This is a genomic window from Niveibacterium sp. 24ML (genome assembly GCF_026586805.1).
Lineage (GTDB): Bacteria > Pseudomonadota > Gammaproteobacteria > Burkholderiales > Rhodocyclaceae > Niveibacterium.
The window spans coordinates 56458-111223 of sequence record NZ_JAPFHA010000006.1 but is presented as its reverse complement, the minus strand read 5'-3'; the positions used below and the strand labels follow the sequence as shown (position 1 = coordinate 111223).

Below are 54766 nucleotides of genomic sequence, written 5' to 3'. Positions count from 1 at the left end.
GAGGTGCTGACATTGGTGAACAGCCCGTCGCGGCTGCCCGGTTCGGCCACTGCGTGCCAGCCCAGCACCGGAATGCGCCATTGCTTTGCCTTGGCCAGCAGATCATCGAGCTGGGTGGCGGGCACGCCCAGCAGCACGACGGCATCGGCCTCGCCGGTCAGCGCCTGCATCATCTGCAGGCGAAGGATCTTCGGGTCGTCCTGCCCGTTGGCAGGGATCAGCGTCCAGCCCAGCGTTGCGGCGGCCGCCTCAAGCCCGCGATAGACCCCCACGACGCCGCCGTTGCGCTGATCGTGCATCAGGACGGCGATGCGCTTGTGCCCCTGGTTGCCCGGCCCTGGTGTTGGCGCGAGCCAGCTGGCAAGCGATTCATACGGCTGCGGGCTGGCCGCGGCCATGGTGGTAGCCGTGGCGGTGGCGGCGAGCAGCATGCCGCCCAACGCCAGCACGCAGCGCAATCGAGCCCATCGCATCGCCCGCCCCCCGATGAATCGCGCCGCGCGGGCGCCAGGCAGCGTTAACGGCGCTCGCTTGCCAGTGCTTGAGCGCCGTTTGCGGGCCTGCGCTTACGCGGCGGCGACCACCTTGAGCGGCGGCTTGCCGCCTTGCTCGGCCTGCCGCCAGCGCAGCCACAGCGCGTCGCGCTCGCGCGCGGTCTCTGCGTGATTGCGATCCTTCACATAGCCAAAGCCGCGGATCTTTTCCGGCAGTTGTGCGATCTGCACGGCAAGCTCAAGCCGCTCTGCACTCAGGCGCTCGCACAGGCGGCTGATGTCGCCCTCGTATTCGGCAATCAGCGCGCGCTCCATGCGGCGTTCGCGGGTGTAGCCGAACACGTCGAAACGCCCGCCGCGCAGCACCTTCAGTTTGGCGAGGAAGCGGAACGCGGTGAGCACCCAATCGCCGTACTCGATCTTGCGGATCTTGCCGGTCACCGGGTCGGGCTTGGCCCACAGCGGGGGGGCCAGATGCAGCTTGATGCGGTAGTCGCCGTCGAAGGTGGCGCCGACGCGCTCAAGGAAGGCCGGATCGGTGTAGAGCCGTGCGACCTCGTACTCGTCCTTGTAGGCCATCAGCTTTGCCAGGTTGCGCGCCACCGCCTCGGTCAGCTGGGTGCTGCCCAAGGCGCTTTCGGCGTGCCTCACCGCTTCCACCAGCTTGCGATAGCGCTCGGCCCAGTCTGCATCCTGGTAGGCGGTGAGGAAGGCGACGCGCGAGGCAATCAGTTCATCGAGCGTTTGCGAAGCCTTGAGCGGAATCACCGGCGCCGGCGCGGCGGCGCGCTCTACCGCGGCACGGTCGCAGGCGGCGCGGCGGCCCCAGGTGAGCGCGGCCTTGTTCATGTCGACGGCCACGCCATTCATCTCGATCGCGCGCAGCAAGGCGGCCTCGGATACCGGCACCAGGCCTTTCTGCCAGGCGTAACCGAGCAGGAAGAGGTTCGATGCGATGCCGTCGCCCATCAGCGCGGTGGCCAGCTTCTGTACATCGAGGAAGTCCACCGCGCCGGGGCCGACCGCATCGGTGATCGCGGCCTGCATCTTGTCGAGCGGGAACTTCCAGTCGGGGTTGTGCGCGAATTCCGAAGTCGGCGACTGGGCGCAGCTCACCACCGCGCGCGTCGTGCCCAGCGCCATCTTTGCCAGCGCTTCGTCGGAGGCTGAAACGATCAGGTCGCCGCCGATCAGCGCGTTGGCTTCGCCCGCCGCGACCCGCACCGCGTGCAGATCTTCGGGGCGATCGGCGATCCGCACATGCGAATAGACCGAACCGCCTTTCTGGGCCAGGCCGGTCATGTCGAGCACCGTGACGCCCTTGCCGTCGATGTGCGCGGCCATGCCGATCAGCGCGCCGATCGTCACGACGCCGGTGCCGCCCACGCCGGTGATCAGAATGCCGAAGGGCTGCGCGGTTGAAGGGAGTTGCGGCGGCGGCACGACAAACGCGGTGTCGAGGTGGCCCGTGAGCGCGCGCCCCTTGCGCAGCTTGCCGCCTTCGATGGTGACAAAACTGGGGCAGAAACCGTTGAGGCAGGAGTAGTCCTTGTTGCAGGCGGACTGGTCGATCGCGCGCTTGCGGCCGAACTCGGTTTCCACCGGCAGGATCGCCATGCAGTTCGACTGCACGCCGCAGTCGCCGCAGCCTTCGCAGACGCTTTCGTTGATGAAGGCGCGCCTTTGCGGATCGGGGAAGGTGCCGCGCTTGCGGCGGCGGCGCTTCTCGGCCGCACAGGTCTGGTCGTAGATGATGGCCGAGACGCCGGGCAGATCGCGGAACTCGCGCTGGATCGCATCCATTTCGTCGCGATGGCGCACCGGCACGTGCGCCAGATCGGCCGGGCCGTAGGCGCGCTCGGTGCCGTCGGTGACCACCACGAGGTTGTGCACCCCTTCGGCCTGCAATTGCGCAACGATCATCGGCACGGTGAGCACGCCGTCGATCGGCTGGCCACCGGTCATCGCGACCGCATCGTTGTAGAGGATCTTGTAGGTGATGCCGGGCGCGCGCTCACCGGCCTGGCGGGCGCGATGGTGCGCCGCCACCGATTGGCGCACCGCAAGCAGACCGGAATGGAAATAGGTGCCGTCGCCCAGGTTCGCAAAGACGTGCTGCGTGCTGGTGAAGGGCGCCTGCCCGACCCAGGTGACGCCCTCGCCACCCATGTGGGTGAAGGTGGTGGTGTTGCGCCCGTGCATCCAGGTCACCATGTAGTGGCAGCCGATGCCACCGACCGCGCGCGAGCCTTCAGGCACCTTGGTCGAGGTGTTGTGCGGGCAGCCGGGGCAGAAGGTCGGAACGCGGTCGATCGCGAACACTTTGCGCGCCAGGGCCTGTTCCTTCGCTTCGAGGAAGGCCAGGCGCGCCTTCATGCGGTCTGAGGTATGGAAGCGCGCGATGCGGCTGGCGATGGCGCGCGCAATCATCGCCGGTGTCAGCTCCCCCGCGGCAGGCAAGAGCCAGTCTCCGTGCGAGACGCGGCCGTGCGACGCTTCAACCAGCGCCCACTCACCCTTTTCGTCGAACTTGCCCACCACGCGCGGGCGCACGTCCTCGCGCCAGTTGTAGAGCTCTTCCTTGAGCTGGTATTCGAGCAGCTGACGTTTTTCCTCAACCACGAGGATCTCGTCCAGGCCTTCGGCGAAGTGCCGCACGCCTTCCGCCTCCAGCGGCCAGACCATGCCGACCTTGTACAGCCGGATGCCGATCTCCGCCGCAAGCCGTTCGTCCAGCCCAAGGTCATCCAGCGCCTGCCGGACGTCAAGGTAGGCTTTGCCCGAGGTGATGATCCCCAGCCGTGGCTGCGGCGAGTCGATCACGATGCGGTTGAGCTGATTGGCCCGGCAATAGGCCAGTGCGGCATACAGCTTGTAGTGGAGCAGGCGCTTTTCCTGTACCAGTGGCGGGTCGGGCCAGCGGATGTTAAGGCCGTCGGGCGGCAGGGCGAAGTCGGTCGGAATCGTCACCTTCACTCGCTGCGGGTCGATATCCACCGACGCCGAGGTCTCCACCGTGTCCGCCAAGGCCTTGAAGGCCACCCAGCAACCGGAATAGCGCGACAGTGCCCAGCCGTGCACCCCGTAATCCAGGTATTCCTGGACCCCCGCTGGCGCCAGCACCGGCATCATCATCGACTTGAAGAAGTGGTCGGTCTGGTGCGGCAGGGTGGACGACTTCGCTGCGTGGTCGTCGCCCGCAATCACCAGCACACCGCCGTGCGGGCTTGTGCCGGCCGCGTTCGCATGGCGGAAGACGTCGCCACAGCGATCCACGCCGGGCCCCTTGCCGTACCACATCGCATATACGCCATCGAAGCGCGCGCCAGGGTAAAGATTCACCTGCTGCGTGCCCCAGACCGCCGTCGCGGCAAGATCCTCATTCACGCCCGGCTGGAACACGATCTCGTGCGACTGCAGGTGCCCCTTGGCCTTCCACAAGGTCTGATCAAGACCGCCAAGCGGCGAACCCCGGTAGCCCGAAACAAACCCGGCCGTGTTGAGGCCGGCTGCCTGATCCCGTTCGCGCTGGATCATCAGCAGGCGCACCAGCGCCTGATAGCCGGTCATGAATACTCGGCCAGACTGCACGACGTACTTGTCGTCCAGGCTGACTTCACGCGTTGGGGCAATCACTGGCTGCTCTGACATGAGCGACTCCTCTACAAAAATCGTGTTTTTGCTCTGCCCGGTCGTGCGCCCTTGTGAGGCGCAGACCCTGCGGTGTGGGGCTGAAATCAGCGCTGCGCCGGATTGTCCGTGCTGCCCGCCATCGCTGCGCCGCCGCAATGTCAGGCTAAAGACACTCGTGCCAAAACCAGCACGGTCTACCCACTATAGAAAGTCGCTTGAAGCTCGCCAGCAACGCCCTGCGCGGCATCGCAGGCACACCGAAATTCGTATCAAGTGAGCGCCAAAGCGAACTTGGGGTTGACAGCTACGCGTAGTGTCTCTAAAGTGTTTGGCTTCGCACGTGGAGGGATTCCCGAGCGGTCAAAGGGATCAGACTGTAAATCTGACGGCTCTGCCTTCGAAGGTTCGAATCCTTCTCCCTCCACCAAGAATTAAGAAGTCTCGTCGTTGTAACTGGCGGCGAGGCGGGCGGCGAAAGTCGTCGGCCTGCGGGTGTAGCTCAATGGTAGAGCAGAAGCCTTCCAAGCTTACGACGAGGGTTCGATTCCCTTCACCCGCTCCAGTTTTTTGCGTGCCCATGTAGCTCAGTGGTAGAGCACTCCCTTGGTAAGGGAGAGGCCACGTGTTCAATCCACGTCATGGGCACCATTCGTTTTTGTTTGCTCGGTGCGGCGATATTGCGCTCTCCGGGTTTTTTATTTCGACTTCTGGGGTAGCGACATGGCCAAGGAAAAATTCGAGCGGACGAAACCGCACGTGAACGTCGGCACCATCGGTCACGTTGACCATGGCAAGACCACGCTCACCGCCGCAATCACCACCGTGCTGGCAGCCAAGTTTGGCGGCGCAGCCAAGGCGTATGACCAGATCGACGCAGCGCCGGAAGAAAAGGCGCGCGGCATCACGATCAACACCGCGCACGTCGAGTACGAGACGGCCAACCGTCACTACGCGCACGTTGACTGCCCGGGTCACGCTGACTACGTCAAGAACATGATTACCGGTGCCGCCCAGATGGACGGCGCAATCCTGGTGTGCTCGGCCGCTGACGGCCCGATGCCGCAAACGCGTGAGCACATCCTGCTCGCCCGTCAGGTCGGTGTGCCGTACATCATCGTCTTCCTGAACAAGTGCGACATGGTCGACGACGCCGAGCTGCTCGAGCTGGTCGAAATGGAAGTGCGCGAGCTGCTCTCCAAGTACGAATTCCCTGGCGACGATGTGCCCATCGTCAAGGGTTCGGCTCTGAAGGCCCTCGAAGGCGACAAGGGTGAGCTGGGCGAAGGCGCGATCATGGCGCTGGCCGACGCACTGGACTCCTACATCCCGACGCCGGAGCGCGCGATCGACAAGCCCTTCCTGCTCCCGATCGAAGACGTCTTCTCGATCTCGGGTCGCGGCACCGTCGTGACCGGTCGCGTTGAACGCGGCGTGGTCAAGGTCGGCGAAGAAATCGAAATCGTCGGCATCAAGGAAACCGTCAAGACCATCTGTACCGGTGTTGAAATGTTCCGCAAGCTGCTCGACCAAGGTCAGGCCGGTGACAACGTCGGCGTGCTGCTGCGCGGCACCAAGCGTGAAGACGTCGAGCGCGGCCAGGTGCTGTGCAAGCCGGGTTCGATCAAGCCGCACACCCACTTCACCGGTGAGGTGTACGTGCTGTCGAAGGATGAAGGTGGTCGTCACACCCCGTTCTTCAACAACTACCGTCCGCAGTTCTACTTCCGTACCACCGACGTGACTGGCGCCATCGAGCTGCCGGCAGGCACCGAAATGGTCATGCCGGGCGACAACGTGTCGATCACCGTCAAGCTGATCGCCCCGATCGCCATGGAAGAAGGTCTGCGCTTCGCAATCCGCGAAGGTGGTCGTACCGTCGGCGCTGGCGTGGTTGCCAAGATCGTCGAGTAAGAGTTGTAAGGTGTGATCGCCCGGCAACCTCGGGCGATCCGGCAAAGCGCCCGTTGGTGCGGGCGCTTTGTAGTCTCTGCTGCAGGGGTATAGCTCAATTGGCAGAGCGTCGGTCTCCAAAACCGAAGGTTGGGGGTTCGATTCCCTCTGCCCCTGCCATAACGCATAGCGGGTAATTACCACCCATGGCCGACAAAATTAAGTTTGCGCTGGCGCTGCTTCTCGTGGCTGCCGGCGTGGCTGGCTTCTATCTACTTTCTGAGCAGGCCACTGTTGTGCGCGTGCTTGCGGTGCTTGCTGGCGTGCTGGCAGGTGTCGGCGTGGCTTGGTTTACCGAAGCTGGGCGGCAGTTCGTTGTTTTTGCCTCGGACACCATCGTAGAGGTCAAGAAGGTTGTTTGGCCGACGCGCAAGGAAACCCTGCAAACGACCGGCATCGTGTTTGCCTTCGTTGTGGTGATGGCCTTGTTTCTCTGGTTGACCGACAAGTCGCTCGAGTGGGTGTTGTACGACATCGTTCTCAAGTGGAGAAGCTAGTGAGCATGCGCTGGTACGTAGTACACGCCTATTCCGGCTTTGAGAAGTCGGTGAAGCGTGCCTTGGACGAGCGGATCGCGCGTGCGGGGATGCAGGACAAGTTCGGCCAGATTCTTGTTCCGGTGGAAGAAGTGATCGAAATGCGCAATGGTCAGAAAGTGACCACTGAGCGCAAGTTCTTCCCCGGTTACGTCTTGGTCGAGATGGATATGGACGATGAGTCCTGGCACCTCGTCAAGAGCACGCCAAAGGTCACTGGATTCATTGGCGGAACTGCGAACAAGCCGACGCCGATCAGCCAGAAGGAAGTCGACAAGATTCTCCAGCAGGTTCAGGAGGGGGTCGAGAAGCCGAAACCCAAGGTCCTGTTCGAGATCGGCGAGATGGTTCGTGTCAAGGAAGGTCCGTTTGCGGATTTCAACGGCAACGTCGAGTCGGTGAACTACGAAAAGAGCCGGCTCAATGTGTCGGTGACGATCTTCGGGCGCGCAACCCCGGTTGAACTGAGCTTCGGCGAAGTCGAAAAAGTCTAGTAGTACCGGCCCGCTTCGCGCGGGCCTTGCCACATCGTGCAAGCGGTGTGGCGTTGAGGAGCGCCAGTAGGTTTGCCGAACGCGCGCTTTCACTCATCAATCAGGAGCCATCATGGCAAAGAAGATTATTGGCTACATCAAGCTGCAGGTTCCGGCCGGCAAGGCGAATCCTTCGCCCCCCATCGGCCCGGCGCTCGGTCAGCGCGGTTTGAACATCATGGAATTCTGCAAGGCTTTCAATGCCAAGACTCAGGGCATGGAAGTCGGCTTGCCGATTCCGGTGGTGATTACGGCCTTCGCGGACAAGTCCTTCACCTTCATCATGAAGACGCCGCCCGCGACGATCCTCATCAAGAAGGCTGCTGGCCTGCAGAAGGGGTCCGCCAAGCCGCACACTGACAAGGTTGGCAAGATCACCCGTGCCCAATGCGAAGAAATCGCCAAGGCAAAGCTCGTTGACTTGACTGCGGGCGATCTCGAAGCCGCTGTTCGCACCATCGCTGGCTCTGCGCGCAGCATGGGTATCGTTGTGGAGGGCCTCTAAGATGGCTAAGCAATCCAAGCGTCTGAAGGCGCTCGCCGCGAAGATCGATCGCAACCGTGTCTACGCAGTTGCTGACGCGCTGGCGCTGATCAAGGAAACCGCCACGGCGAAGTTTGACGAGTCTGTCGATGTCGCAGTGAATCTTGGCGTTGACGCGAAGAAGTCTGACCAGCTGGTGCGTGGCTCAGTCGTGCTGCCTGCAGGTACCGGCAAGACCGTTCGCGTTGCGGTGTTTGCTCAGGGCCCCAAGGCTGAAGAAGCTCGCGCTGCCGGCGCCGATGTGGTCGGTTTTGACGACCTGGCTGAGCAAGTCAAGGGCGGCACGATCGATTTCGATCTGTGTATCGCAACCCCGGATGCAATGCGTGTCGTCGGCGCCCTCGGTCAGATCCTCGGCCCGCGCGGCCTGATGCCGAACCCGAAGGTTGGCACCGTGACGATGGATGTGACCACCGCGGTCAAGAACGCGAAAGCCGGTCAGGTTCAGTACCGTACCGACAAGGCTGGCATCATCCACGCCACGATCGGCCGTGCTTCGTTCACGGTTGAAGCGCTACAGCAGAACCTTGGCGCCTTGGTTGACGCCCTGGTGAAGGCGAAGCCGGCTGCTGTCAAGGGCCAGTACATTCGCAAGATGGCAGTTTCGAGCACGATGGGCGGCGGCGTTCGCGTCGAACCCACCAGCCTTACTGCTGCGTGATTTCGGGGCGGCGTAGCGCCGCCTCGGTGAAGGAACTTTGGGCCGCGCCGTATTCATGTGGCGCGGATCGTCAAAGACCGCAGGCGCCCTCGGAGTCTTCCGGGGGCTTAATTGCGAAAGCGGCCAGCGCAGACGGTGTATCCAGAACAGGATTAAGTTGGTTTGTGCCAACACGCTCCTGATCCAGGTCGCCGTGGGTGTGGTGATCCATTTGGGTCGTCACGTGTTGACTTGATAGGAGGAAAGACCTCATGGGTCTGAATCTAGACGACAAGAAAGCCGTCGTAGCCGAGGTCGCTGCACAGCTGGCCAATGCTCAGACCGTTGTCGTGGCTGAATACACAGGCATTGAGGTGACCGACGTCACCGTCCTGCGTGCTAAGGCCCGCGCGGCTGGCGTTTACCTGCGTGTGTTGAAGAACACCTTGGCGCGTCGTGCGGTGGCAGACACCGCCTTCGCCGGCCTTTCCGAGCACATGACCGGCCAGCTGATTTACAGCTTCTCGGCTGATCCTGTTGCTGCTGCGAAGGTGCTGAACGACTTTGCAAAGACCAACGACAAACTGAAGCTGAAGGCCGGTTGCTACGCGGGCAAAGTGCTCGACAAGGCTGGTGTTCAGGCGCTTGCAAACATCCCGAGCCGCGAGGAACTCCTTGCGAAGCTGGCGGGTGTGATGAAGGCGCCGGTTTCGGGCATGGCTGTCGCGCTTGGCGCGTTGGCCAAGAAGCGCGAAACCGAAGGCGCTGCCGCCTGATCGGTTGTCCCGGTATTCGGTACGGTTTGTACAAATCTGATTTTGGAGTAACGACAAATGGCAATTTCCAAAGACGACATCCTTGAAGCCGTTGGTTCGATGACGGTGATGGAACTGAACGACCTGGTCAAGGCGTTCGAAGAGAAGTTCGGCGTGTCCGCCGCTGCGATGGCTGTTGCTGGCCCGGCTGCCGGCCCGGCTGCTGCAGTTGAAGAGCAGACCGAATTCACGGTGGTGCTGGCTGCTGCTGGCGACAAGAAGGTTGAGGTCATCAAGGTCGTGCGTGCTGCGACCGGCCTGGGCCTGAAGGAAGCCAAGGATCTGGTTGATGGCGCACCGAAGCCCGTCAAGGAAGGCATCGCCAAGGCTGATGCTGACGCGCTGAAGAAGCTGCTGGAAGACGCTGGCGCCAAGGTCGAAGTCAAGTAATCGACCTGCGAAAGCGCGGGCTGGTGACGTTCAGGCGTTGCCAGCCTTTTATGCTTTTCGGGGTGCACAGGAAAGCCTGCTCGCTGAGTGGGCTTTCCTGTGTCTTCTGAATCGACTGCAGAAGCCAGGATCTGGCCGGACGGGAGTCCTGCCGGGGCTCCGACCCCGCGCTCCCGTCGTCCGCCATAGGTTGGTAGTGGCCAACCGCCAGATTCGCAGCCACCAGTCGAGGCTAGCCAGTCCGATCTACAAATGACTCCGGGGGGTCATACGGACGGACTGCCAGTGCCCTTCGCTTACCGGAGAACCCATGGCCTACTCGTTCACCGAGAAAAAGCGCATTCGCAAGAGCTTCGCAAAACGTGCGGACGTTCTCGATGTGCCTTTCCTCCTCGCCACTCAGCTTGAGTCCTACACGTCCTTCCTGCAGGCCGATGTGCCACCGCAGGCACGCCGCGATCAGGGGCTTCAGGCCGCTTTCAAGTCGATCTTCCCGATCACCTCGCATTCAGGCAACGCGCGCCTTGAATTCGTCTACTTCGCCTTGGGCGAGCCGGCCTTCGATGTCAAGGAATGCCAGCAGCGCGGTCTGACCTTCGCTTCGCCGCTGCGCGCGCGTGTGCGCCTGGTGATCCTGGACAAGGAAGCAGCGAAGGAAACGATCAAGGAAGTGAAGGAGCAGGAAGTCTACATGGGCGAGATTCCGCTCATGACGACGACTGGCTCGTTCGTGATCAACGGTACCGAGCGGGTCATCGTTTCGCAGTTGCATCGTTCGCCGGGCGTGTTCTTCGAGCACGACCGCGGCAAGACCCACAGCTCGGGCAAACTGCTGTTCTCGGCGCGGATCATTCCTTACCGTGGTTCCTGGCTCGACTTCGAGTTCGATCCGAAGGACTTCCTGTTCTTCCGCGTCGACCGTCGCCGCAAGATGCCGGTCACGATCCTGCTCAAGGCCATTGGCATGAGCGCCGAGGACATCCTCGCGACCTTCCACGACTTCGATACCTTTGAAGTCAAGGGTTCGGACTTCCAGTTCGCGCTGGTACCGGAGCGTCTGCGTGGTGAAGTGGCCCGCTTCGACATCACCGATGGCAAAGATAAGGTGATCGTCGCGAAGGACAAGCGAATCACCGCCAAGCACATCCGTGAGTTGAACGAAGCCGGCATCAAGAGCATGGCCGTGCCGGAAGACTTCCTGCTCGGGCGCGTTCTGGCAAAGAACGTCGTCGATGCCGAAACCGGCGAGTTGATTGCTCGCGCGAACGACGAGATCACCGAAGAAGTGCTCGCCAAGCTGTCGCGTGGCGGGGTCAAATCTTTCGAGACCCTGTACATCAACGATCTCGACCGTGGCGCCTATATCTCCTCGACCCTGCGTTCGGACGAAACTGCCGACCAGTGGCAAGCGCGTGTCGCGATCTATCGCATGATGCGCCCGGGCGAGCCGCCCACCGAAGACGCGGTTGAAGCGCTGTTTGCCGGCCTCTTCTACGCGCCGGAGCGTTACGATCTGTCGTCGGTCGGCCGCATGAAGTTCAACCGCCGCGCTTATCCGGAGCGTCTGGATGACAAGGCGCCGGAATGGCAGCGCCGTCTCTACGAGCGCATCGGCCCGCAGGGCGAAGAGGGCGTCGGCACGCTGTGCAACGACGACATCCTCGCCGTCGTGGGCGTACTGGTTGAGCTGCGCAATGGCCGCGGCGAAATCGACGACATCGATCACCTGGGTAACCGCCGCGTGCGTTGTGTTGGCGAACTGGCCGAGAACCAGTTCCGCGCCGGCCTCGTTCGTGTCGAACGCGCCGTCAAGGAACGCCTGAACCAGGCTGAATCTGACAATCTGATGCCGCACGACTTGATCAACGCGAAGCCGATCTCGGCCGCGATCAAGGAGTTCTTCGGTTCGTCGCAGCTGTCGCAGTTCATGGACCAGACCAACCCGCTGTCCGAGATCACGCACAAGCGTCGCGTCTCGGCACTGGGCCCGGGCGGTTTGACGCGCGAACGCGCGGGCTTCGAAGTGCGCGACGTGCATCCGACGCACTACGGCCGCGTGTGCCCGATCGAAACGCCGGAAGGCCCGAACATCGGCCTGATCAACTCGCTCGCTGTCTACGCCACGACCAACCGTCACGGTTTTCTTGAGACCCCCTACCGCAAGGTAGCCGACGGCAAGGTGACCGACCAGATCGACTATCTGTCGGCGATCGAAGAAGGTGGTTATGTGATCGCCCAGGCGAACGCCGAGCTCGACACCAAGGGTGCGCTGACCGATGAAATGGTCTCGAGCCGCCACAAGGGTGAATTCACCCTGGTGACGCCGGATCAGGTGCAGTACATGGACGTGTCGCCGTCGCAGATCGTTTCGGTCGCCGCGTCACTGATTCCGTTCCTCGAGCACGACGATGCGAACCGCGCCTTGATGGGTGCGAACATGCAGCGTCAGGCGGTGCCTTGCTTGCGTCCGGAAAAGCCGCTGGTCGGTACCGGTATCGAGCGCACGGTTGCGGTCGACTCGGGTACGACGGTTCAGGCGCTGCGTGGCGGCGTGGTCGACTACGTCGACGCCAGCCGCGTCGTGGTTCGCGTGAACGACGATGAAACGGTGCAGGGCGAGGTGGGTGTCGATATCTACAACTTCACCAAGTACACCCGTTCGAACCAGAACACGAACATCAACCAGCGTCCGGTCGTCAAGAATGGTGACCGCATCGCCAAGGGTGACGTGCTGGCTGACGGTGCATCGACCGACCTCGGCGAACTGGCGCTTGGCCAGAACATGCTGGTCGCGTTCATGCCGTGGAACGGCTACAACTTCGAAGACTCGATCCTGATCTCGGAACGCGTGGTCATCGACGACCGCTTCACCTCGATCCACATCGAGGAACTGACCGTCGTCGCGCGCGACACGAAGCTGGGCGCAGAAGAAATCACCCGCGACATCGCGTCGCTGGGCGAATCGCAAATGGGTCGTCTGGACGAGTCGGGCATCGTGTACATCGGTGCAGAGGTCGACGCCGGTGACGTGCTGGTCGGCAAGGTGACTCCGAAGGGCGAAACCCAGCTGACACCGGAAGAAAAGCTGCTCCGCGCGATCTTCGGTGAGAAGGCTTCCGACGTGAAGGACACTTCGCTGCGCGTGCCCTCGGGCATGAACGGCACCGTCATCGACGTGCAGGTCTTTACCCGTGAAGGCATCGAGCGTGACAAGCGTGCGCAGTGGATCATCGACGATATGCTGCGCAGCTTCCGCCTTGACTTGGGCGACCAGATGCGAATCGTGGAGCGCGATGCGTTCTCGCGTATCGAGCGTCTGATCACCGGCCAAGTCGCCAACGGTGGGCCGAAGAAGCTCGCCAAGGGCAGCAAGATCACGGCCGAATACCTTGCCGAAGTCGAACAGCACAGCTGGTTCGACATCCGCATGGCCGACGAGGCGATTGCACAGCAGTTGGAGTCGCTGAAAGAAGGCCTCGAGAAGACCCGCAAGGACTTCGATCTCGCCTTTGAAGCGAAGAAGAAGAAACTCACCCAGGGCGATGAACTTCCCCCGGGCGTGCAGAAGATGGTCAAGGTCTACCTCGCCGTGAAGCGTCGCCTGCAGCCGGGCGACAAGATGGCCGGCCGTCACGGTAACAAGGGCGTGGTGTCGAAGATCGTTCCGGTCGAAGACATGCCCTACATGGAGAACGGCACGCCGGTCGATATCGTGCTGAACCCGCTGGGCGTGCCGTCACGGATGAACATCGGTCAGATCCTGGAAACCCACTTGGGCTGGGCCGCCAAAGGCCTTGGCAACAAGATCGGCGAGACCTTGCGTCGTCAGGCCACGGCCAAAGAAGTGCGTGCCCTGCTGAACGAGATCTACAACACCAGCGGCAAGGACGAAGCGCTCGACACGCTGAGCGACGGCGACGTCGTTGAGCTGGCGCAGAACCTGACCAAGGGCGTGCCGTTTGCGACCCCGGTGTTCGATGGCGCGACCGAAGCGGAAATCGGCAAGATGCTCAAGCTGGCGGGCCTTGAAGGCTGCGAGCAGGTCACGCTTTGCGATGGTCGCACCGGTGAAGCCTTCGAGCGCAAGGTTACCGTTGGCTACAAGCACATGCTCAAACTGCACCACCTGGTCGACGACAAGATGCACGCACGTTCGACCGGCCCGTACTCGCTCGTTACCCAGCAGCCGCTGGGTGGTAAGGCGCAGTTCGGTGGTCAGCGTTTCGGTGAAATGGAAGTGTGGGCGCTGGAAGCCTACGGTGCCGCTTACACCCTGCAGGAAATGCTGACGGTGAAGTCCGACGATGTGACCGGTCGTACCAAGGTCTACGAAAACATTGTCAAGGGCGAACACAAGATCGATGCCGGAATGCCGGAATCCTTCAACGTGCTGGTGAAGGAAATCCGTTCGCTGGCAATCGACATCGACCTGGACCGCTACTGAGACGGCGCTGCCGTCTCGGAATGGAGTGACGAAACATGAAAAGCCTGCTCGCTGATCTGTTCAAACAGAGCCTGCCGAACGAGGAAGAGTTCGACGCGATCACCATTGGCCTCGCGTCGCCGGAGAAGATCCGCTCCTGGTCCTTTGGTGAGGTAAAGAAGCCTGAGACCATCAACTACCGGACCTTTAAGCCGGAACGCGATGGCCTTTTCTGCGCCAAGATCTTTGGCCCGGTCAAGGATTACGAGTGCCTGTGCGGCAAGTACAAGCGCCTCAAGCACCGCGGTGTGATCTGCGAAAAGTGCGGCGTGGAAGTTACGCTCGCCAAGGTTCGCCGTGAGCGCATGGGTCACATCGAGCTGGCCTCGGTGGTTGCCCACATCTGGTTCCTGAAGAGCCTGCCGAGCCGTCTCGGCATGGTGCTCGACATGACCCTGCGCGACATCGAACGCGTGCTGTACTTCGAAGGCTTCGTCGTCGTCGACGCCGGCATGACCCCGCTGACGCGTGGCCAGTTGCTGACCGAAGAAGACTTCATCGCCAAGACCGAAGAGTACGGTGACGAGTTCACCGCGCTGATGGGTGCCGAAGCCGTGCGCGAACTGCTGCGCTCGATCGACCTGCCGCGCGAAATCGAGCGCCTGCGTTCGGAACTCGAAACCACCGGTTCGGAAGCCAAGATCAAGAAGATCGCCAAGCGCCTCAAGGTGCTGGAGGCCTTCACGCAGTCGGGCATCCGCCCCGACTGGATGATCATGGAAGTGCTGCCGGTGCTGCCGCCGGATCTGCGTCCGCTGGTGCCGCTGGACGGTGGCCGCTTCGCGACCTCCGACCTGAACGACCTGTACCGCCGTGTGATCAACCGGAACAACCGTCTGAAGCGTCTGCTCGAGCTCAAGGCGCCGGACATCATCGTGCGCAACGAAAAGCGCATGCTGCAGGAGTCGGTCGACTCCCTGCTCGACAACGGTCGCCGTGGCAAGGCCATGACCGGCGCGAACAAGCGTCCGCTCAAGTCGCTCGCCGACATGATCAAGGGTAAGGGCGGCCGCTTCCGTCAGAACCTGCTCGGTAAGCGCGTCGACTACTCGGGCCGTTCGGTGATTACCGTGGGTCCGCAGCTCAAGCTGCATCAGTGCGGTCTGCCCAAGCTGATGGCGCTGGAACTCTTCAAGCCCTTCATCTTCAACAAGCTCGAACTGCGTGGCTACGCCACCACGATCAAGCAGGCGAAGAAGATGGTCGAGAGCCAGGAACCGATGGTTTGGGACATCCTCGAAGAGGTGATCCGCGAACATCCGGTCATGCTCAACCGCGCGCCGACGCTGCACCGCCTGGGTATTCAGGCCTTCGAACCGACGCTGATTGAAGGCAAGGCCATCCAACTGCATCCGCTCGTTTGTGTGGCGTTTAACGCCGACTTCGACGGTGACCAGATGGCCGTGCACGTTCCGCTGTCGCTTGAAGCGCAGATGGAAGCCCGCACGCTGATGCTGTCGTCGAACAACGTGCTCTCGCCCGCCAACGGCGAGCCGATCATCGTCCCGTCGCAAGACATCGTGCTGGGCCTGTACTACGCGACCCGCGAGGCGGTGAACGTCAAGGGCGAAGGCATGGCCTTTGTCGACGTGGCCGAAGCCAAGCGCGCCTACGAGTCCGGCCAGGCTTCGCTGCACGCCCGCGTCTTCATCCGCGTGCGTGAAGTGGAACTGACGCCAGAAGGTGAAAAGCGCGAGAAGCTTACGCGTTACAACACCACCATCGGCCGCGCCATCCTGTCGGAGATCCTCCCGGCCGGCTTGCCGTTCTCGGTGATCGACAAGGCGCTGAAGAAGAAAGAAATTTCCAAGCTCATCAACCACGCCTTCCGCCGTTGCGGCCTCAAGGAAACCGTGGTGTTCGCCGACCGCCTGATGCAATTCGGCTTCCGCCTCGCAACGCGTGCCGGTTTGTCGATTGCGGTGCGTGACATGCTGGTGCCGACCGCCAAGCACGACATCATTGCTGCCGCCGCGCATGAGGTGAAGGAAATCGCGCAGCAGTACACCTCCGGTCTGGTGACCGACGGTGAGCGTTACAACAAGGTCGTCGATATCTGGGGTCGTGCGGGTGACCAGGTCGCCAAGGCGATGATGGAGCAGCTCGGTACCGAGCCGGTCATCAACCACCTCGGCAAGGAAGTCCGTCAGGAATCGCTCAACGCGATCTACATGATGGCCGACTCGGGCGCTCGCGGCTCGGCTGCTCAGATCCGTCAGCTCTCCGGCATGCGCGGCCTGATGGCCAAGCCGGACGGCTCGATTATCGAAACGCCGATCACGACCAACTTCCGTGAAGGCCTGAACGTTCTGCAGTACTTCATCTCCACCCACGGTGCGCGTAAGGGCCTCGCGGATACGGCGTTGAAGACGGCAAACTCGGGTTACCTCACCCGTCGTCTGGTCGACGTGACGCAGGACTTGGTGGTGACCGAGGACGATTGCGGCACCGCAAACGGCTTCACGATGCGCGCCATCATCGAAGGTGGTGAAGTGGTCGAGCCTCTGCGCGACCGCATCCTGGGCCGTGTGGCGGCTGACGACATCGTCAACCCCGAAACGCAGGAGACCGAGATCTACGCGGGCTCCCTCATCGACGAAGACGCGTGCGATCTGATCGATGCGCAGGGTATCGACGAAGTCCGCGTGCGCACGCCGCTGACCTGCGAAACCCGCTACGGTCTGTGCGCCCAGTGTTACGGGCGCGACCTTGGGCGCGGCAATCTGGTTAACTCGGGTGAAGCGGTTGGTGTTATCGCGGCCCAGTCGATCGGCGAACCGGGCACGCAGCTCACCATGCGTACCTTCCACGTCGGTGGTGCGGCGTCGCGGGCAGCGGTGGCCAGTTCGGTCGAGGCCAAGTCGGCCGGTTCGATCCGCTACGCCGGCAATACCCGTTATGTGACCACTGCCAAGGGCGAGAAGGTGGTTATCGCTCGTTCGGCCGAAGTGGTGGTGGCCGACGACATGGGTCGTGAGCGTGAACGCCACAAGATCCCGTACGGCGCCACCCTGTTGGTCGACGACGGTGGCGCAGTGAAGGCCGGCGCGCAATTGGCGACCTGGGATCCGCACACGCGTCCGATCGTCACCGAGTACAGCGGCACGATCAAGTTTGAGAACGTCGAAGAGGGTTCGACGGTCGCCAAGCAGATCGACGAAGTCACCGGTCTTTCGACCCTGGTTGTCATCGATGCAAAGCGTCGTGGCAGCCAGTCGGCAGGCAAGGGCGTGCGTCCGCAGGTCAAGCTGATCAGCGAGACCGGCGAAGAAGTCAAGATCGCCGGCACCGACCACGCTGTGACCATCACCTTCCAGGTCGGCTCGCTGATCACCGTGAAGGATGGGCAGCAAGTCTCCGTCGGTGATGTCTTGGCGCGCATTCCGCAAGAATCGGCAAAGACACGCGACATTACCGGCGGTCTGCCGCGTGTGGCCGAGTTGTTCGAAGCCCGCTCGCCGAAGGACGCAGGCATGCTGGCCGAAGTCACCGGCACGCTCTCGTTCGGTAAGGACACCAAGGGTAAGCAGCGTCTCGTGATTACCGAGCCGGATGGCACGGTGCATGAGTTCCTGATCCCGAAGGATAAGCACGTGCTGGTGCACGATGGTCAGGTGGTGCAGCGTGGCGAGTCGATCGTCGATGGCCCGGCCGATCCGCACGATATCCTGCGCTTGAAGGGTGTCGAGGCGCTTGCCCGTTACATCATCGAAGAGGTCCAGGACGTCTATCGCCTGCAGGGTGTGAAGATCAACGACAAGCACATCGAAGTGATCGTGCGTCAGATGCTGCGCCGTGTCGTGATTTCCGATCCGGGCGATAGCAAGTTCATCCGCGAAGAGCAGGTCGAACGGTCCGAAGTGCTGGACGAAAATGACAAGCTCAACGCCGACGGCCGCATGCCGGCGCAGTACGAATACATGTTGCTCGGTATCACCAAGGCGTCCTTGTCGACCGACTCCTTCATCTCTGCGGCGTCGTTCCAGGAGACCACTCGCGTTCTGACCGAGGCGGCAATCCTGGGCAAGCGCGACGAGCTGCGTGGCCTGAAGGAAAACGTCATCGTCGGGCGCCTGATTCCGGCCGGAACGGGCTTGGCGTATCACCGTGCCCGAAAGGCACAGACGGGTGCGACCTTCGATCTGCCGGCGGTCACGTTCGACAACGAGCCTGAGGCAGTTGCTGCCGACGGTTCCTCGTCCAACTGACCTGCCGTTGACGACACGAGGCCGGATTGGCTACAATCCGGCCTCTTTAGTGGGTCGGCCTTACGGGGTCGGCCAATCCTGCGTTCTGATCGCGGCCCAATCCGTGTTTTATCGGTGGTGCGATCCAAGGAAGAGTAATGCCAACAATCAATCAACTCGTTCGTAAAGGTCGGGAAACCCCGGTCTCCAAGAGCAAGGTGCCGGCCCTCGAGGCTTGCCCGCAAAAGCGTGGTGTTTGCACCCGCGTCTACACGACAACCCCGAAGAAGCCGAACTCGGCGCTTCGTAAGGTTGCAAAGGTTCGCCTGACCAACGGTTTCGAGGTCATCTCGTACATCGGCGGTGAGGGTCACAACCTTCAGGAGCACTCGGTTGTCCTGATTCGTGGCGGCCGTGTAAAGGATCTTCCGGGTGTGCGTTACCACATCGTCCGTGGTTCGCTTGACCTCCAGGGCGTCAAGGATCGGAAGCAGTCGCGTTCGAAGTACGGCGCGAAGCGTCCAAAGAAGTCCTGATCCCTTTAGATATAGCAGGAGGTTGAAATGCCCCGTCGTCGCGAAGTACCCAAGCGGGAGATCCTGCCGGATCCGAAATTCGGTAGCCAGGACCTCTCGAAGTTCATCAACGTCATCATGCAGAGCGGCAAGAAGGCTGTGGCTGAGCGCATCGTTTACGGTGCGCTGGAAGTGATCACGACCAAGGGTGGAAAAGATCCGCTCGAAGTGTTTGGTAGTGCAATCAGCAACGTCAAGCCGGTGGTGGAAGTCAAGAGTCGCCGTGTTGGTGGTGCGAACTACCAGGTTCCGGTTGAAGTGCGTCCGTCGCGCCGCATGGCGCTGTCGATGCGCTGGATCCGCGAAGCTGCCCGTAAGCGTTCCGAGAAGTCGATGGCTCAGCGACTCGCAGGTGAGTTGCTTGAGGCCGCAGAAGGCCGCGGCGCAGCGATGAAGAAACGCGAAGAAGTTCACCGCATGGCTGAGGCCAACAAGGCCTTCTCGCATTTCCGCTTCTGATTGCGACGCGTCGCAGAGTAGTCGGGCCCTGAAAAGGGCTCGATTGCTTTCTCAGAAAGTACCGATTTTTCATGTCCGCACGCGCTGCGGACTTTCGTTTAGGTAGAGGTTGCTACCGTGGCACGCAAAACCCCGATCGAGCGGTACCGTAATATCGGTATCTCAGCACACATTGACGCCGGCAAGACCACCACGACCGAGCGCATCCTGTTTTACACCGGTGTGAACCACAAAATCGGTGAAGTTCACGATGGCGCTGCCACGATGGACTGGATGGAGCAGGAGCAGGAGCGCGGCATCACCATCACGTCGGCTGCAACGACGTGCTTCTGGAAGGGCATGGATTTGTCCCTGCCTGAGCACCGCGTGAACATCATCGATACCCCGGGGCACGTCGATTTCACGATTGAAGTTGAGCGCTCGATGCGCGTGCTTGACGGTGCGTGCATGGTCTATTGCGCAGTTGGCGGTGTTCAGCCCCAGTCGGAGACCGTGTGGCGTCAGGCAAACCGCTATGGCGTGCCGCGTCTGGCCTTTGTGAACAAGATGGACCGCCAGGGCGCGGACTTCTTCAAGGTGCACGATCAGATGCGTGCCCGACTGAAGGCCAACCCGATCCCAATCCAGGTGCCGATCGGTGCAGAAGAGAACTTCCGCGGCGTCGTTGACCTCGTCAAGATGAAGGCGATCTGGTGGGATGATGCGTCCCAGGGTATGAAGTTCGAGTACGGTGAGATTCCGGCCGACTTGGCTGCAAAGTGCAACGAGTGGCGCGAAAAGATGGTCGAGGCGGCTGCCGAGGCCTCTGAAGAGCTGATGAACAAGTACCTCGAAGAGGGTGACTTGTCTGAGGCCGATCTCAAGGCCGCATTGCGTGAGCGTACCATCAAGGGCGAGATCGTCCCGATGATGTGTGGCTCGGCATTCAAGAACAAAGGCGTGCAGGCAATGCTCGACGCCGTCATCGACTACATGCCTTCGCCGGTTGATATTCCTCCGGTTGATGGTGAGAAGGAAGATGGCTCGGCCGACACCCGTCCTGCGACCGATGAGGCTCCCTTCTCCGCGCTTGCGTTCAAGTTGATGACCGACCCGTTCGTCGGTCAGCTGACCTTCTTCCGCGTGTATTCGGGCATCGTGAAGTCTGGCGATACGATCTACAACCCGGTCAAGGGCAAGAAAGAGCGCATCGGCCGTATCGTGCAGATGCACGCGAACAACCGCGAGGAGATCGAAGAAGTCCGCGCAGGCGACATCGCCGCCGCGATCGGCCTTAAGGAAGTGACGACCGGCGATACTCTGTCGGATCTCGATAAGGTCATCATGCTCGAGCGTATGGTGTTCCCTGAGCCGGTGATTCACGTCGCGGTTGAGCCGAAGACCAAGGCTGACCAGGAAAAGATGGGCATCGCGCTCAATCGCCTTGCGAAGGAAGATCCGTCCTTCCGTGTGCGTACCGACGAAGAATCGGGCCAGACGATCATCTCCGGGATGGGTGAGCTCCACCTCGAGATCATCGTTGATCGCATGCGCCGTGAGTTCAGCGTGGATGCCAATGTGGGCGCGCCGCAAGTCGCCTACCGCGAAACCATCCGCGGCACCGTCGAGAACGCCGAAGGCAAGTTCGTCAAGCAGTCGGGCGGCCGCGGTCAGTATGGTCACGTCGTGCTCAAGATCGAGCCGAACGAGCCGGGCAAAGGCTACGAGTTCGTGGACGCGATCAAGGGCGGCGTTGTGCCGCGCGAGTACATCCCGGCGGTCGACAAGGGCCTGCAGGAAACGCTTCCGAACGGTGTGTTGGCCGGCTTCCCGATCGTTGACGTGAAGGTGACCCTGCACTTTGGTTCCTACCACGATGTGGACTCGAACGAAAACGCGTTCAAGATGGCTGCATCGATGGGCTTCAAGGACGGCATGCGCAAGGCCAACCCGGTTTTGCTTGAGCCGATGATGTCGGTTGAAGTCGAGACCCCGGAAGACTTCATGGGCAACGTCATGGGTGACCTCTCGGGCCGTCGCGGCATCGTTCAGGGTATGGACGACGTGGCGGGCATGAAGGTCATCAAGGCGGAAGTGCCGCTGGCTGAGATGTTTGGCTACTCGACCACGTTGCGCTCGCTGTCACAAGGGCGTGCGACTTACTCGATGGAGTTCAAGCACTACACCGAAGCCCCGCGCAACGTCGCGGAAGCCATCATCAACAAGAAGTGATGCTTTGATCAATTAAGGACGAGAAATGGCCAAGGAAAAATTCGAGCGGACGAAACCGCACGTGAACGTCGGCACCATCGGTCACGTTGACCATGGCAAGACCACGCTCACCGCCGCAATCACCACCGTGCTGGCAGCCAAGTTTGGCGGCGCAGCCAAGGCGTATGACCAGATCGACGCAGCGCCGGAAGAAAAGGCGCGCGGCATCACGATCAACACCGCACACGTCGAGTACGAGACGGCCAACCGTCACTACGCACACGTTGACTGCCCGGGTCACGCTGACTACGTCAAGAACATGATTACCGGTGCCGCCCAGATGGACGGTGCAATCCTCGTGTGCTCGGCCGCTGACGGCCCGATGCCGCAAACGCGTGAGCACATCCTGCTCGCCCGTCAGGTCGGTGTGCCGTACATCATCGTCTTCCTGAACAAGTGCGACATGGTCGACGACGCCGAGCTGCTCGAGCTGGTCGAAATGGAAGTGCGCGAGCTGCTCTCAAAGTACGAATTCCCCGGCGACGATGTGCCCATCGTCAAGGGTTCGGCTCTGAAGGCCCTCGAAGGCGACAAGGGTGAGCTGGGCGAAGGCGCGATCATGGCGCTGGCCGACGCACTGGACTCCTACATCCCGACGCCGGAGCGCGCGATCGACAAGCCCTTCCTGCTCCCGATCGAAGACGTCTTCTCGATCTCGGGTCGCGGCACCGTCGTGACCGGTCGCGTTGAACGCGGCGTGGTCAAGGTCGGCGAAGAAATCGAAATCGTCGGCATCAAGGAAACCGTCAAGACCATCTGTACCGGTGTTGAAATGTTCCGCAAGCTGCTCGACCAAGGTCAGGCCGGTGACAACGTCGGCGTGCTGCTGCGCGGCACCAAGCGTGAAGACGTCGAGCGCGGCCAGGTGCTGTGCAAGCCGGGTTCGATCAAGCCGCATACCCACTTCACCGGTGAGGTCTACGTGCTGTCGAAGGATGAAGGTGGTCGTCACACCCCGTTCTTTAACAACTACCGTCCGCAGTTCTACTTCCGTACCACCGACGTGACCGGCGCCATCGAGCTGCCGGAAGGCACCGAAATGGTCATGCCGGGTGACAACGTGTCGATCACCGTCAAGCTGATCGCCCCGATCGCCATGGAAGAAGGTCTGCGCTTCGCAATCCGCGAAGGCGGCCGTACCGTCGGCGCTGGTGTGGTTGCCAAGATCATTGCCTGATAGCTGTTGCGAGGCGCCTGCGCGAGTGGGCGCCTCTCGTTCTTTGTGTTCTTTACCGCTCTTTAGGAAAAACCATGCAAAGTCAGAAAATCCGTATTCGTCTCAAGGCTTTTGACTATCGCTTGATCGATCAGTCGGCCCAGGAGATCGTTGAAACGGCAAAGCGTACCGGCGCGGTTGTTCGTGGCCCGGTTCCGCTGCCGACCCGAATCGAGCGCTACAACCTGCTGCGCTCGCCGCACGTCAACAAGGCTTCGCGCGATCAGTTCGAAATTCGCACGCACCAGCGCCTGATGGATATCATCGATCCGACCGACAAGACGGTCGATGCACTGATGAAGCTTGACCTGCCAGCTGGCGTTGACGTCGAAATCAAGCTGCAGTAAGCACAATGCTTGCGCGGATTGCGCGCAAGCGGTTATACTTTCGGATTCGCGTCTCTGTGAGGCGCGATTTCGATTTTTTAGCGGCCCGGTCAATCGCAACTGGGCTATCAGGAGAACAACATGAGTCTAGGCCTTGTTGGTCGCAAGGTCGGCATGACTCGCGTCTTCGCTGAGGATGGTGTTTCCATTCCGGTGACGGTGCTTGACGTGTCGAACAACCGCGTGACCCAGATCAAGACGCCTGATGTCGACGGCTATGCCGCGATTCAGGTGGCATTCGGTACGCGTCGTGCGAGCCGAGTGAATAAGGCGCTTGCCGGGCATCTCGCCAAGGCAGGCGTTGAGGCCGGTCACGTCCTCAAGGAATTCCGCCTCTCTTCCGAGCAGGTTGCTGGCTTCAAGGCTGGTGATGTGGTCGGCGTTGGGATTTTCGCGGTCGGGCAGAAGGTTGACGTAACGGGCGTGTCGATCGGTAAGGGTTTTGCCGGCACGATCAAGCGGCACAACTTCGGTTCCCAGCGTGCGTCGCACGGCAACTCCCGTAGCCACAATGTTCCTGGTTCAATCGGTATGGCGCAGGATCCCGGTCGTGTTTTCCCGGGTAAGCGCATGTCGGGCCATCTGGGGGCGGTTCGTGCAACGGTTCAGAGTCTCGAGGTCGTGCGCGTTGATGCAGAGCGCGGGCTGCTGCTCGTCAAGGGCGCGGTTCCGGGGCATGACGGCGCAGACGTGGTCGTTCGTCCGGCCGTCAAGGCAAAGTGAGCGGGGGCCAAATGGAACTGAAGCTAATCAATGAGCAGGGGTTGTCCTCGGCGACGGTGCAGGCATCTGATGCACTGTTTGGTCGCGAGTACAACGAAGCCCTGGTGCATCAGGTAGTCGTGGCCTATCAGGCCAACGCGCGCTCGGGCAACCGCTCGCAGCTGACCCGTACTGAAGTCAAGCACACGACCAAGAAGCCCTGGCGGCAAAAAGGCACGGGCCGCGCCCGGGCTGGTTCGTCGTCGAGTCCGCTGTGGCGTGGGGGTGGTCGCGCTTTCCCGAATAGCCCTGACGAGAACTTTTCGCAGAAGGTCAATCGGAAGATGTATCGCGCCGGCATGGCTGCGATCCTTTCGCAGTTGGCCCGCGAAGAGCGTCTGGTCGTGATCGACGGTTTTGCCGTCGAGGCGCCGAAAACCAAGCTTCTGGTGCAGAAGCTCAAGGGGATGGGGCTCGAGTCCGCGTTGGTCATCACTGACAATCTGGACGAGAACCTGCTGCTGTCGTCGCGCAATCTTCACGACGTCTTGGTGCTTGGCGTGCAGGAGACCGATCCGGTTTCTCTGATCCGCTTCCCCAAGGTGATCGTCACGAAAGCGGCGATCGCCAAGATGGAGGAGATGTGGCAATGAGCTTCTCTCAAGAGCGTCTATACCAAGTGCTGCTTGCGCCGCAAATCTCGGAAAAGGCAACTCACATTGCCGAGAAGAACGAGCAGGTGATTTTCAAGGTCGCAACCGACGCGACCAAGCCCGAGATCAAGGCGGCGGTCGAGCTCCTCTTCAAGGTTGAAGTGGATTCGGTGCAAGTGCTGAACGTCAAGGGCAAAGTGAAGCGTTTTGGTCGTACGACAGGCCGCCGCAAGGGCTGGAAAAAGGCTTTTGTGTGCTTGAAGGCTGGTCAGGAGATCAACTTCGTGGAAGGGGGGGCCGCTTAAATGCTGGTCAAGGTCAAACCGACGTCCGCGGGTCGCCGTGGTGTCGTCAAGGTGGTCAACCCGAATCTGCACAAAGGCAAGCCGTTTGCCGGCCTGGTCGAGAAGCAGACAAAGAATGCTGGCCGCAACGCGCACGGGCGCATTACGGTTCGTCATCAAGGTGGTGGGCACAAGCAGCATTACCGTCTCGTCGACTTCAAGCGCAACAAGGACGGGATTCAGGCGAAGGTCGAGCGTATTGAATACGACCCGAACCGCACCGCGCACATCGCCCTGCTTTGCTACGCCGATGGCGAGCGCCGTTACATCATCGCCCCGCGCGGCTTGGAAGTCGGGCAGGTGGTGATCTCGGGTTCCGAAGCTCCGATCAAGTCCGGTAATGCGTTGCCGATCCGGAATATTCCGGTTGGTACGACGATCCACTGTATCGAGATGTTGCCGGGCAAGGGTGCGCAGTTGGCGCGTGCGGCGGGCACTTCGGTTCAGCTGCTTGCTCGCGAGGGCAGCTACGCGCAGCTTCGTTTGCGCTCCGGCGAAATTCGTCGTGTGCACATCGAGTGCCGCGCAACCATCGGCGAAGTCGGTAACGAAGAGAATAGTCTTCGCAAGATCGGCAAGGCCGGTGCGCAGCGTTGGCGCGGTATTCGCCCGACGGTGCGTGGTACTGCGATGAACCCGATCGATCACCCGCATGGTGGTGGTGAGGGCAAGACCGGTGAGGGTCGCGTGCCTGTCAGTCCGTGGGGTACCCCGGCCAAGGGTTACCGTACTCGCTCGAACAAGCGCACGGACACGATGATTGTCCAGCGTCGGCACAAGCGCTAAGAGGTAAGAAATGGCTCGTTCTATTAAGAAAGGCCCCTTCGTCGATGCGCACCTTCTCAAGAAGGTCGATGCAGTGCGGGGCTCAAATGACAAGCGTCCGATCAAAACCTGGTCGCGCCGTTCGACCGTGCTGCCTGAGTTTGTAGGCTTCACGATCGCGGTGCATAACGGCCGGCAGCATATTCCGGTGTATGTCACCGAGAACATGGTCGGTCACAAGCTCGGCGAATTTGCGCTGACCCGTACGTTCAAGGGTCACGCCGCCAGCAAAAAGGCTAAGAAGTAAGGAGCGACGATGGAAACCAAAGCAATCCTGCGAGGCGTCCGTCTCTCCGCCCAAAAGGGCCGGCTGGTGGCGGACCTTGTGCGCGGCAAGAAAGTCGACCTGGCACTGAATACCTTGGCTTTTTGCCCCAAGAAGGGCGCGAAAATTGTCAAGAAAGTCCTCGAGTCGGCAATTGCGAACGCTGAGCACAATGACGGTGCCGATATCGACACCCTGAAGGTTACGAGTATCTACGTCGAGCAAGGTACGTCGCTCAAGCGCTTTACGGCGCGTGCAAAGGGACGCGGTAACCGCATCCTCAAGCCGACCTGCCACATCTACGTGACTGTCGGCGAGTAAGGAGCAGACATGGGACAGAAGATTCATCCGACTGGCTTCCGCCTCTCGGTGACGCGTAACTGGACTTCACGCTGGTACGCCAATAGCCAGAACTTCTCCGGAATGCTGCTCGAGGACCTCCAGGTTCGCGAGCATCTGAAGAAGAAGCTCGGGCATGCGTCGGTCGGCCGAGTGCTGATCGAGCGCCCGGCGAAGACCGCTCGGATTACCGTGTTCAGCGCCCGCCCGGGCGTTGTGATCGGCAAGAAGGGTGAGGATATCGAACAGCTGAAGGCTGACCTCCAGAAGATCCTGAAGGTGCCGGTGCATGTCAGCATCGAAGAGATCCGCAAGCCGGAAATCGACGCAAAGCTCATCGCCGATTCGATCGCTCAGCAGCTTGAGAAGCGCATCATGTTCCGCCGCGCGATGAAGCGCGCCATGCAGAACGCAATGCGCTTGGGTGCCCAGGGCATCAAGATCATGAGCGCTGGTCGTTTGAACGGTGCCGAGATCGCGCGGACCGAGTGGTATCGCGAAGGGCGCGTGCCGCTTCACACCTTGCGCGCCGATATCGACTATGGGACGTCTGAAGCAAAGACAACCTACGGGATCATCGGCATCAAGGTTTGGGTATACAAGGGTGACACCCTCGGTCGCGGAGAACAGCCTGCGGTCGTCGAGGCTCCGGAAGGTGAAAACCGCCGTCCTCGCCGTGGTGCCAAAGAAGGTGAAGCGAAGCCGGGCGCTCGTCGTCCGGCCCGCCGTGCAAACGGTGATGGGGCGGCTGACAAGGCCGGTGCCAAGCGCGTAAACAAAGCAGGAGCGAACAATGCTGCAGCCGGCGAGAAGGAAGTATCGTAAGGAGCAGAAGGGCCGCAACACCGGCGTTGCGACCCGCGGCACCAAGGTAAGCTTCGGCGAGTACGGCCTGAAAGCGACCGGTCGTGGCCGTCTGACTGCTCGCCAGATTGAGTCGGCTCGTCGTGCAATGACGCGCCATATCAAGCGTGGCGGCCGTATCTGGATCCGGGTTTTTCCGGACAAGCCCATTTCGCAGAAGCCGGCTGAAGTCCGTATGGGTAACGGCAAGGGAAATCCGGAGTACTGGGTCGCAGAGATTCAGCCGGGTAAAGTGCTTTATGAAATGGATGGCGTCGATGAGGTTCTCGCGCGTGAAGCATTCCGCCTTGCGGCGGCAAAGCTTCCGATCGAAACCGTCTTTGTGACGCGCCAGGTGGGGCAATAATCATGAAAGCCAGCGAACTCAGGGCGAAAGAGCCCGCGGAGCTGAACAAGGAGTTGATTGAACTGTTGAAGGCGCAGTTTTCCCTGCGCATGCAACTGGCCACGCAACAACTTAACAATCACGCACAACTGGGCAATGTGCGGCGCGACATCGCTCGCGTCCGTACGATTCTTCGCGAGAAAGGGGCCGCAAAATGACCGAAGCCATCAAGCGGACCCTGACCGGGCGGGTTGTGAGTGACAAGATGCAGCGCACGGTTACGGTTCTGATCGAACGCCGCGTGAAGCATCCGCTGTATGACAAAGTGATCATTCGTTCGAAGAAGTATCACGCTGATGTCGATACCGGTGTTGCCGCAGAAGGTGACCTAGTTGAAATCGAAGAGTGCGCTCCGATTTCAAAGACCAAAGCGTGGCGCGTTACCCGAGTCATCGAAAAGGCTCGCGTAATTTAATACTTGCGGAACCCGCCGGGGCTCTGCTAGAATCTCGTGCTTCACTGACTGACGCCCGAACTATCGGGCGTCAGTTTGTTTCCACCCGTACGGGTTCCAAGACTGACTGCCGGTTAGGCAGGTTAAGTTGGAGTTATGTAATGATCCAAATGCAGACCATTCTGGATGTCGCCGACAATACCGGCGCGCGTTCAGTTATGTGCATCAAGGTGCTCGGCGGCTCCAAGCGCCGCTATGCTGGTGTCGGTGACATCATCAAAGTGAGCATCAAAGATGCGGCGCCTCGCGGTCGCGTAAAGAAGGGTGACGTCTATAGCGCTGTGGTGGTCCGTACCGCCAAGGGTGTGCGTCGTCCTGATGGCTCGCTCATCAAGTTCGATACGAACGCCGCGGTGCTGCTCAATAACAAGCTCGAGCCGATTGGAACGCGCATCTTCGGGCCCGTTACGCGTGAACTGCGTACCGAGCGCTTCATGAAGATCGTCTCCCTCGCGCCTGAAGTGCTGTAAGGGGCGAACATGGACAAGATCCGTAAAGGCGACGAGGTGGTTGTTCTCGTCGGAAAAGACAAGGGTAAGCGCGGCGCCGTGCTGGTCCGCCTGGATGAGCAGCATCTGGTGGTTGAGGGTGTGAATCGCGTTAAAAAGCACGTCCGCCCGAACCCGATGCGTGGCCAGGTTGGCGGCATTGTCGAGAAAGAAATGCCTATCGACATTTCCAACGTTGCGCTCTTCAATCCTGCAACCCAGAAGGGTGATCGTGTTGGCTTCCGTGTGCTTGAAGATGGACGCAAGGTCCGCGTCTTCAAGTCCAGCGGTGAGCTGGTCGATCGTTAAGGAGGCGTAATGGCACGTTTGCAAGAGTTTTACAAGGCGACCGTGGTTGCCGACTTGACTGCCAAGTTCGGGTACAAGTCGGTCATGGAAGTCCCCCGTATCACCAAGGTCACCCTGAATATGGGTGTGGGTGAGGCTGTGGGCGATAAGAAGGTCTTGGATAACGCAGTCGGTGATCTGTTGAAGATTGCCGGGCAAAAGCCGGTGACCACCAAGTCGAAGAAGTCGATCGCGGGTTTCAAGATCCGTGATGGCTACCCGATTGGTTGCATGGTGACCCTGCGTGGTCCGCGTATGTTCGAGTTCCTTGATCGTCTGGTGACGATCGCAATGCCGCGTATTCGTGACTTCCGCGGGATTGTTGCAAAGGGCTTTGATGGTCGTGGCAACTACAACCTCGGCGTGAAAGAGCAGATCATTTTTCCCGAGATTGAATACGACAAGATCGACGCGCTGCGTGGTCTGAACATCAGCATCACCACGACTGCCAAGACGGACGACGAAGCGCGCGCTCTGCTCGCGGCGTTCAAGTTCCCGTTCAAGAATTGAGGGTGTTATGGCGAAACTCGCTCTGATCAACCGTGAAGAAAAGCGCGTCAAAGTGGCCGCGAAGTTCGCGGCAAAGCGCGCCGAACTTGTCGCGAAGATCAATGACAGCAAGCTGACAGATGAAGAGCGCGCCGCTGCGCGTCAGAAGCTGCAGCAACTGCCGCGCAACGCGTCGCCGTCCCGTCAGCGCAATCGTTGCGCGTTGACTGGTCGTCCGCGTGGTGTATTTCGGAAATTCGGTCTGTGCCGTAACAAGCTGCGGGAAATTGCTTTCCGCGGTGAGGTTCCCGGCATGACCAAGGCTAGCTGGTAAGGAGACGGAAGAATGAGTATGTCCGATCCGGTCGCCGATATGCTGACGCGCATCCGCAATGCGCAGTCGTCGCAGAAGGCATCTGTCTCTATGCCGACGTCCAAGCTTAAGGTGGCTATTGCTGAGGTCCTCAAGGCCGAAGGCTATATTGATGGCTTCGTTGTGCGAGGCGAAGGTGGCGCGCGTGAGCTCGACATTTCGCTGAAGTACTACGCTGGTCGTCCGGTTATCGAGCGCATTGAGCGTGTTAGCCGCCCCGGTCTTCGCATCTACCGCGGCAGCGACAATCTGCCGAAGGTGTTGAACGGCCTTGGTATCGCTATTGTTTCGACGCCCCGTGGTGTCATGACCGATCGCAAGGCACGCGCCAGCAATGTTGGCGGCGAAGTCCTCTGCGTCGTGGCCTAAGGAGGGGTGCGATGTCTCGTGTAGCAAAGAACCCCGTCGTCCTTCCGCAAGGTGTCGATGTTTCAGTGGCTGCGGGGGAGATTTCGGTCAAGGGGCCGCTTGGCGCGCTGAAGCAGCGTCTGCATGCCGCGGTCACCGTCGAGCGCGATGGCGACAAGCTTTTGTGCAAAGCGGTTGAGGGTGCCGAACTTGGTGGCGCGCTTTCGGGTACAACCCGCGCGCTGGTGGCCAACATGGTCACCGGTGTTACTAAGGGTTTCGAACGCAAGCTGAACTTGGTTGGCGTTGGGTATCGTGCCCAGGCCCAAGGTGACAAGTTGAACCTGACCCTCGGTTTCTCGCATCCTGTGGTGCATCAGATGCCGGCCGGGATCAAGGTTGAAACCCCGACACAAACCGAAATCCTGATCAAGGGTATCGATAAGCAATTGGTGGGTCAGGTCGCTGCCGAAGTGCGTGCGTACCGCTCTCCCGAGCCGTATAAGGGCAAGGGCGTGCGCTACTCCGACGAGGTGGTTGTCCTGAAGGAAACCAAGAAGAAGTAAGGGCGGAAAATTATGAACAAGAAGGAAACGCGTCTGCGCCGGGCACGCAAAACCCGCGCTGTGATCGCCGTAAAGAAGGCGGTACGCCTCACCGTGTTCCGCTCCAATTGCCATATCTACGCCCAAGTCATCTCGGGTTGTGGTTCCAAGGTGCTCGCGTCGGCTTCGACGGTCGAGGCCGAGGTCCGCAAGGATCTGCCCAATGGCGGTAACGCCGGGGCAGCTGCTGCGGTGGGCAAGCTTATCGCCGAGCGTGCCAAGGCCGCCGGTATTGAAGCGGTTGCGTTTGACCGAGCCGGGTTTAAGTACCATGGCCGCGTGAAAGCGCTTGCTGAGGCGGCCCGCGAAGGCGGCCTCAAGTTCTGAGCGGGGTTGTCATGGCTAAGCAACAGACGAAAAAAGCACAGGCTGGCGAAGAGCGTGATGATGGCCTGCGCGAGAAGATGGTATCGATCAACCGTGTCACCAAGGTGGTCAAGGGTGGTCGTATTCTCGGATTTGCAGCACTCACTGTAGTCGGTGATGGTGACGGCGGCATTGGCATGGGCAAGGGCAAGTCCCGCGAAGTGCCCGTTGCAGTGCAGAAGGCGATGGAAGAGGCGCGCCGCAAGCTGTTCAAGGTTTCGCTCAAGAACGGCACGCTGCAGCACCAGGTGATCGGTAAGCACGGCGCATCGGTTGTTCTGATGCAACCTGCACCGGTTGGTACCGGCATCATTGCTGGCGGCGCGATGCGCGCTGTATTCGAAGTGATGGGCGTGACCGATGTCATCTGCAAGTGCCTCGGTTCCACCAATCCGTACAACGTCGTCCGCGCGACGCTGAATGGTCTCTCGGCGATCAATACGCCTTTTGAGATCGCAGCCAAGCGTGGCAAGACGGTCGAAGAGATTCTGGGGTAATCATGGCTGACAAGACGATTCGCGTCACGCTCGTGAAGAGCCTGATCGGAACCAAGCAAGATCACCGCGCCACCGTGCGCGGGCTGGGTCTGCGCCGTATCAACTCCACGGTCCAGCTTGAGGACACGCCGGCGGTGCGCGGCATGGTTCGCAAGGTTGCGTACCTGGTGAAGTGCGAGGGCTAAATGGAACTGAATAACCTTAAGCCAGGTGCTGGATCGAAGCATGCTAAAAAGCGTGTTGGCCGTGGTATCGGCAGTGGTCTGGGTAAGACCTGCGGACGTGGCCACAAGGGGCAGAAGTCCCGTGCGGGCGGCTTCCACAAGGTCGGCTTCGAAGGCGGTCAGATGCCTTTGCAGCGTCGCTTGCCGAAGCGTGGCTTTAACTCGCTGACCGCGGCGCGAAACGCCGAGGTTCGCCTGTCGGAAATCAACAAGCTGGACGTGGTCGAAATCGATTTGCTGGTGCTCAAGAGCGCCGGATTGATCGCCGGCGATGCGCTGTCAGCGAAGGTGATTCTGTCGGGGGAGATCGCTCGTAAGGTCGAACTGCGTGGGGTTGGTGCCACGAAAGGCGCCAAAGCCGCGATTGAAGCTGCCGGTGGCAGCGTTGCCGAGTAAAGCTGAACTGTAATGGTGGCTAATCCTTCGGCAACGCTCGGTAAGACTGGCAAGTTCGGTGATCTGAAGCGTCGTCTGTGGTTCCTGCTTGGAGCGTTGGTCGTCTATCGAATCGGTGCGCATATCCCTGTTCCTGGGATTGATCCGATTCGATTGGCGGAGCTCTTTCAGTCGCAAAAAGGCGGGATCCTCGGGGTATTCAACCTGTTCTCGGGCGGCGCGCTGTCGCGCTTCACGATCTTCGCGCTGGGGATCATGCCGTACATTTCGGCATCGATCATCATGCAGCTGCTTACGGTTGCGTCGCCGCAGCTTGAGCAGTTGAAGAAGGAAGGTGAGGCGGGGCGGCGCAAGATCACCCAGTACACCCGTTACGGCACCTTGGGGCTTGCACTGTTCCAGGCGTTTGGCATTTCGGTGGCTCTGGAAGCACAGGCGGGTTTGGTACTTGATCCGGGTATGACTTTCCGCTTCGTTGCGATCACGACCTTGGTCACAGGAACGATGTTCCTGATGTGGCTGGGCGAGCAGATCACGGAACGCGGCCTGGGGAACGGGATTTCGCTCATCATCTTCGCGGGTATCGCTGCAGGTTTGCCTTCATCGGTCGGCGGGCTCTTCGAGCTTGTTCGGACAGGCGCCATGCACCCGTTGTCGGCGCTGTTCATTTGCGCCTTGGTGGCGGTAGTGACGGCGGTTGTGGTGTTTGTTGAGCGTGGGCAGCGGAAGATTCTGGTCAATTACGCAAAGCGCCAGGTTGGCAATCGCGTTTATGGAGGCCAGAGTTCCCACTTGCCGCTGAAGCTGAACATGGCTGGCGTGATCCCTCCGATCTTTGCATCGTCGATCATCCTGTTTCCCGCAACATTGGGACAGTGGTTTGGGGGCGCAAGTGACTCGGGGATCGCTCGCTTCGTGAAGGACATTGCGGCGACCTTGTCGCCCGGGCAGCCGGTGTACGTATTGTTGTACGCTGCAGCGATCGTGTTCTTCTGCTTCTTCTATACCGCACTGGTGTTTAACTCGAAAGAGACCGCGGACAACCTGAAGAAGAGCGGAGCCTTCGTGCCCGGGATTCGGCCTGGCGATCAAACCGCACGCTATATCGACAAGATCCTGACCAGACTGACGCTTGCGGGCGCGGTGTACATCACGGTGGTGTGTCTCATTCCGGAGTTCCTGATTTTGAACTGGAATGTACCGTTCTACTTTGGCGGAACGTCGCTGTTGATCATCGTGGTCGTGACGATGGACTTCATGTCGCAAGTGCAGGCATACATCATGTCGCACCAGTATGAGAGTCTGTTGAAGAAGGCTAACTTCAAGGGCGCGGGTCTGCCGACGAAGTAAGGATGAGCAAGGAAGACGTCATCGAGATGTTCGGCGAGGTGCTTGAAACCATGCCGAATGCGACGTTTAAGGTAAAGCTCGAAAATGGGCATGTCGTATTGGGGCACATCTCCGGCAAGATGCGTATGCATTACATACGCATCCTTGCGGGTGATCGGGTCACGGTGCAGCTGACGCCCTACGATTTGACCAAGGGTCGCATCGTCTTCCGGGCCAAATAGTTTTGGAAATTAGGAGCGAATCATGAGAGTTCAGGCTTCGGTGAAACCGATCTGTCGGAAATGCAAGGTCATCCGTCGCAAGGGTGTTGTGCGCGTGATCTGCGAAGACCCGCGTCACAAGCAGCGCCAGGGCTGATGCCCCGCGCTTTCGGAATAACACGTTTAGCGTATTTGGGGTAATCGTATGGCCCGTATTGCTGGGGTTAACATCCCGAACCATAAGCACTCGGAAATTGCGCTCACAGCAATTTTCGGTATCGGCCGCACCCGCGCACAGAAGATCTGTGACGCTGCGGGAGTGGCGCGCACGACCAAGGTCAAGGATCTGACCGAAGCCGAGATGGAGCGGCTGCGTGATGAGGTCGGCAAGTTTACCGTCGAAGGCGACCTGCGTCGCGAAGTGACGATGAACATCAAGCGACTGATGGACTTGGGGTGCTACCGCGGTGTTCGTCATCGTCGCGGCTTGCCGCTTCGTGGCCAACGCACCCGCACGAATGCGCGTACCCGCAAGGGACCGCGTAAGCCGATCGCTGGCAAGAAATAATCAGAGGCTGAGTAATGGCTAAGACCGCTGCGAAGGTTCGCAAGAAAATCAAGAAGAATGTGGCCGAGGGCATCGCCCACGTTCACGCTTCGTTCAATAACACGATCATTACGATCACCGATCGCCAGGGCAATGCGTTGTCGTGGGCAACGGCTGGTGGCGCTGGCTTCAAGGGCTCGCGTAAGAGCACGCCGTTCGCAGCCCAGGTTGCCGCGGATCAAGCCGGCAAAGTTGCGGTGGAATGTGGCATCAAGAATCTTGAGGTCCGAATCACTGGTCCTGGACCGGGTCGCGAGTCGTCGGTGCGTGCGCTCAATGCGCTCGGCATCAAGGTGACCTCGATCACCGATATCACGCCGATTCCGCATAACGGCTGCCGTCCGCCGAAAAAGCGTCGCATTTAAAGGAGTTCTAACGTGGCTCGTAATCTTGATGCCAAGTGCCGTCAGTGTCGCCGCGAAGGCGAGAAGCTTTTCCTAAAAGGGGAAAAGTGCTTCACCGATAAGTGCGCCATTGAGCGTCGTGCGTACGCTCCGGGTCAGCATGGTCAGAAGTCCGGCCAGCGCCTTTCCGGCTATGGCGTCCAACTGCGTGAAAAGCAGAAGATCCGTCGCATCTATGGTGTGCTTGAGCGCCAGTTCCGTCGCGTGTATTCGGAAGCGGATCGTCGCAAGGGCCAGACCGGCGAGAACCTCCTGCAATTGCTGGAAGGCCGCCTGGATGCCGTTGCTTACCGCATGGGTTTCGGTGCTTCTCGCGCTGAGGCTCGTCAAGTGGTCCGCCATAACGGCGTGCTGGTCAATGGCAAGCGCGTCAACATCCCGTCCTACTCGCTTCGTCCGGGTGACGTGGTGCAACTGGTTGACAAGACCCGTGCCCACTTGCGTGTAAAGGCCGCGCTCGAAGCGGCTGAACAGCGCGGCTTCCCGGAGTGGCTGGAAGTCAGCGCCAAGGAAGGCAAGGGCACGTTCAAGGCCTATCCGCAGCGCGCGGAATTGTCGGCCTCGATCAACGAAGGTTTGGTCGTCGAACTGTACTCGCGTTAATGGCATGGTGCGCCAGTGGGCGCACCCCCACACGAAGGATTGCCCATGCAAAGCAACACTCTTCTGAAGCCGCGCATCATCGACGTTCAGAGCGTATCACCGGTTCATGCCGTGGTCGTGATGGAGCCGTTCGAGCGCGGGTTCGGGCATACCTTGGGCAACGCGTTGCGACGGATTCTCCTGTCGTCGTTGCCAGGCTATGCGCCGACGGAAGTCCAGATCGAGAACGTGCTGCACGAGTATTCGACGCTTGATGGGGTTCGTGAGGATGTCGTGGACATTCTCTTGAACCTGAAAGGCGTTGTTTTCAAGCTGCACAATCGTACCGAGGCCTCGTTGAAGCTGTCCAAGAGCGGTGAAGGTGTTGTCACGGCCAAGGATATTGAAACGAGTCACGATGTCGAGATCATCAATCCTGATCATGTGATCGCGCATTTGGCTCCTGGCGGCAAGCTCGAGATGCATCTGAAGGTTGAACAGGGGCGTGGCTACGTTCCTGGCAACATGCGTCCTGCTCACGCCGAGGCGAAAGTCATCGGGCGGATCGTGCTGGACGCGTCCTTCAGTCCTGTTCGCCGTGTGAGCTATCAGGTTGAGGCGGCTCGTGTCGAGCAGCGTACCGACCTTGATCGCTTGGTGATGGATATCGAGACCAACGGCGCGGTCGATCCGCAAGAAGCTGTTCGTTATGCGGCGGGTGTATTGCGTGATCAGCTTGAGGCCTTCACCGACCTCGGCCCGACCGTGACTGCGACCGAAGCACCGGTGCAGAAGACGACGGTTGATCCGCTCTTGCTGCGCCCGGTGGATGATCTTGAGTTGACGGTCCGTTCCGCGAACTGTCTGAAGGCTGAGAACATCTATTACATTGGCGACCTGATTCAGCGGACGGAAACTGAATTGCTGAAGACCCCGAATCTTGGTCGTAAGTCACTTAACGAGATCAAGGAAGTCCTCGCTTCGCGTGGTCTGACCCTTGGCATGAAGCTGGAAAACTGGCCGCCGGCCGGGCTCGAGAAGCTCGGTTGATCGTCACCAGGCCAGACTGAAAGAGGAATACGAAAATGCGTCACCGTAACGGTCTTCGCAAGCTGAACCGCACCAGCGCCCATCGTCAGGCGCTGCTGCGCAACCTTTCAAACGCACTGCTGCGTTTTGAGGTTATCCAGACAACGCTGCCCAAGGCGAAAGAGCTTCGTCGTGTGGTGGAGCCGATCATCACTTTGGGCAAGAAGCCGAGTCTTGCGAATCGTCGCCTGGCGTTTGATCGCCTGCGTGATCGCGAGATGGTCGTCAAGGTTTTTGACGACCTGGGCCCGCGCTTTGCGAACCGTAACGGTGGCTACCTTCGTATTCTGAAGTGTGGTTTCCGCGTTGGTGACAATGCGCCGATGGCTCTGGTGCAACTGGTCGATCGACCGGAAGCGACCGAAGGCGAAGTCGTCGCTGAGGCGTGATCGGTAGCTGGCTCGTTGTTCGAGTTGGTTAGCACGATAGAGAAGGCCGGGGGCAACCCCGGCCTTTTGTCGTTCTGTATCGATGCTGGCGCCTTGAAGGGGCGCTCCGCGGCGGTCGGTTATCGAGTGACGCCCGGTGGATAGACGCGATCTTTTGGGGGCCATGGTGTTGGCGCCCCTCCTCGCGTGCTCAGGGCAGCCAAGGCGGGACACGCCGCCAGGCAGCTGGCTGGGCCCGGATCCGCTGCTCGGTCATCGACTTCGGGATGCTTGGACGCCGCAGGGGAAGGTGCGCGCGCGCGGTTCGCTTGATGTGCTCGTTGTTGGCGCGGGCGTGGGCGGATTGTCGGCGGCCTGGTGGCTTGCAGCACAGGGCGTCGACGATTGGCTTGTCTGCGAGATGGGAGCCGCGCCGGGCGGAAATGCACAGGCGGCTCGGAATGCGGTGTCCGAGTTTCCACTCGGTGCGCACTATCTTCCCTTGCCGACCCGCGAGAGCGTGACCTTGCGTCGGCTGCTCGCCGAACTTGGCGCGATCGAGGGCGACCCATATGTGGCGCGCCCCCGTTACGCGGAGACGCTGCTTTGCGCTGCGCCACTGGAGCGCTTGTTTCGATTCGGACAATGGCAGGACGGGATCATCCCCGACGCCGGCCTCACGCGCAGTGAGCGGGCGCAAATGCAGCGCTTCCTGGCTCTGATGGGCGAATTCAAGCAGAACCGGGGAGGCGGCAAGGGCTTCTGCCTGCCCATGGGGCAAAGCGTGCGTGATGCTGATCTTCTCGCGCTTGACGGGCTCACCTTCGCTGCTTGGCTGGCGAAACAGGGGTTTGATGCCGCGCCCCTGCTTTGGTATGCCGACTATGCCTGCCGCGACGACTACGGGGCTGGTCTGCACGAGGTCAGCGCGTGGGCGGGCATCCACTATTTCGCGTCGCGTGATGGCGAAGCGGAGGCGAGTGCCGACGACGTCGTACTGACGACACCGGGCGGAAATGGCTGGTTGACGGCGGGGCTCGCGCGCCTTGCCGGCGATCGTATTCGTACCGACCGCGCAGTGCGGCGCGTTTCAAAAGAGAAGCACGGCTGGCGCGTTGAGGTGGAAGATTCGCGGACGGGGAGTCTGGACGTCTACGACGCCAAGTCGGTCATCTGGGCGGCGCCCTTGTTCATCGCGCCGCGCGTGATTGAGGGGCTCCCAGACGCGGCGCAGGATCACGCGCGTTCAATCGACTACGCGCCATGGGTCATGGCGCAATTGAGCATTGCCCGATCACCGAGGGAGGCGCCTGGCGTCCCTCGAGCCTGGGATAACGTGATCTACGGAAGTCGGTCGCTCGGATTTGTCGATGCGTCTCATCAGGCGCTGTCGGCGGCTCAGGCGCCAACGGTCTGGACTTGGTACCACGCTTTGACCGGCGCGCCGACGCCGGCGCTCAGGCGACGCTTGCTTGAACTTGGCCGCGAGCACTGGGCGCGGATGGCGCTTGCCGAGCTGGCGCCGGCCTATCCCGATCTGATTGATTCGGTGGAGAGGATTGACTGTGTGCGCTACGGCCACGCCATGGCCAAGCCGCTGCCCGGGTTCCTGACCGCTCGCGGCCGCCATTGGTTCGCCCAAGGCGATGGCCTGCTCCAGTTCGCGCACGCCGACGTCAGTGGCTTTTCAGTCTTCGAGGAAGCGCACGCGCGCGGGGTTGCGGCGGCTGAGCGAATTGCTGCGCGCTTGAAGCAACGTCAGCCCGACAGATTGCTGATCTACACCTTCTGATGGCTGATCCTCTGTGCCTGGCTTCCTGCGATAATTGCGCACCATGAAAACCCTTCGCCCACTCTTTTTCTTCTTGGTCGCAGCCAACATCGTCTTTGGCTGGCTCAACCTGGTCGGTTTCAACACGGCGCCGGGCGGCGAACCCGAGCGCTTGTCGAGCCAGTTGCACCCGGAAAAGCTCAAGGTCGTTGGCTACGGCGACGATTCCGCCAAACCGGAGCAAGCCGCCGCTGCGGCGGAGGCGGCGCAGAGCGAGCCGGAACCTGCACCGCAGGCGGCGGCGAGCGAGCCTGATCCCGCGGCCGCGGCGAGTGGCGCTGAGGCCGTGCCAGCCCCAGCCACCAAACCGTTGGCGCTGGCTTGCGTGAGCTGGAGCGGCTTGTCGAAAGTCCAGGCCGAAGCGATCAGCCTGCGTGCCAAAGAGAGCAATTTCAAGGCGCGCGAGCAAACCGTGACCGGTACCTCATCATGGTGGGTGCATCTGCCCCCGCAGCCGGATCGCGCTTCGGCCGACAAGAAGGCTGAGGAACTGCGTGGGCTTGGCGTGTCGGACTATTTCATCGTCAAGGATGCCGGTGCCAATCAGAACGCGATTTCGCTTGGACTCTACAAGAGCGAGGAATCGGCCAACCGGGCGCTCGAATCCCTCAAGGCGAAGGGGGTGCGCAGCGCGCGTATCGAAACCCGCGAGGCGACGAGTGTGAAGCTTGAGATTACCGGGCCGGCAGATCAGCTTGCCGGATTTTCGAGCGACACCTCAGCCAAAGTGCCCAATGCGCCGCGCAGCAGCTGCCCGCCGGCGCGATGACCTCGCGTAACCGCCCCTTCGTGGTCGGGCTGACCGGGGGCATCGGCAGCGGCAAGAGCGCCGCGGCCGCGCGTTTCGCGGCCTTGGGCGCCGCGCTTGTCGACACCGATCAGATTGCGCACCAGCTGACTGCACCGCATGGCGCGGCGATCGATGCCCTGCGGGCGGAGTTTGGCGATGAGGTCATCGCTGCAGACGGAGCCCTGGATCGCGCCGCGATGCGGGCGCTGGCCTTTTCGGACCCGGCCGCGCGCCAGCGGCTTGAGGCGATCCTGCATCCGCTGATCCGTGCGGAAAGCGATGCACAGATCGGCGCCGCACATGCCGCCCCCTACCTGGTGCTGGTGGTGCCCTTGCTGTTCGAGTCAGGCACCTACCGTGCCCGTTGCGATCGCATTGCCGTGGTCGATATCCCCGAAGCTTTGCAGATCGAGCGCGTCGTTCGCCGCAGCGGCCTGAGTGCCGAACAGGTGGCCTCGATCATGGCTGCTCAGGCAACGCGCGAACAGCGCCGCTCGATTGCGGATGACCTGATCGACAACAGTGGCGACCTTGCTGCGCTGCACACTCAAGTCGATGCGCTCGATTGCCGCTATCGTGCCCAAGGATCAAGCGTGGCGCGGCATTCGTGACAAATTCCCTGCTATGATTTAAAGCACTTTCTCAAGTTTCGCGTTTCAGACAACAACTACCGGACGCCGGAATCGCGCAGTGATCACTTACGAATACCCGCTGAATGAGCGCATTCGCACACTGCTGCGGCTGGAAGACCTTTTCGACAAGGCCTTGCACTTCACACTTGCTGAAGGCCCGTACGAGCATCACACCGCCCTGGTCAGCGTCTTCGAGATTCTTGACGTCGCCAGCCGCGCCGATCTGAAGGTGGATCTGGTGCAGGAGCTTGAGCGCCAACGTCAGATTCTGGTGTCCTTCCGGCACAACCCCGAGATTTCCGAAGAAGCGCTCTCTGGCGCACTTTACGAGATCGAGCATGCGAGCGCGGCACTGCTGTCGATGGCCGGAAAAATCGGCCAATACCTGCGCGAGAACGAATGGCTGATGAACATTCGCAGCCGCGCGGCGATTCCCGGCGGCGTGTGCGAATTCGACCTGCCTTCGTATCACTTCTGGCTCAACCGCCCGGTCGAGATCCGGCAAGCGGATCTGCGGACCTGGATCGGCCCGATGACACCGATCCGCGAAGGTTTGGCGATTGTCTTGCGCTTGCTGCGCGCGAGCGGCCGACCCGAAAGCCTCGTTGCGCATCGCGGGCAGTTCCAGATGATGATGGGTGGCCGCAGCGCGCAAATGCTGCGGATCCGCTTTGGCAAGGACGAAGCCTTCGTGCCCGAGATCAGTGCGAACAAGTACGCCCTGAACGTCCGTTTTGTGGGCGCCGCCAGCGCTGCCCGCACCCGCCAGGCCGAATCCGATCTGGATTTCGAACTGACTTTCTGTAACCTTTAGCCTTGTTTCAGTACGTCTCAGGACGACGCAAAAAACCCCGTAAAGCCTTGTGCTTGCGGGGTTTTTTGTTGTCTGTACGTCGCAGGGCGTATCATGGCAGCGCGCCGTTCTTGAGTAGCTACGTGAGTAGCTAGAGGCGTTGTGAGTAGCTACGGTGAGTAGCTACGGCGGGATACCTGGTTGAGTGCGTGCGGAGGATTGGCCGGGCATGGGAAACCTCAGAGATGTCCAAATTCGCAATTGGCTTGCCACTGGCAAGCCTGTCGCTAAGGCGGACGGAGACGGTCTCACTTTTACCCTGTCCGCAAAAGGCACGGCATCATGGGTGCTGCGCTATCGGGTCGCGGGCGCCAAGTCGCAGAAGGAAATCACCCTGGGACGCTACCCCGACCTCACATTGGCGGCGGCTCGCAAGCTCGCCGCTGAGTATCGGGTGAAGGTGCAGCAGGGCACCGACGTTGCGGTTGAGAAGCGCCGCGCCAAGAATGAAACCGCACGGGCATGGACCGTCCAGCGGCTTTCCGATGCGTACTTCGAGAACGCGGCCGGCAAGCTGTCGCCGCTTACCATCAAAGGGCGCCGACAGCAGTTGAGGGACTACGCGCTACCGAAAATCGGCCGCTTCCATGCCGCTGAAGTGTCGGGCGGGGATGTGGTGGACGTAGTCGAAGCCGCTGCCAGTAAATCGGGGCACGTAGCCCGCTTGGTCTTGATCGCGTTGCGTGAGGTGTTCGCCTTCGGCGTAGCCCGACATGTGATGAGCGATAACCCCTGCGCCCATGTGAAGGCGTCTGCAGTTATCGGCACTCGTAAAGCCAACCGAACCCGCATCATGCTGACGGAAGCCGAACTGCGCACCCTGTTGCCCAAAGCCGACTGCATTGGAAGAAGCAACGGGCTGATGCTGCGCATTCTGCTGGCGACCGGCGTTCGCATTGGCGAGCTGGTTGGCGCCGAGTGGTCCCATGTCGATTTCGAGCGCCGCCAATGGACGATTCCAGCCGCCAACATCAAAGGTCGCAAGATGGAGGCTGAGCGCGGCGAAGAGGTGAAAGACTTCGTCATTCCGTTGTCAGACCCGGCGCTCGGCTGGTTCCGTGACCTGGAAGCGATCGCAGGTGGCTCACGTTTTGTACTGCCGATCCGAAAGCGGCACGGCGGTGTTGAGGGTGCACGCCCGATGTCCGCGACTGCGATCAATGCGGCATTCAATCGGCTGGCTGCTGAGATGGGCGAGCACTGCCGCCGATTCACCCCACACGATCTGCGATCTACCGCGCGCAGCCAACTTGGCGCCTTGGGGGTTGATCTGTTGATTGCTGAGCGTTGCCTGAATCACGCCCTTGGCGGGCTGGTAGCGGTGTATGACCAACATGACTACATGGCAGAGCGCCGCCAGGCACTCGACCTGCTTGGGCGTTTTCTGGTGGCTTGCGAGTCTGGGCAGGGTTGGAACGTCGTCCAGTTCGGCAAGGTCGCTGCTGCTTGAATCGTGCAAGTTCTCGGCTCATGGTTTTTTGAGGTGGTGACGGTGGGAAAGGTGGAAACGCCCCGGAAACCCGCACCGGAATTTGGTCTTTAGAATCCACCACAGGTGGCGACGGGTGGGGGCGCAGTGGCGGTTCCCACCTTTAGGCGATTTTTCAGCGCGGAGGAGTTTCCACCTGCCGCACATCAGCCGCGCGCCATGCGGCGCAACGAATAGCACTATGGCCACCACCCCTTGCCTATGGCTGGGCGAAAAGAGGGGAATCTTCTCCAGTCATGGGCGGCGATCCTACGAAGAATGGCGCCTGCCATGGGACGCCAAACCAACCTACTTTTGAACGACCAGCGGCATGCAGTAGAAGCGCTTGGCGGCGAGGGTTCTGGTCGATCCCGACAGAGAAAACAGTGTCATCCGCACCCTGAAAATGTCACGGCGATTTGCGCAGCATCGCGCCATGGCAATGGTCACGAGGTGCACAACATGAAACTGGAGAAGCACGAAGCGCAACCGTCGGTAGAGCAGATTCTTGCCAGTGCTCTGGTGGGCGAAATGGGTATGGGTGCGGAGCACGCAAAGTCAGTTGCTGCGGCGTTGATGCTGCGTGTCAGCCGCGCGCGTGGTGGCGAGTACGTCTATATCCCCCAGGCGCCGCAAATCACGCGAAGGAATCGCCGCGCCCAAGTGCTCAAAGAGTTCAAGGGAAACAACCACGACGAACTTGCAGCGAAGCACGGCGTCTCGCGCCGGACGATCTACAACTGGGTCGCAAATGGCTCGGAAGGTGATGGCCGGCTGGGGCTGCATCCTGCAAAGCCCGGTAATCGTCACCAAGGCTACGTTACTGGCTTGGCTCGATGATCATTTCAGAGGTTGCCGGCCGCAGCAGGTACCAATGGTTGAAGATCGCAAAACGGGGCCGTGACCAGTAAGACCTAGCCGCCTTTTGGCGAACTGCTGGGCGACTTTGGCTGCGGATGCAGCTGCGCCCTGCGACTCCCCGACGCACGCTGACGTGCGGGTCAATCGCTGCAATGCACCTGAATTGCCCCATATGCACCTGTGGTGCACCTGAATGCACCCACCCTTGAAATGCGTTCCATGCCGTTCAAACGGACTTACTTGGGATGCACTTCATGGGACTCACAACTGAACAATTGGCAGGTGCTTTGCACCTCAAGGCGCCGTCGCTGCGGGCCGCTGTCTATCGCAACGGGGATTACTGCGGTTTGCGCCCGAAGCGTCTTCCGAATGGGCGCTTGTCGTGGCCGGATGACGCACTAGCCAGGCTTGGCACAGCGCGTGCGGCGAGGTGCGAAAAATGAGCGCCTCGGCAAATCAGATCCAACGCACGGACTTGGCACCTTGTCGTGGGCGCGTTCCAGATGCCGCGATGCGAATTGGGTATTCAACCTCTCAGGCTTCTCGCGAGATCGCATCCAGGAGATTCGGATACCTGTTGAAGCTCGGCACTCGCGCGTCGGCAGCGCTGGTATCGCCGGTTGATGCCCGGATTGCTGCGCGCCTCGCTGTTGCCACGAGAGGCCGTGAGCAATGAGCGCCAATAGAGATGTGCTTATTGAGCGCTGGCGTGCAGCGCTGGTATTTGGTTTCCGTAACGACAGCGCCGAGGAAGGAGCAATCCCGGACGGGCGATGTTTCCCACGCGAGTTTCTCACCGAGAATGCGACGGCGCCCAGCCTGCTTGGTGGTGTTCTTGGTGTTGCGTTGCTCAAGCTCGCCCGTCCATTTGCAGACGATTGCCGCTTCGGCGTTGACCGCTCTGGCTATGGGCTGATTAGCGCGATGACCCGACACTACGGCCACGACGATACGAAAGACGCTGCCCTGGCAACGCTGGATGTTGTGATTCAGCTCGCACTATGTTCGCCACCGACCAGGTTGAAAACGCTGCGCAACAGGATTGACGCGGTGACGAATGCAGCGCTTCACGAGTGGGCAATGATGGCCGTTCAAGGGATCGAGCCGCCCGACACGTTTGCTGGATTGCTGGACGATCGCTAAGGCGCTTCGGACGGCAACTGCCATTTCGCTGCGGCCGTTTTCGCCCGTCGCAACAAAGGGGATCGTCCTGTTGATTCGCAGCCTTCCGATCATCGGGTCTTGTCTCATTGCGAAGGCACAGCCGGGGCCTCGCAAAACGCGAGTCCCTTCACGCGTCCGCGCGCATGCAGACGAGGTGCGGTCTATTCGCCTTGGACGTATCGGCCAGCTCCATCGTTCGGCGTTCGGTGTCGTGACCACAAAAATAGTCCCATTCGCACCCTGAAAATGAGACAGCTATTTGCACAGCATCGCGCCATGTCAATGGTCACGAGGTGCACAACATGAAACTGGAGAAGCACGAAGCGCAACTGTCGGTAGAGCAGATCCTTGCCAGTGCTCTGGTAGGCGAAATGGGTATGGGTGCGGAGCAAGCAAAGTCAGTTGCTGCGGCGTTGATGCTGCGTGTCAGCCGCGCGCGTGGTGGCGAGTACGTCTATATCCCCCAGGCGCCGCAGATCACGCGAAGGAATCGCCGTGCCCAAGTGCTCAACGAGTTCAAGGGAAACAACCACGACGAACTTGCCGCAAAACACGGCGTTTCGCGCCGGACCATCTACAACTGGGTCGCGAAGGGCTCGGACGGTCATGGCGAGCCCGGCTCGAATATCGTGCAAATTGCACCATGAACATTGCACCCCCTACGCCATAACGTGACAACACGCGCCACGCCGAGACCGCAAAGGCGCGGCCGGCACTTTGTCACTTACGGAGACTGTCCCAATGTCCAAAGAAAGCTTTTCCAGTGCTGAGCTTCGCGCGCAGCAATTGCACTTGATAAACGAAGTCGCACGGTTGGAGGGTGTGATTGACGATGCGAAGAAGAAGATCAGTGCTGCGCATGATCAGCTCGATTTCGAGATGTCGAGAGAGTTGAGAGGGCTTCCTGGCGACTCAGCGTCCGTGAGGACTTCGCTGAATGCACTCACGGAGTCGCTGGGTAACACTGAGCGCAGTATCTCCGTCGCACGACGTGAGATCGGCAACATCGACATGGAAATCATGAATGCGATCAACCGCGAGAAACAGCTTCGCCTAAAGCGGCTGGATTCTGCGGTTGAAGAAATCATCGCAAAAGTTCGCGGCGACAAACGCTTGCAAGAGCTTTGTACCGATTTGCACGCCTTGTACGCCTCGGTTCATGGCGGCTTCAAATGGGACCCTGGCTCCTTGATCGGTGACGCGATTCCCGAGCCTTCGCCGAGCCAGCTCGATGCCGCCCTTGGGCGCGCGAAGAACAAGCTTGGCGCGTGAGGGGATGTCAGCCATGAAATCCATAAGTGACCTTACTCCCTACGCCCGCGCAGTTATCGAAGAAAAGACGAAAGGTCTGTTGTACCGCGCAGGCGTGCTTGACGCCGTGACCGCAAAAATCGAGGCCCGACAAAACGTGTTCCGGCACGCTTCGTTGCTTGATCTTGCGAAGGAGTCGGCTAAGGCCGCAGGGGTGAACGTCTCGGGAATGAGCCCGCCCGAGGTAGTCGCTGCAGCGTTCTTTCAATCCAGCAGCGACTTTCCTGTATTGCTGGAGAACGTGCTGCATAAATCGATGCAGGTAGGGTATGCAAAGCGCGCCTTTTCTTGGCGAAGCTTTTGCCGCGTCGTGGATCTTGCAGACTTTCGTGACCACCGCACTGTCCGGATTGGATCGATTGGGAATCTGGATAAAAAGAACGAGTTGGGAGAGTTCAAATACAAGTCGCTGCCCGATGGTGAGTCCGACACGCTGCGCGCCGGAACGAAGGGAAACATCATTCGTATCTCTCGCGAAACCATCGTGAATGACAGTTTGTTGGCGCTCACCGCTGCAGCCGAACAGTTGGGCGAAGCCGCGGCGCGGACAATCGAGGCCGATGTCTTTGCTCTGCTTGCGATGAACGGCGGAAACGGGCCGATCATCGATGACGGGTTGCCTCTGTTTCACGCCAACCACAAGAACATCGTTTCGCCTGCGGCAGCGCCTTCGGTTCCATCTTTCCGCGCTGCGCGCTCGGCGTTCAAGGCGCAGACGGAACCAGGCACGACGGACAGCTGGATTGACCTTGAGCCGGCTTCCTGGCTCGGACCTGTGCTTCTTGAAGGGGAAGCAAGAATTGTCAACGATTCGGAGTTCGATACCGAACCGTCGAACGTCATCGGTCGTCTCAATGAAGTGCGGAATATGTTCCGCCAGGTAATCGGAACACCACGGCTCTATGGCACAAGGTGGTACGCATTCGCTGATCCGGCGATATGTGCCGCATTGCAAGTCGGATTCATCGGAGGGAATGAGTCGCCGTCCGTGCTGATGCAGGAGAGCTTTGACTGCGACGGCATGCAGGCAAGGGTAATTCTCGATTTTGGTGTTGCTGGCGCGGACCCGCGCGGCGCCATCACAAACCCTGGAGCGTGATCGTCTCCTTCGTTGCTTTATGGCAAAGGCGGTCCCGGATCGCCACCCGCAGGCGGGGCGGCTGACCCGTCTGTAGCACCCGAGGGATGCCGGGCATGGCCGGCACAGACGGGTGCTTTTTTTTGTGCGTATTTCGTCATCAATGGCAGAGGTTCTGTATGGCAAACGCATCAACTTTGCATGGCGGCGCCCATCTTCAACTTGAACGGCTACCCAGTGCAGCGAAGCGAATGGCGATATCGGTGCGCCAGGTGTATCGCGAGATTCATGCTGGGCGCGTAGGTCCATTGGTCAAGATCGGGAAATCTGCTTCTGCCCTGCCTTCATCGTCCGTTGATCGCTGGATTGCGCAACGCATCGAAGATGCGAACGCATATTCCGGCCGGTAGTGGTGGTCTGGCCGCCATTCGGCTACGACACCAACGGCACCGCTAAGCGGTCATCTCTTTGCCCTGGTGGCGGTCTGCCTGGCGGACTGTTCTTGAATCGAAAGCTCTCATGTCGTGAAGTGTCTGAGGCGAGAATGGGGAGGCATATGAGTTTCAGTTGGCTGTATGCAAAACGCCTTTGTGGCATCGGTCCGAAACGCTTTGACGTTGCACCGTCCGGTGAGCCGGCAGCTGCATCGAACACGGCTGGAGACGAGTGGCCGCAACAACTGTCTCTCGATGAGATTTCCCGTCTTCAGTTTCCAGATGGAAGAACGCCCCGGCGTGAAACGCTGCACGGGCGGCGCGCTATGGTTGAAACGATGCGCAGGGCGATTGATTGCGGTGCATTGAAGGCGACGACGGTCACGCGATCGGAGCAGACCTTCTCAGTTCGGAAAATCACGACTTCGGCCAGAGGTAGTTGGGCTGATGAATTTCACATGGAGCGCGTCGCTACGGGCGCGGTGGTACGCACAACCTTCATCGTCAGGTGTGCGGATTTCGTCACGTGGTTATCGCTGAGTCCTGGTGTTGCGCCGGGGGAGCACTTGGCGGCATGGATCGCAGCGGTTTGCTCGCCACCCATCAAGCGGACAGAGGCGCCTGGCTTGACCCTCGTTTCCGATAATCCTGAACCGGCGATCATAGGTACCAAACAGGCCTTGCTTGATCGCTTCGGCGACGCCTATCCGGCGCTTGCTTCTGCGCTCAAGAAGCCCAGCCTATACGCATGGGTGGCCGCAGCGAAGCGCGGACGAAATCGCTATGACTTTGACGTGATCAAGGCGGGTTGCCTTGCGACTTGGGCCGCTGATGCGCCGGTGTCGACAGTGCAGACGTCTGCACATATCCCGTTCGGTGCAAACGTGAAAGTGAATCGATGCCGATGATTCGAGACGCGCAAGCGTTCCGAAGTGCACCAACGATGCACCCAACTGCCCCTGCGGCGCACCTCAATGCACCTGGGATTGAAATGCACTCCAAGCCATCAATTGGCGTTACAGGAGAGCATTCATGGGCATCACAACAGAACAACTCGCAGAGGCCCTCGGCCTCAAAGCGCAATCGCTACGGGCCGCCGTATGCCGCGAGGGGCACTACTACGGGTTGCGGCCTCGGCGCTTGCCGAATGGCCGCTTGATGTGGCCGTCCGATTCGCTGCAGCGACTGATTCATCCGCGTGCCGTTGAGGTGGCGAAGTGATCGCCGCTCGTAGTGTTCTCGCGCCAGTTCGCCAGACGGCGCTTGAGAAAGTGCCTGTTGCCGCGAAGCGCATGGGCATCTCAAAGGCGCAGGCCTATCGAGAAATCGCAGCCGGCCGCCTGGGGCCATTGGTGAAGCTTGGCCCGCGCGCATCGGCTGTGCCTTCAGAGTCCGTCGATCGCTGGATTGCCTCGCGGATTGACGAAGCTCTGCGGGGGCGTGCGCTATGAGACCTCCTTTCGATCTGCTGGATCGATGGCATGCCGCGCTCGTCTTCAACGTGTGCGGACGCTCCAACGAAGTCAGCTGTTTGCCCGATCCTTCTTCTTGGCCTGCGCGCCTTCCTGCGCCGCAACGCGCCTTCACGCTTGGTCGCGTGCTCGGGTACGCCATTTTGAAGCTCGCATGCCCGACCGCGGCGGATCGCCCGCACGGCTGGGGGGCTCAAGCAAGTGCCGGGGTGTTGCTTGAGCGCTGTTGGGCGCAAGTCGCATTTGATGGTCTGGACTGGCAGGGCGACGTGGCCTTCGCTGCTGATCGCGTTGTCGGTGATGCGCTGCGACTGGCGTTCTCGTCGCCGGACCGTTTGCTGGAGCTTCGGCGGCGAGTGGATGCCTTGACCGACGAAACACTCCGTCAGTGGGCGATGGCAGCGGTCAAAGGTGAGTTCGTGAGTGACCTGTTCGTAGGCTTGTCCATCGGCCGGCGCAGTGAAGGCGCGTCATCGCTGAGCACCGCCGGCATGTCTCGATGCGCCGACTTGATTGATCCGAGCGCGCTCGCAATGGTTCTCCCTGCGTGTGTGGCCGCGATTGAATCGGCGACCTGGGAGCGATGATGTACTTGACCTCAACTGATTCGATGCTGCATGCTTGCGCCGTCGCTGAGACAGAAGCGACCGGGTGTGGAAGCCCGAACAACACTGGCGGACGTGGCCGCCTTGCGGCCGTTTTTACGTCCATCTGCGCACCTGCGCGCCTCCTGTTTATGGCGGCTGGGCGCGGGGGAGCTTCAATGCTCGCCGGTTCCAGTGTTCCGGTCTTCCACACCCCGCGTTCCGGTCGCCGCCCCATGTGGAAGTGGGGTGGCGGTTACTTACCGCAAACACTGGAGGCAATCATGCCTAGCTCTATCCGCACGCCCGCGCACTCGCGCGCTTCGCATCATCCTGTTCACTTGTCTCTCGTCGCTTCGCGTGGCGCCGATGTCGCGCCATCGTTTGTCGACTTCGCACCGCTGGCGAGCTTTGCCGAGGTCGAAGCCTTCGACCGTGACTACGAACGCCGCTGGGGCGCCTCGCGCTTGATCGCGTTCGGTCTGCTAACGAAATCCCGCGACCAGATCGAGGCCTTTGCCGCCGAGCATGGCGCCGCAGCCATGGCGGACATGCTTAAGCGCGTCGCGACCTATCAAGAACACCTGCAAGAGGGCGCGTCCGCAGTGCAGCTCTGCATTGATCGGCTGGCTGCGGTGCTGGCTGAGCAAGGGGGTGCAGCATGATCGCCCACGCATCGAAAGACGTGTCCCCCGCGACAGCCGCGGTCGCATTCATGCCACTGGCCAGAACTGGCTCCCCGATGTTTGAAGTCAGAGAGGGGCTGCCCTTGGGCGACGTGTTGAATCAGGCGTCGATCTTCTTGAGCTCTATCGCCGCGCTGTCGCACCAAAGTGCCGAGAACATCGAACACGGCACGCCCGACGCAACGCTGCTCTACGCGCAAGCCGACCTGATCGAAATGGCCGATGCATGCGTCATGGCCGTGTTGTCTGCGCTGAGCCACGACAGTGAGTTTGCTGGCAGGAAAGGCGGTGCAGCATGAATGCCAAGGCAAACATAGCGGCGCCAAAGCCAGAGCGGGTTGAGTTTGGCATGCTTGCAATGTCGCAAGTAGCCCCCTTCGAGGTGCGCGATGGGCTGCCCGTGCATGACCTGCTGGAGCAGGCCTATTGTTACCTCAGTACAGCTGAAACGCTGACCTATCGGGTAGTTGAATCGATAGAGAACGAGGCGCCTGATGCGGTGTTTTGCTATGCCACTTCGGTGCAGTTGGAGTTGGCAAGTGCGTGCGTGTATGCCGCGATCAAGGGTACGACCACGGGTCGCGAGCCACAGGTGGCGGCGGCATCACAAAGCGCAGCGCCCGATTTGTTGTCTGAACTTCAAAAAGCTCACCTGATCATCCGCAACGCCCTTCAGTTGATGACCCCTGAGCAGAAAAGCGAATGGGGCAAGTGCAACGAGGCTGATGGCGTAAGTGGCGACGGCATCACGCGCGCCAACGAGCGCTTGGCTGTAATCGAACGGGTTGCAGGGGGTGAGTCATGAAATACGGCAGAGACGATACATACGCCGCCGGGAATGCCGCGCAACTCTTCTCCGGCATTGTGGCGGCGATAGAGATGGTTGATGACCTGGTGAGTGATTTTGACTGCGGCCTAGAAGAACAGCGGGTCGGCTTACAAAAACAGCGGCTATTTGCACTGACTTCGGTTATTGACGCTGCCGCCCGCTGGGGGCATTTCGTTTGCGGCGATGACCCGCGCCTGGCGTGGGAATCTGCTCCCGTCACCGCTGAAATCAACCGGGATAGCTAATCATGAAACCAAGCAATGAAACGGCGCCCGCGCAGGGGGCCGGGGTGGCGTTCGCCCCTGCGATTTCTGCGGCGCGCGAGGCAGGCGGTTGGGAGGCTTGCATGTTTGTGGAATCGCTGCTGCGTTGTGGTGATGTGATGACCAGCGAAGAGGCCGCCCAGGCCTTCGCCGACATCCTGGGCGAGATCGTTTGCGCAGGCAGTGCGGCCGATTGGAATGACGAAGTGCAAGCGCGGTTTGATGGCTTCGTGCATCACATCGGCATGGTGCTTCACGGGCGGGTGAAACCATGAACAAGCCGGAATACAGGTATTACCCGGCGGCCGTGGCAATTCGCCGCGCGAGTGCAGAGGCGCTCCTTGAGGCCGTTTTCGCAGATGACCACGTGCGCGCCTTGGAGGCGGAGTCTTTGCTTGGTGCGTGTGGGCATGTCGTTATAGGCCAGAAGGACGGTTGTTTCGTGTCGCTTCTACAAAGTGAGGCAGGGGACTGGGTGGCGGCGGCGTGGATGGACCTGTTTCCGTCTGGGTCTGGAGCCGCGGCACTTGCGTTGGCTGTCGAAATCATGCCGCCTGGCTGTGATGTTGTTGTGGTGCGGATAGACCGACTGCACTGGCATCCGGTCTCGGCGCCGGGAGGGCTGCAATGAGTTCGCCAACCAATTGGATCGGGCAGGTTGCAGCGCTCGCCCTGGAGCGCTTTGACAGCACGGCGGCACTGTTGGGAATCTCGGGAGGCAAGCGCCACGGGCCTGAATACCAAACGACAAACCCAACCCGCACCGACAACAAGGCCGGCTCGTTTTCGATCAACACCACCAACGGCGCATGGTCTGACTTCGCGACCGGCGACAAGGGCGGCGACCTGGTGTCGTTGGCGCGCTACCTTTGGGGCATGCCTTCGCAATCGGGCGCCGCCGACAGGCTTGGCGATCTGCTGGGGCTGACGCCACCCCCGCGCAAAGGCAAGACGGCCAATCCGGCCGCGACGGGCCCGAAAACGCCGCCAGCATCGCCACAAGCAACGGAGAAGGGCGGGCGCAGTGGTGTCGATACGGGCGGCTTCGTGTGTGTGATGCCGGCACCCGACGATGCCCCGCCGCCACCTGCGGCCCATGCGCGCCACGGCAAGCCGTCGCGCCGGTATGAGTACCGCGATGCAGCTGGCCGGCTGTGCTTCATTCACGATCGATTCGAGCCCAAGCGCCAAGGAGAGCGAAAGCAATTCGCACCCCTGTCGCTGTGGCGTGCGCCGGACGGTGTGCTGGTGTGGCACTACAAGGCGCCAGCCGCGCCGCGCCCGCTGCTGGGCTTGCCTGATCTGGCCGCACGGCCGGACGCGAGGGTGATCGTCACTGAGGGCGAGAAAGCTTGTGAGGCGGCACAACGGCTTGCCCCGCAATGCGTGTGCGTCACTTGGGCGGGTGGCGCGCAAGCGGTTGACAAGGCCGACTGGCAGCCGCTCGCGGGCCGTGACGTGTGGCTATGGCCCGACGCCGATGAACCCGGCACCAAGGCAATGCAAACAGTGGCGACGGCATTGGGGGTGGTGGGGGTTGCTTCGGTGGCTTGTTTCAACCTGGTGGCGATGGCGCTCAAAGCTACGGGCAATGGTGACGCGGCAGCGCTGGAACCCGGCGAGGCCTTGCCGGCCGGTGACGATGCGGCCGACTTCGAGGATCGGGGCTGGACGCCTGCGCACTTCGCCCTGTGGTTGGTGCGGCCCGATGCGTTCCCGGTGCCAACGCCGCAGGCCACGGCGCAGCGCGGCGGTGCCGGTGCCATTCATCCCAGCGGTGCAGCCGAGGTGCCGCCGGCTGCCGCAGTATCCGAACCTGCGTCGGGAGAACGGTTTCGGCTCGATGGCAAAGGCGTCTGGCTGATCGAGCGCGACCGAGAGGGAAACGAACGCCGCCCACGTTGGCTGTGCGATCCACTGCGCCCAGTGGCGCGCGTACGTGATCCAGAGAACCGGGGCTGGGGGCTGCTGGTGGAGTTCCGCGACCCTGACGGGCGGATGCACCGTGAGATTGTGCCAATGGAGCACTTCAGGGGCGACGGGTTGGAAGTGGCCGCGCTTCTGCTTGCAAATGGGCTGCAGATGGCGCCAAAGGTGCGCGCCTTTGTGGTCGAGTATCTGCAATGCGCTCGCCCCGAAGCGCGCGCTCGCACGACGAACCGTGTTGGGTGGCATTCAACTGACGACGGGTTGGCGTTCGTTCTGCCTGATGGTGCATTGGGCGAGTGCAGCGAGGAATGGCTGTTCATGGCCGATGGAGCGCCGGTAAGCGCATTCCGCACGCGCGGCAGCCTTTCCGGGTGGCGCGACGAAGTGGCCCGCCTTTGCGCCGGCAATTCACGCCTGGTGTTCGCCGTGTCGTTGGCGTTCGCCAGTCCGCTGCTCTACCTGGTGGAAGGCGAGAGCGGCGGGTTTCACTTCCGCTCTAACTCAAGCGATGGCAAAACGACCGCGCTACGTGTGGCCGCTAGCGTGTGCGGCAGCCCGGACTATATGCAACGGTGGCGTGCGACGGACAACGGGCTGGAGAGCCTGGCTTTGCAGCACTGCGATGCGCCCTTGCTCCTTGATGAACTGGCGCAGGTGGATGGGCGTGTGGCGGGTGAATCTGCCTACATGCTCGCCAACGGCGCCGGCAAGGTGCGCAGCATTCGCACGGGTGGCGCACGCGACCTTGCGCGCTGGCGTCTTCTGTTCTTGAGTGCGGGCGAGATAGGCTTGACTCAGCACATGGCCGAAGTCGGCAAAGTGACGCGCGCCGGGCAGGAAATCAGGCTCGCGGAGATTCCGGCTGATGCCGGCGCCGGGATGGGCGCTTTCGAGAACCTTCATGGATATGCTGGCGGCGCAGACTTCGCGAAGGCGCTTGATGGGGCTGCCCGCAAGCAATACGGGCATCCGTTTCGCGCGTTCGTGTCGAAGCTGATCGATCATCGTGACGACGTTGCCGGGACAGCGCGAGGCTTCGTGAAGAAGTTCGAGGCAGCTCACTTGACTGCCAATGCCAGCGGGCAGGCCCGTCGTGTTGCGCACCGCTTCGCCTTGGTGGCTGCAGCGGGGGAACTGGCAACTGATTGGGGGATTACCGGGTGGGAGCCGGGCGAGGCCTTAGGCGCCTCCGGAAGAACGTTTGCCGCATGGCTCGCACAACGCGGCGGCGAGGGGCATCAAGAGTCACGGGCAATGCTGGAGGCGGTGCGGAAGTTCCTGCACCAGCACGGAGAGGCTCGTTTCTCGGACTGGGATCGGCCGCTGGCGAAAGATGATCACGCGCCGCGCGTCATCAACAAGGCCGGCGTCAAGCGATTCATTCCAGACCCTGCCGCCACAACGAGCGAGGATACGCCGGGCGCGTGGGAGCACTTCATTTATCCCGAGGTGTTTCGGGAGGAGGTGTGCAAGGGCTATGACTACCGTGCGGTCGTGCACAACTTAGTCAAGCTTGGTGCCATGCTGGGGCCTGACAAAGACGGCAAGCTTGCCCGCAAGGTCCGACTGCCAGGCGAGGGCGACAAGCGAGTGTTTCGCATCCTGCCGACGATTTGGGAGGCGGACTATGCTTGACCTTGACCGGCTATTCTCGGATCAAGCATCGCGTGCTGAGGTGGGGACTCGACCCGAGGCCCAAGCGGACCAGACCGCGCCGGACGTGGGAGCGAATGCATGGGAAAAAGGCTCCGCTTCAAAGACACAACCTGCGAATGAGGTGGGATTCCCCACCGCGCCCCCACCTGTCACCACCATGGGTGGATTCGCAAGACCCAATGCTGGCGCGGGTTTCCGGGGTGTTTCCACCTTTCCCACCGTCACCACCTCAGAAACGCACGACCCGGAACCAATGCACGGCACCCGCG

The 54766-nt window shown here is 60.8% G+C and carries 65 protein-coding genes and 4 tRNA genes (2 of these 69 running past the window's edge); 67 read left to right on the top strand and 2 right to left on the bottom strand.

All coding sequences use genetic code 11. From position 1 onward, the window contains the following. On the bottom strand, nt 1–473 hold the 5' portion of the coding sequence (locus OPU71_RS07340) for a substrate-binding domain-containing protein (protein ID WP_267726759.1). 1435 nt of this gene lie to the left of the window's left edge; the window shows 473 of its 1908 coding nt (coding positions 1–473); its start codon is at nt 471–473; its stop codon lies beyond the left edge, outside the window. 93 nt (nt 474–566) lie between these two features. Beyond that, the gene (locus OPU71_RS07335; RefSeq protein ID WP_267726757.1) at nt 567–4145 is read right to left on the bottom strand and encodes an indolepyruvate ferredoxin oxidoreductase family protein; all 3579 of its coding nucleotides are present in this window, start codon (nt 4143–4145) and stop codon (nt 567–569) included. Between the two features lie 324 nt (nt 4146–4469). Between OPU71_RS07335 and OPU71_RS07330 the strand changes: the two genes are divergently transcribed. From OPU71_RS07330 to OPU71_RS07000, 67 genes are all read left to right on the top strand, one after another. Next, nucleotides 4470–4554 (top strand) — tRNA-Tyr (locus tag OPU71_RS07330). A 61-nt stretch (nt 4555–4615) separates the two neighbouring features. Next, a tRNA-Gly gene (locus tag OPU71_RS07325) sits at nt 4616–4689 on the top strand. An 11-nt stretch (nt 4690–4700) separates the two neighbouring features. Continuing rightward, nucleotides 4701–4775, top strand: a tRNA-Thr gene (locus OPU71_RS07320). Nucleotides 4776–4847: 72 nt separating this feature from the next. After that, nucleotides 4848–6038, top strand: a complete 1191-nt coding sequence (gene tuf, locus OPU71_RS07315) for an elongation factor Tu (RefSeq protein ID WP_267726754.1) — start codon at nt 4848–4850, stop codon at nt 6036–6038. Between the two features lie 83 nt (nt 6039–6121). Then, nucleotides 6122–6197 (top strand) — tRNA-Trp (locus tag OPU71_RS07310). A 26-nt stretch (nt 6198–6223) separates the two neighbouring features. Beyond that, nucleotides 6224–6574 carry a preprotein translocase subunit SecE gene (secE, locus tag OPU71_RS07305; protein WP_267726752.1) on the top strand — a complete coding sequence of 117 codons (351 nt, stop codon included), beginning with the start codon at nt 6224–6226 and terminating at the stop codon, nt 6572–6574. After that, the gene (gene nusG / locus OPU71_RS07300) at nt 6574–7107 is read left to right on the top strand and encodes a transcription termination/antitermination protein NusG (RefSeq protein ID WP_324256041.1); all 534 of its coding nucleotides are present in this window, start codon (nt 6574–6576) and stop codon (nt 7105–7107) included. Before secE ends, nusG begins: the two co-directional genes overlap by 1 nt. Before the next feature lie 112 nt (nt 7108–7219). Continuing rightward, a complete protein-coding gene (gene rplK, locus OPU71_RS07295) occupies nt 7220–7651 on the top strand; it encodes a 50S ribosomal protein L11 (RefSeq protein ID WP_267726747.1) in 432 nt (143 codons plus the stop codon). A gap of 1 nt (nt 7652) precedes the next feature. Further along, on the top strand, nt 7653–8351 hold the full coding sequence (rplA, locus tag OPU71_RS07290; RefSeq protein ID WP_267726745.1) for a 50S ribosomal protein L1: 699 nt from the start codon (nt 7653–7655) through the stop codon (nt 8349–8351). Between the two features lie 251 nt (nt 8352–8602). Beyond that, nucleotides 8603–9106 (top strand): 50S ribosomal protein L10, encoded by a 504-nt coding sequence (gene rplJ / locus OPU71_RS07285; RefSeq protein WP_267726743.1) that lies wholly within the window; start codon nt 8603–8605, stop codon nt 9104–9106. Nucleotides 9107–9163: 57 nt separating this feature from the next. Beyond that, a complete protein-coding gene (rplL, locus tag OPU71_RS07280; RefSeq protein ID WP_267726741.1) occupies nt 9164–9535 on the top strand; it encodes a 50S ribosomal protein L7/L12 in 372 nt (123 codons plus the stop codon). Nucleotides 9536–9845: 310 nt separating this feature from the next. After that, on the top strand, nt 9846–13979 hold the full coding sequence (gene rpoB / locus OPU71_RS07275) for a DNA-directed RNA polymerase subunit beta (RefSeq protein WP_267726739.1): 4134 nt from the start codon (nt 9846–9848) through the stop codon (nt 13977–13979). Nucleotides 13980–14014: 35 nt separating this feature from the next. Next, nucleotides 14015–18226, top strand: coding sequence for a DNA-directed RNA polymerase subunit beta' (rpoC, locus tag OPU71_RS07270; RefSeq protein WP_267726737.1), 4212 nt, complete (start codon nt 14015–14017; stop codon nt 18224–18226). 137 nt (nt 18227–18363) lie between these two features. Beyond that, nucleotides 18364–18741, top strand: a complete 378-nt coding sequence (gene rpsL / locus OPU71_RS07265; protein WP_172205340.1) for a 30S ribosomal protein S12 — start codon at nt 18364–18366, stop codon at nt 18739–18741. Between the two features lie 27 nt (nt 18742–18768). Beyond that, nucleotides 18769–19239 (top strand): 30S ribosomal protein S7, encoded by a 471-nt coding sequence (gene rpsG / locus OPU71_RS07260; RefSeq protein ID WP_267726734.1) that lies wholly within the window; start codon nt 18769–18771, stop codon nt 19237–19239. Between the two features lie 117 nt (nt 19240–19356). Next, entirely contained in the window at nt 19357–21450 is a 2094-nt protein-coding gene (gene fusA / locus OPU71_RS07255; RefSeq protein WP_267726730.1) for an elongation factor G, read from the top strand. 25 nt (nt 21451–21475) lie between these two features. Beyond that, the gene (gene tuf / locus OPU71_RS07250; protein WP_267726727.1) at nt 21476–22666 is read left to right on the top strand and encodes an elongation factor Tu; all 1191 of its coding nucleotides are present in this window, start codon (nt 21476–21478) and stop codon (nt 22664–22666) included. 74 nt (nt 22667–22740) lie between these two features. Next, complete coding sequence (rpsJ, locus tag OPU71_RS07245; RefSeq protein ID WP_267726724.1) at nt 22741–23052, top strand: 30S ribosomal protein S10; 312 nt, start codon at nt 22741–22743, stop codon at nt 23050–23052. A gap of 120 nt (nt 23053–23172) precedes the next feature. Next, on the top strand, nt 23173–23814 hold the full coding sequence (gene rplC / locus OPU71_RS07240) for a 50S ribosomal protein L3 (protein ID WP_267726721.1): 642 nt from the start codon (nt 23173–23175) through the stop codon (nt 23812–23814). Between the two features lie 11 nt (nt 23815–23825). Beyond that, complete coding sequence (rplD, locus tag OPU71_RS07235; protein WP_267726957.1) at nt 23826–24446, top strand: 50S ribosomal protein L4; 621 nt, start codon at nt 23826–23828, stop codon at nt 24444–24446. After that, on the top strand, nt 24443–24751 hold the full coding sequence (gene rplW, locus OPU71_RS07230; protein WP_267726955.1) for a 50S ribosomal protein L23: 309 nt from the start codon (nt 24443–24445) through the stop codon (nt 24749–24751). The genes rplD and rplW overlap by 4 nt, the downstream gene beginning before the upstream one ends. Continuing rightward, on the top strand, nt 24752–25576 hold the full coding sequence (gene rplB / locus OPU71_RS07225) for a 50S ribosomal protein L2 (protein ID WP_267726717.1): 825 nt from the start codon (nt 24752–24754) through the stop codon (nt 25574–25576). It abuts the gene before it with no gap. Between the two features lie 10 nt (nt 25577–25586). Continuing rightward, the gene (gene rpsS, locus OPU71_RS07220) at nt 25587–25862 is read left to right on the top strand and encodes a 30S ribosomal protein S19 (protein WP_172205034.1); all 276 of its coding nucleotides are present in this window, start codon (nt 25587–25589) and stop codon (nt 25860–25862) included. 9 nt (nt 25863–25871) lie between these two features. Continuing rightward, nucleotides 25872–26201: a 50S ribosomal protein L22 gene (gene rplV / locus OPU71_RS07215; RefSeq protein ID WP_183636392.1), complete on the top strand. Its 330-nt coding sequence runs from the start codon at nt 25872–25874 to the stop codon at nt 26199–26201. Nucleotides 26202–26210: 9 nt separating this feature from the next. Beyond that, entirely contained in the window at nt 26211–27044 is an 834-nt protein-coding gene (rpsC, locus tag OPU71_RS07210) for a 30S ribosomal protein S3 (protein ID WP_267726710.1), read from the top strand. Further along, entirely contained in the window at nt 27013–27429 is a 417-nt protein-coding gene (rplP, locus tag OPU71_RS07205) for a 50S ribosomal protein L16 (protein ID WP_267726705.1), read from the top strand. The genes rpsC and rplP overlap by 32 nt, the downstream gene beginning before the upstream one ends. Nucleotides 27430–27431: 2 nt before the next feature. Next, nucleotides 27432–27626 carry a 50S ribosomal protein L29 gene (gene rpmC, locus OPU71_RS07200; protein ID WP_267726702.1) on the top strand — a complete coding sequence of 65 codons (195 nt, stop codon included), beginning with the start codon at nt 27432–27434 and terminating at the stop codon, nt 27624–27626. Continuing rightward, a complete protein-coding gene (gene rpsQ / locus OPU71_RS07195; RefSeq protein WP_267726700.1) occupies nt 27623–27883 on the top strand; it encodes a 30S ribosomal protein S17 in 261 nt (86 codons plus the stop codon). Before rpmC ends, rpsQ begins: the two co-directional genes overlap by 4 nt. A 140-nt stretch (nt 27884–28023) precedes the next feature. After that, nucleotides 28024–28392, top strand: coding sequence for a 50S ribosomal protein L14 (gene rplN / locus OPU71_RS07190; protein WP_172205020.1), 369 nt, complete (start codon nt 28024–28026; stop codon nt 28390–28392). Nucleotides 28393–28401: 9 nt separating this feature from the next. Beyond that, on the top strand, nt 28402–28719 hold the full coding sequence (gene rplX, locus OPU71_RS07185) for a 50S ribosomal protein L24 (protein ID WP_267726698.1): 318 nt from the start codon (nt 28402–28404) through the stop codon (nt 28717–28719). A gap of 9 nt (nt 28720–28728) precedes the next feature. Then, nucleotides 28729–29268, top strand: coding sequence for a 50S ribosomal protein L5 (gene rplE, locus OPU71_RS07180; protein ID WP_267726696.1), 540 nt, complete (start codon nt 28729–28731; stop codon nt 29266–29268). Nucleotides 29269–29275: 7 nt separating this feature from the next. Further along, nucleotides 29276–29581 carry a 30S ribosomal protein S14 gene (gene rpsN, locus OPU71_RS07175; RefSeq protein WP_267726693.1) on the top strand — a complete coding sequence of 102 codons (306 nt, stop codon included), beginning with the start codon at nt 29276–29278 and terminating at the stop codon, nt 29579–29581. 12 nt (nt 29582–29593) lie between these two features. After that, nucleotides 29594–29989: a 30S ribosomal protein S8 gene (gene rpsH / locus OPU71_RS07170; RefSeq protein WP_267726690.1), complete on the top strand. Its 396-nt coding sequence runs from the start codon at nt 29594–29596 to the stop codon at nt 29987–29989. A gap of 11 nt (nt 29990–30000) precedes the next feature. Further along, a complete protein-coding gene (rplF, locus tag OPU71_RS07165) occupies nt 30001–30534 on the top strand; it encodes a 50S ribosomal protein L6 (RefSeq protein WP_267726688.1) in 534 nt (177 codons plus the stop codon). Between the two features lie 12 nt (nt 30535–30546). Then, nucleotides 30547–30900: a 50S ribosomal protein L18 gene (gene rplR, locus OPU71_RS07160; RefSeq protein WP_267726686.1), complete on the top strand. Its 354-nt coding sequence runs from the start codon at nt 30547–30549 to the stop codon at nt 30898–30900. An 11-nt stretch (nt 30901–30911) separates the two neighbouring features. After that, complete coding sequence (gene rpsE / locus OPU71_RS07155) at nt 30912–31436, top strand: 30S ribosomal protein S5 (RefSeq protein ID WP_267726683.1); 525 nt, start codon at nt 30912–30914, stop codon at nt 31434–31436. A 2-nt stretch (nt 31437–31438) separates the two neighbouring features. Further along, nucleotides 31439–31621: a 50S ribosomal protein L30 gene (gene rpmD / locus OPU71_RS07150; RefSeq protein ID WP_172205002.1), complete on the top strand. Its 183-nt coding sequence runs from the start codon at nt 31439–31441 to the stop codon at nt 31619–31621. After that, nucleotides 31622–32056 carry a 50S ribosomal protein L15 gene (gene rplO / locus OPU71_RS07145; RefSeq protein WP_267726680.1) on the top strand — a complete coding sequence of 145 codons (435 nt, stop codon included), beginning with the start codon at nt 31622–31624 and terminating at the stop codon, nt 32054–32056. A 12-nt stretch (nt 32057–32068) separates the two neighbouring features. Further along, a complete protein-coding gene (secY, locus tag OPU71_RS07140) occupies nt 32069–33406 on the top strand; it encodes a preprotein translocase subunit SecY (RefSeq protein WP_267726678.1) in 1338 nt (445 codons plus the stop codon). Nucleotides 33407–33408: 2 nt separating this feature from the next. Beyond that, nucleotides 33409–33627 carry a translation initiation factor IF-1 gene (infA, locus tag OPU71_RS07135; RefSeq protein WP_267726676.1) on the top strand — a complete coding sequence of 73 codons (219 nt, stop codon included), beginning with the start codon at nt 33409–33411 and terminating at the stop codon, nt 33625–33627. Between the two features lie 22 nt (nt 33628–33649). Continuing rightward, complete coding sequence (gene rpmJ, locus OPU71_RS07130) at nt 33650–33763, top strand: 50S ribosomal protein L36 (RefSeq protein WP_172204994.1); 114 nt, start codon at nt 33650–33652, stop codon at nt 33761–33763. Nucleotides 33764–33811: 48 nt separating this feature from the next. After that, nucleotides 33812–34174 carry a 30S ribosomal protein S13 gene (gene rpsM / locus OPU71_RS07125; RefSeq protein ID WP_267726672.1) on the top strand — a complete coding sequence of 121 codons (363 nt, stop codon included), beginning with the start codon at nt 33812–33814 and terminating at the stop codon, nt 34172–34174. A 14-nt stretch (nt 34175–34188) separates the two neighbouring features. Beyond that, nucleotides 34189–34578, top strand: coding sequence for a 30S ribosomal protein S11 (gene rpsK, locus OPU71_RS07120; RefSeq protein ID WP_183636452.1), 390 nt, complete (start codon nt 34189–34191; stop codon nt 34576–34578). Nucleotides 34579–34590: 12 nt separating this feature from the next. Further along, the gene (gene rpsD / locus OPU71_RS07115; RefSeq protein ID WP_267726664.1) at nt 34591–35220 is read left to right on the top strand and encodes a 30S ribosomal protein S4; all 630 of its coding nucleotides are present in this window, start codon (nt 34591–34593) and stop codon (nt 35218–35220) included. Between the two features lie 45 nt (nt 35221–35265). Further along, on the top strand, nt 35266–36249 hold the full coding sequence (locus OPU71_RS07110; RefSeq protein ID WP_267726661.1) for a DNA-directed RNA polymerase subunit alpha: 984 nt from the start codon (nt 35266–35268) through the stop codon (nt 36247–36249). Between the two features lie 35 nt (nt 36250–36284). Next, nucleotides 36285–36677: a 50S ribosomal protein L17 gene (gene rplQ / locus OPU71_RS07105; protein WP_267726657.1), complete on the top strand. Its 393-nt coding sequence runs from the start codon at nt 36285–36287 to the stop codon at nt 36675–36677. 289 nt (nt 36678–36966) lie between these two features. Then, nucleotides 36967–38448 (top strand): FAD-dependent oxidoreductase, encoded by a 1482-nt coding sequence (locus OPU71_RS07100; RefSeq protein ID WP_267726653.1) that lies wholly within the window; start codon nt 36967–36969, stop codon nt 38446–38448. A gap of 43 nt (nt 38449–38491) precedes the next feature. Beyond that, nucleotides 38492–39256, top strand: a complete 765-nt coding sequence (locus OPU71_RS07095; RefSeq protein WP_267726649.1) for an SPOR domain-containing protein — start codon at nt 38492–38494, stop codon at nt 39254–39256. Further along, on the top strand, nt 39253–39888 hold the full coding sequence (coaE, locus tag OPU71_RS07090; protein WP_267726643.1) for a dephospho-CoA kinase: 636 nt from the start codon (nt 39253–39255) through the stop codon (nt 39886–39888). Before OPU71_RS07095 ends, coaE begins: the two co-directional genes overlap by 4 nt. Nucleotides 39889–39967: 79 nt before the next feature. Next, nucleotides 39968–40723: a cell division protein ZapD gene (gene zapD, locus OPU71_RS07085; protein WP_267726639.1), complete on the top strand. Its 756-nt coding sequence runs from the start codon at nt 39968–39970 to the stop codon at nt 40721–40723. Nucleotides 40724–40907: 184 nt separating this feature from the next. Then, a complete protein-coding gene (locus tag OPU71_RS07080; protein WP_267726635.1) occupies nt 40908–42212 on the top strand; it encodes a tyrosine-type recombinase/integrase in 1305 nt (434 codons plus the stop codon). Between the two features lie 309 nt (nt 42213–42521). Then, nucleotides 42522–43070 (top strand): Mor transcription activator family protein, encoded by a 549-nt coding sequence (locus OPU71_RS07075; RefSeq protein ID WP_267726633.1) that lies wholly within the window; start codon nt 42522–42524, stop codon nt 43068–43070. A gap of 693 nt (nt 43071–43763) precedes the next feature. Next, nucleotides 43764–44234: a hypothetical protein gene (locus tag OPU71_RS07070; protein WP_267726632.1), complete on the top strand. Its 471-nt coding sequence runs from the start codon at nt 43764–43766 to the stop codon at nt 44232–44234. 323 nt (nt 44235–44557) lie between these two features. Then, a complete protein-coding gene (locus OPU71_RS07065; protein ID WP_267726631.1) occupies nt 44558–44902 on the top strand; it encodes a Mor transcription activator family protein in 345 nt (114 codons plus the stop codon). Nucleotides 44903–44996: 94 nt separating this feature from the next. Then, the gene (locus OPU71_RS07060) at nt 44997–45527 is read left to right on the top strand and encodes a hypothetical protein (protein WP_267726629.1); all 531 of its coding nucleotides are present in this window, start codon (nt 44997–44999) and stop codon (nt 45525–45527) included. A 13-nt stretch (nt 45528–45540) separates the two neighbouring features. Next, nucleotides 45541–46665, top strand: coding sequence for a hypothetical protein (locus OPU71_RS07055; RefSeq protein WP_267726627.1), 1125 nt, complete (start codon nt 45541–45543; stop codon nt 46663–46665). A 535-nt stretch (nt 46666–47200) separates the two neighbouring features. Next, a complete protein-coding gene (locus tag OPU71_RS07050; RefSeq protein ID WP_267726624.1) occupies nt 47201–47986 on the top strand; it encodes a hypothetical protein in 786 nt (261 codons plus the stop codon). Between the two features lie 124 nt (nt 47987–48110). Continuing rightward, the gene (locus OPU71_RS07045) at nt 48111–48299 is read left to right on the top strand and encodes a DNA-binding protein (RefSeq protein WP_267726622.1); all 189 of its coding nucleotides are present in this window, start codon (nt 48111–48113) and stop codon (nt 48297–48299) included. Nucleotides 48300–48525: 226 nt separating this feature from the next. Continuing rightward, nucleotides 48526–49137: a hypothetical protein gene (locus OPU71_RS07040; RefSeq protein WP_267726620.1), complete on the top strand. Its 612-nt coding sequence runs from the start codon at nt 48526–48528 to the stop codon at nt 49135–49137. Nucleotides 49138–49418: 281 nt separating this feature from the next. Continuing rightward, a complete protein-coding gene (locus OPU71_RS07035) occupies nt 49419–49799 on the top strand; it encodes a hypothetical protein (protein ID WP_267726618.1) in 381 nt (126 codons plus the stop codon). Beyond that, nucleotides 49796–50119, top strand: a complete 324-nt coding sequence (locus tag OPU71_RS07030; RefSeq protein WP_267726616.1) for a hypothetical protein — start codon at nt 49796–49798, stop codon at nt 50117–50119. The genes OPU71_RS07035 and OPU71_RS07030 overlap by 4 nt, the downstream gene beginning before the upstream one ends. Then, nucleotides 50116–50625: a hypothetical protein gene (locus tag OPU71_RS07025; protein ID WP_267726614.1), complete on the top strand. Its 510-nt coding sequence runs from the start codon at nt 50116–50118 to the stop codon at nt 50623–50625. Before OPU71_RS07030 ends, OPU71_RS07025 begins: the two co-directional genes overlap by 4 nt. After that, the gene (locus tag OPU71_RS07020) at nt 50622–50894 is read left to right on the top strand and encodes a hypothetical protein (RefSeq protein WP_267726612.1); all 273 of its coding nucleotides are present in this window, start codon (nt 50622–50624) and stop codon (nt 50892–50894) included. The genes OPU71_RS07025 and OPU71_RS07020 overlap by 4 nt, the downstream gene beginning before the upstream one ends. A gap of 2 nt (nt 50895–50896) precedes the next feature. After that, the gene (locus tag OPU71_RS07015; RefSeq protein ID WP_267726610.1) at nt 50897–51187 is read left to right on the top strand and encodes a hypothetical protein; all 291 of its coding nucleotides are present in this window, start codon (nt 50897–50899) and stop codon (nt 51185–51187) included. Then, a complete protein-coding gene (locus OPU71_RS07010) occupies nt 51184–51543 on the top strand; it encodes a hypothetical protein (RefSeq protein ID WP_267726608.1) in 360 nt (119 codons plus the stop codon). The genes OPU71_RS07015 and OPU71_RS07010 overlap by 4 nt, the downstream gene beginning before the upstream one ends. After that, nucleotides 51540–54476 (top strand): DUF927 domain-containing protein, encoded by a 2937-nt coding sequence (locus OPU71_RS07005; protein WP_267726606.1) that lies wholly within the window; start codon nt 51540–51542, stop codon nt 54474–54476. Before OPU71_RS07010 ends, OPU71_RS07005 begins: the two co-directional genes overlap by 4 nt. Further along, nucleotides 54469–54766: the 5' end (the start) of a hypothetical protein gene (locus OPU71_RS07000; RefSeq protein ID WP_267726604.1), read on the top strand. It continues 455 nt past the right edge of the window; 298 of the gene's 753 nt are visible here — the first part of the coding sequence; the start codon lies at nt 54469–54471; the stop codon falls past the right edge of the window. Before OPU71_RS07005 ends, OPU71_RS07000 begins: the two co-directional genes overlap by 8 nt.

What these genes read in the sequence shown, in the direction of transcription:
- infA (WP_267726676.1), top strand. Translation starts at nt 33,409, where the DNA reads ATGAGCAAGGAAGACGTCATCGAGATGTTCGGCGAGGTGCTTGAAACC.
- rpsC (WP_267726710.1), top strand. Translation starts at nt 26,211, where the DNA reads ATGGGACAGAAGATTCATCCGACTGGCTTCCGCCTCTCGGTGACGCGT.
- OPU71_RS07060 (WP_267726629.1), top strand. Translation starts at nt 44,997, where the DNA reads ATGTCCAAAGAAAGCTTTTCCAGTGCTGAGCTTCGCGCGCAGCAATTG.
- rpsN (WP_267726693.1), top strand. Translation starts at nt 29,276, where the DNA reads ATGGCGAAACTCGCTCTGATCAACCGTGAAGAAAAGCGCGTCAAAGTG.
- rpsL (WP_172205340.1), top strand. Translation starts at nt 18,364, where the DNA reads ATGCCAACAATCAATCAACTCGTTCGTAAAGGTCGGGAAACCCCGGTC.
- rplN (WP_172205020.1), top strand. Translation starts at nt 28,024, where the DNA reads ATGATCCAAATGCAGACCATTCTGGATGTCGCCGACAATACCGGCGCG.
- rplD (WP_267726957.1), top strand. Translation starts at nt 23,826, where the DNA reads ATGGAACTGAAGCTAATCAATGAGCAGGGGTTGTCCTCGGCGACGGTG.
- OPU71_RS07020 (WP_267726612.1), top strand. Translation starts at nt 50,622, where the DNA reads ATGAAATACGGCAGAGACGATACATACGCCGCCGGGAATGCCGCGCAA.
- rpsH (WP_267726690.1), top strand. Translation starts at nt 29,594, where the DNA reads ATGAGTATGTCCGATCCGGTCGCCGATATGCTGACGCGCATCCGCAAT.
- OPU71_RS07335 (WP_267726757.1), bottom strand. Translation starts at nt 4,145, where the DNA reads ATGTCAGAGCAGCCAGTGATTGCCCCAACGCGTGAAGTCAGCCTGGAC.
- rpmJ (WP_172204994.1), top strand. Translation starts at nt 33,650, where the DNA reads ATGAGAGTTCAGGCTTCGGTGAAACCGATCTGTCGGAAATGCAAGGTC.
- rplL (WP_267726741.1), top strand. Translation starts at nt 9,164, where the DNA reads ATGGCAATTTCCAAAGACGACATCCTTGAAGCCGTTGGTTCGATGACG.
- rpsQ (WP_267726700.1), top strand. Translation starts at nt 27,623, where the DNA reads ATGACCGAAGCCATCAAGCGGACCCTGACCGGGCGGGTTGTGAGTGAC.
- rpmD (WP_172205002.1), top strand. Translation starts at nt 31,439, where the DNA reads ATGGCTGACAAGACGATTCGCGTCACGCTCGTGAAGAGCCTGATCGGA.
- rplP (WP_267726705.1), top strand. Translation starts at nt 27,013, where the DNA reads ATGCTGCAGCCGGCGAGAAGGAAGTATCGTAAGGAGCAGAAGGGCCGC.
- OPU71_RS07005 (WP_267726606.1), top strand. Translation starts at nt 51,540, where the DNA reads ATGAGTTCGCCAACCAATTGGATCGGGCAGGTTGCAGCGCTCGCCCTG.
- secE (WP_267726752.1), top strand. Translation starts at nt 6,224, where the DNA reads ATGGCCGACAAAATTAAGTTTGCGCTGGCGCTGCTTCTCGTGGCTGCC.
- rpsM (WP_267726672.1), top strand. Translation starts at nt 33,812, where the DNA reads ATGGCCCGTATTGCTGGGGTTAACATCCCGAACCATAAGCACTCGGAA.
- tuf (WP_267726727.1), top strand. Translation starts at nt 21,476, where the DNA reads ATGGCCAAGGAAAAATTCGAGCGGACGAAACCGCACGTGAACGTCGGC.
- OPU71_RS07030 (WP_267726616.1), top strand. Translation starts at nt 49,796, where the DNA reads ATGATCGCCCACGCATCGAAAGACGTGTCCCCCGCGACAGCCGCGGTC.
- rplA (WP_267726745.1), top strand. Translation starts at nt 7,653, where the DNA reads ATGGCTAAGCAATCCAAGCGTCTGAAGGCGCTCGCCGCGAAGATCGAT.
- secY (WP_267726678.1), top strand. Translation starts at nt 32,069, where the DNA reads ATGGTGGCTAATCCTTCGGCAACGCTCGGTAAGACTGGCAAGTTCGGT.
- OPU71_RS07015 (WP_267726610.1), top strand. Translation starts at nt 50,897, where the DNA reads ATGAAACCAAGCAATGAAACGGCGCCCGCGCAGGGGGCCGGGGTGGCG.
- OPU71_RS07070 (WP_267726632.1), top strand. Translation starts at nt 43,764, where the DNA reads ATGAGCGCCAATAGAGATGTGCTTATTGAGCGCTGGCGTGCAGCGCTG.
- OPU71_RS07045 (WP_267726622.1), top strand. Translation starts at nt 48,111, where the DNA reads ATGGGCATCACAACAGAACAACTCGCAGAGGCCCTCGGCCTCAAAGCG.
- rpsE (WP_267726683.1), top strand. Translation starts at nt 30,912, where the DNA reads ATGGCTAAGCAACAGACGAAAAAAGCACAGGCTGGCGAAGAGCGTGAT.
- rplQ (WP_267726657.1), top strand. Translation starts at nt 36,285, where the DNA reads ATGCGTCACCGTAACGGTCTTCGCAAGCTGAACCGCACCAGCGCCCAT.
- OPU71_RS07110 (WP_267726661.1), top strand. Translation starts at nt 35,266, where the DNA reads ATGCAAAGCAACACTCTTCTGAAGCCGCGCATCATCGACGTTCAGAGC.
- OPU71_RS07025 (WP_267726614.1), top strand. Translation starts at nt 50,116, where the DNA reads ATGAATGCCAAGGCAAACATAGCGGCGCCAAAGCCAGAGCGGGTTGAG.
- OPU71_RS07065 (WP_267726631.1), top strand. Translation starts at nt 44,558, where the DNA reads ATGAAACTGGAGAAGCACGAAGCGCAACTGTCGGTAGAGCAGATCCTT.
- rplR (WP_267726686.1), top strand. Translation starts at nt 30,547, where the DNA reads ATGAACAAGAAGGAAACGCGTCTGCGCCGGGCACGCAAAACCCGCGCT.
- coaE (WP_267726643.1), top strand. Translation starts at nt 39,253, where the DNA reads ATGACCTCGCGTAACCGCCCCTTCGTGGTCGGGCTGACCGGGGGCATC.
- rpsJ (WP_267726724.1), top strand. Translation starts at nt 22,741, where the DNA reads ATGCAAAGTCAGAAAATCCGTATTCGTCTCAAGGCTTTTGACTATCGC.
- rplX (WP_267726698.1), top strand. Translation starts at nt 28,402, where the DNA reads ATGGACAAGATCCGTAAAGGCGACGAGGTGGTTGTTCTCGTCGGAAAA.
- rpoB (WP_267726739.1), top strand. Translation starts at nt 9,846, where the DNA reads ATGGCCTACTCGTTCACCGAGAAAAAGCGCATTCGCAAGAGCTTCGCA.
- OPU71_RS07075 (WP_267726633.1), top strand. Translation starts at nt 42,522, where the DNA reads ATGGGACGCCAAACCAACCTACTTTTGAACGACCAGCGGCATGCAGTA.
- rplC (WP_267726721.1), top strand. Translation starts at nt 23,173, where the DNA reads ATGAGTCTAGGCCTTGTTGGTCGCAAGGTCGGCATGACTCGCGTCTTC.
- OPU71_RS07050 (WP_267726624.1), top strand. Translation starts at nt 47,201, where the DNA reads ATGAGTTTCAGTTGGCTGTATGCAAAACGCCTTTGTGGCATCGGTCCG.
- tuf (WP_267726754.1), top strand. Translation starts at nt 4,848, where the DNA reads ATGGCCAAGGAAAAATTCGAGCGGACGAAACCGCACGTGAACGTCGGC.
- OPU71_RS07010 (WP_267726608.1), top strand. Translation starts at nt 51,184, where the DNA reads ATGAACAAGCCGGAATACAGGTATTACCCGGCGGCCGTGGCAATTCGC.
- rpsK (WP_183636452.1), top strand. Translation starts at nt 34,189, where the DNA reads ATGGCTAAGACCGCTGCGAAGGTTCGCAAGAAAATCAAGAAGAATGTG.
- rplE (WP_267726696.1), top strand. Translation starts at nt 28,729, where the DNA reads ATGGCACGTTTGCAAGAGTTTTACAAGGCGACCGTGGTTGCCGACTTG.
- rpsG (WP_267726734.1), top strand. Translation starts at nt 18,769, where the DNA reads ATGCCCCGTCGTCGCGAAGTACCCAAGCGGGAGATCCTGCCGGATCCG.
- rplK (WP_267726747.1), top strand. Translation starts at nt 7,220, where the DNA reads ATGGCAAAGAAGATTATTGGCTACATCAAGCTGCAGGTTCCGGCCGGC.
- rpmC (WP_267726702.1), top strand. Translation starts at nt 27,432, where the DNA reads ATGAAAGCCAGCGAACTCAGGGCGAAAGAGCCCGCGGAGCTGAACAAG.
- rplF (WP_267726688.1), top strand. Translation starts at nt 30,001, where the DNA reads ATGTCTCGTGTAGCAAAGAACCCCGTCGTCCTTCCGCAAGGTGTCGAT.
- rpoC (WP_267726737.1), top strand. Translation starts at nt 14,015, where the DNA reads ATGAAAAGCCTGCTCGCTGATCTGTTCAAACAGAGCCTGCCGAACGAG.
- rplB (WP_267726717.1), top strand. Translation starts at nt 24,752, where the DNA reads ATGCTGGTCAAGGTCAAACCGACGTCCGCGGGTCGCCGTGGTGTCGTC.
- rplW (WP_267726955.1), top strand. Translation starts at nt 24,443, where the DNA reads ATGAGCTTCTCTCAAGAGCGTCTATACCAAGTGCTGCTTGCGCCGCAA.
- OPU71_RS07095 (WP_267726649.1), top strand. Translation starts at nt 38,492, where the DNA reads ATGAAAACCCTTCGCCCACTCTTTTTCTTCTTGGTCGCAGCCAACATC.
- rplO (WP_267726680.1), top strand. Translation starts at nt 31,622, where the DNA reads ATGGAACTGAATAACCTTAAGCCAGGTGCTGGATCGAAGCATGCTAAA.
- rplV (WP_183636392.1), top strand. Translation starts at nt 25,872, where the DNA reads ATGGAAACCAAAGCAATCCTGCGAGGCGTCCGTCTCTCCGCCCAAAAG.
- rpsS (WP_172205034.1), top strand. Translation starts at nt 25,587, where the DNA reads ATGGCTCGTTCTATTAAGAAAGGCCCCTTCGTCGATGCGCACCTTCTC.
- OPU71_RS07035 (WP_267726618.1), top strand. Translation starts at nt 49,419, where the DNA reads ATGCCTAGCTCTATCCGCACGCCCGCGCACTCGCGCGCTTCGCATCAT.
- rplJ (WP_267726743.1), top strand. Translation starts at nt 8,603, where the DNA reads ATGGGTCTGAATCTAGACGACAAGAAAGCCGTCGTAGCCGAGGTCGCT.
- OPU71_RS07055 (WP_267726627.1), top strand. Translation starts at nt 45,541, where the DNA reads ATGAAATCCATAAGTGACCTTACTCCCTACGCCCGCGCAGTTATCGAA.
- OPU71_RS07040 (WP_267726620.1), top strand. Translation starts at nt 48,526, where the DNA reads ATGAGACCTCCTTTCGATCTGCTGGATCGATGGCATGCCGCGCTCGTC.